The 49,888-nt window shown below is 40.5% G+C and carries 48 protein-coding genes; 21 read left to right on the top strand and 27 right to left on the bottom strand.

Features of this window, described 5'->3' with window-relative positions:
- Positions 1 to 201 precede the first annotated feature (201 nt).
- From RMX89_RS13200 to ppsA, 9 genes are all read right to left on the bottom strand, one after another.
- Positions 202 to 747, bottom strand: coding sequence for a thermonuclease family protein (locus RMX89_RS13200; RefSeq protein WP_322689242.1), 546 nt, complete (start codon positions 745 to 747; stop codon positions 202 to 204).
- Positions 748 to 808: 61 nt separating this feature from the next.
- The gene (locus tag RMX89_RS13195) at positions 809 to 1,972 is read right to left on the bottom strand and encodes a hybrid sensor histidine kinase/response regulator (RefSeq protein WP_322689241.1); all 1,164 of its coding nucleotides are present in this window, start codon (positions 1,970 to 1,972) and stop codon (positions 809 to 811) included.
- Positions 1,973 to 2,137: 165 nt separating this feature from the next.
- Entirely contained in the window at positions 2,138 to 2,584 is a 447-nt protein-coding gene (locus tag RMX89_RS13190) for a response regulator (protein WP_100900409.1), read from the bottom strand.
- Positions 2,529 to 4,835: an ATP-binding protein gene (locus RMX89_RS13185; protein WP_322685361.1), complete on the bottom strand. Its 2,307-nt coding sequence runs from the start codon at positions 4,833 to 4,835 to the stop codon at positions 2,529 to 2,531. The genes RMX89_RS13190 and RMX89_RS13185 overlap by 56 nt, the downstream gene beginning before the upstream one ends.
- 322 nt (positions 4,836 to 5,157) lie before the next feature.
- Entirely contained in the window at positions 5,158 to 6,750 is a 1,593-nt protein-coding gene (locus RMX89_RS13180; RefSeq protein WP_322685362.1) for a dolichyl-phosphate-mannose--protein mannosyltransferase, read from the bottom strand.
- Between the two features lie 258 nt (positions 6,751 to 7,008).
- Positions 7,009 to 7,632, bottom strand: coding sequence for a GNAT family N-acetyltransferase (locus tag RMX89_RS13175; RefSeq protein WP_322685363.1), 624 nt, complete (start codon positions 7,630 to 7,632; stop codon positions 7,009 to 7,011).
- 146 nt (positions 7,633 to 7,778) lie between these two features.
- Complete coding sequence (locus RMX89_RS13170; RefSeq protein ID WP_322685364.1) at positions 7,779 to 8,138, bottom strand: XisI protein; 360 nt, start codon at positions 8,136 to 8,138, stop codon at positions 7,779 to 7,781.
- Positions 8,108 to 8,542, bottom strand: coding sequence for an element excision factor XisH family protein (locus tag RMX89_RS13165; RefSeq protein ID WP_322685365.1), 435 nt, complete (start codon positions 8,540 to 8,542; stop codon positions 8,108 to 8,110). Before RMX89_RS13165 ends, RMX89_RS13170 begins: the two co-directional genes overlap by 31 nt.
- A 3-nt stretch (positions 8,543 to 8,545) precedes the next feature.
- Complete coding sequence (ppsA, locus tag RMX89_RS13160) at positions 8,546 to 11,059, bottom strand: phosphoenolpyruvate synthase (RefSeq protein WP_322689240.1); 2,514 nt, start codon at positions 11,057 to 11,059, stop codon at positions 8,546 to 8,548.
- Positions 11,060 to 11,255: 196 nt separating this feature from the next.
- Here ppsA and RMX89_RS13155 point away from each other — a divergent pair, with 196 nt between their 5' ends.
- On the top strand, positions 11,256 to 11,660 hold the full coding sequence (locus RMX89_RS13155; RefSeq protein WP_322689239.1) for a hypothetical protein: 405 nt from the start codon (positions 11,256 to 11,258) through the stop codon (positions 11,658 to 11,660).
- A 529-nt stretch (positions 11,661 to 12,189) separates the two neighbouring features.
- Here RMX89_RS13155 and RMX89_RS13150 read toward each other — a convergent pair.
- The 4 genes from RMX89_RS13150 to RMX89_RS13135 all read right to left on the bottom strand — a co-directional run bounded on the left by RMX89_RS13150 (position 12,190) and on the right by RMX89_RS13135 (position 15,864).
- Positions 12,190 to 13,422 (bottom strand): aspartate aminotransferase, encoded by a 1,233-nt coding sequence (locus RMX89_RS13150; protein WP_322689238.1) that lies wholly within the window; start codon positions 13,420 to 13,422, stop codon positions 12,190 to 12,192.
- Complete coding sequence (locus tag RMX89_RS13145; RefSeq protein WP_322689237.1) at positions 13,419 to 14,609, bottom strand: iron-containing alcohol dehydrogenase family protein; 1,191 nt, start codon at positions 14,607 to 14,609, stop codon at positions 13,419 to 13,421. Before RMX89_RS13145 ends, RMX89_RS13150 begins: the two co-directional genes overlap by 4 nt.
- A 45-nt stretch (positions 14,610 to 14,654) precedes the next feature.
- Complete coding sequence (locus tag RMX89_RS13140; protein WP_322689236.1) at positions 14,655 to 14,810, bottom strand: hypothetical protein; 156 nt, start codon at positions 14,808 to 14,810, stop codon at positions 14,655 to 14,657.
- Between the two features lie 532 nt (positions 14,811 to 15,342).
- Entirely contained in the window at positions 15,343 to 15,864 is a 522-nt protein-coding gene (locus tag RMX89_RS13135) for a Ycf51 family protein (RefSeq protein ID WP_322685371.1), read from the bottom strand.
- Positions 15,865 to 15,874: 10 nt separating this feature from the next.
- Here RMX89_RS13135 and RMX89_RS13130 point away from each other — a divergent pair, with 10 nt between their 5' ends.
- Entirely contained in the window at positions 15,875 to 16,231 is a 357-nt protein-coding gene (locus RMX89_RS13130; protein WP_322689235.1) for a hypothetical protein, read from the top strand.
- Between the two features lie 62 nt (positions 16,232 to 16,293).
- Here the strand turns inward: RMX89_RS13130 and RMX89_RS13125 are convergent, their stop codons facing one another.
- The 3 genes from RMX89_RS13125 to RMX89_RS13115 form a co-directional block, all read right to left on the bottom strand.
- Positions 16,294 to 16,806, bottom strand: coding sequence for a hypothetical protein (locus RMX89_RS13125; RefSeq protein ID WP_322689234.1), 513 nt, complete (start codon positions 16,804 to 16,806; stop codon positions 16,294 to 16,296).
- Positions 16,807 to 17,093: 287 nt separating this feature from the next.
- A complete protein-coding gene (locus tag RMX89_RS13120) occupies positions 17,094 to 18,476 on the bottom strand; it encodes an O-antigen ligase family protein (RefSeq protein WP_322689233.1) in 1,383 nt (460 codons plus the stop codon).
- Positions 18,458 to 19,300: a YaaW family protein gene (locus RMX89_RS13115; RefSeq protein ID WP_322673284.1), complete on the bottom strand. Its 843-nt coding sequence runs from the start codon at positions 19,298 to 19,300 to the stop codon at positions 18,458 to 18,460. Before RMX89_RS13115 ends, RMX89_RS13120 begins: the two co-directional genes overlap by 19 nt.
- Positions 19,301 to 19,428: 128 nt before the next feature.
- On the opposite strand from RMX89_RS13115, the gene RMX89_RS13110 reads away from it, so the two are divergent.
- The 6 genes from RMX89_RS13110 (at position 19,429) to RMX89_RS13085 (ending at position 26,850) form a co-directional block, all read left to right on the top strand.
- Positions 19,429 to 20,517, top strand: a complete 1,089-nt coding sequence (locus RMX89_RS13110; protein ID WP_322673285.1) for an NAD(P)/FAD-dependent oxidoreductase — start codon at positions 19,429 to 19,431, stop codon at positions 20,515 to 20,517.
- Between the two features lie 508 nt (positions 20,518 to 21,025).
- Positions 21,026 to 21,400: a hypothetical protein gene (locus RMX89_RS13105; protein WP_322673286.1), complete on the top strand. Its 375-nt coding sequence runs from the start codon at positions 21,026 to 21,028 to the stop codon at positions 21,398 to 21,400.
- Positions 21,401 to 21,578: 178 nt separating this feature from the next.
- Positions 21,579 to 22,400, top strand: coding sequence for an SIMPL domain-containing protein (locus tag RMX89_RS13100; RefSeq protein ID WP_322689232.1), 822 nt, complete (start codon positions 21,579 to 21,581; stop codon positions 22,398 to 22,400).
- Between the two features lie 174 nt (positions 22,401 to 22,574).
- The gene (locus RMX89_RS13095) at positions 22,575 to 24,293 is read left to right on the top strand and encodes a hypothetical protein (protein WP_322689231.1); all 1,719 of its coding nucleotides are present in this window, start codon (positions 22,575 to 22,577) and stop codon (positions 24,291 to 24,293) included.
- Between the two features lie 786 nt (positions 24,294 to 25,079).
- The gene (locus tag RMX89_RS13090; RefSeq protein WP_322685380.1) at positions 25,080 to 25,487 is read left to right on the top strand and encodes a VOC family protein; all 408 of its coding nucleotides are present in this window, start codon (positions 25,080 to 25,082) and stop codon (positions 25,485 to 25,487) included.
- A gap of 448 nt (positions 25,488 to 25,935) precedes the next feature.
- The gene (locus RMX89_RS13085) at positions 25,936 to 26,850 is read left to right on the top strand and encodes a bestrophin family protein (RefSeq protein ID WP_322673290.1); all 915 of its coding nucleotides are present in this window, start codon (positions 25,936 to 25,938) and stop codon (positions 26,848 to 26,850) included.
- Between the two features lie 86 nt (positions 26,851 to 26,936).
- Here RMX89_RS13085 and RMX89_RS13080 read toward each other — a convergent pair whose 3' ends face one another.
- Positions 26,937 to 27,785, bottom strand: a complete 849-nt coding sequence (locus RMX89_RS13080) for a M28 family peptidase (RefSeq protein WP_322689230.1) — start codon at positions 27,783 to 27,785, stop codon at positions 26,937 to 26,939.
- Positions 27,786 to 28,103: 318 nt separating this feature from the next.
- On the opposite strand from RMX89_RS13080, the gene dnaK reads away from it, so the two are divergent.
- Both dnaK and RMX89_RS13070 read left to right on the top strand, forming a co-directional pair.
- A complete protein-coding gene (gene dnaK / locus RMX89_RS13075) occupies positions 28,104 to 30,173 on the top strand; it encodes a molecular chaperone DnaK (protein WP_322689229.1) in 2,070 nt (689 codons plus the stop codon).
- Between the two features lie 147 nt (positions 30,174 to 30,320).
- Positions 30,321 to 31,316: a J domain-containing protein gene (locus tag RMX89_RS13070; protein WP_322673293.1), complete on the top strand. Its 996-nt coding sequence runs from the start codon at positions 30,321 to 30,323 to the stop codon at positions 31,314 to 31,316.
- Positions 31,317 to 31,357: 41 nt separating this feature from the next.
- Here the strand turns inward: RMX89_RS13070 and RMX89_RS13065 are convergent, their stop codons facing one another.
- Positions 31,358 to 31,645 (bottom strand): type II toxin-antitoxin system Phd/YefM family antitoxin, encoded by a 288-nt coding sequence (locus tag RMX89_RS13065; protein ID WP_322673294.1) that lies wholly within the window; start codon positions 31,643 to 31,645, stop codon positions 31,358 to 31,360.
- A gap of 139 nt (positions 31,646 to 31,784) precedes the next feature.
- Between RMX89_RS13065 and RMX89_RS13060 the strand changes: the two genes are divergently transcribed.
- Both RMX89_RS13060 and RMX89_RS13055 read left to right on the top strand, forming a co-directional pair.
- On the top strand, positions 31,785 to 32,309 hold the full coding sequence (locus RMX89_RS13060; RefSeq protein ID WP_322673320.1) for a J domain-containing protein: 525 nt from the start codon (positions 31,785 to 31,787) through the stop codon (positions 32,307 to 32,309).
- Between the two features lie 31 nt (positions 32,310 to 32,340).
- Positions 32,341 to 32,613 carry a DUF3143 domain-containing protein gene (locus tag RMX89_RS13055; RefSeq protein ID WP_322668492.1) on the top strand — a complete coding sequence of 91 codons (273 nt, stop codon included), beginning with the start codon at positions 32,341 to 32,343 and terminating at the stop codon, positions 32,611 to 32,613.
- 70 nt (positions 32,614 to 32,683) lie between these two features.
- Here the strand turns inward: RMX89_RS13055 and RMX89_RS13050 are convergent, their stop codons facing one another.
- The 6 genes from RMX89_RS13050 to RMX89_RS13025 form a co-directional block, all read right to left on the bottom strand.
- Positions 32,684 to 33,802 carry a glycosyltransferase gene (locus RMX89_RS13050; protein ID WP_322689228.1) on the bottom strand — a complete coding sequence of 373 codons (1,119 nt, stop codon included), beginning with the start codon at positions 33,800 to 33,802 and terminating at the stop codon, positions 32,684 to 32,686.
- 590 nt (positions 33,803 to 34,392) lie between these two features.
- Positions 34,393 to 34,950: a methylmalonic aciduria and homocystinuria type D protein gene (locus RMX89_RS13045; protein ID WP_322673297.1), complete on the bottom strand. Its 558-nt coding sequence runs from the start codon at positions 34,948 to 34,950 to the stop codon at positions 34,393 to 34,395.
- 405 nt (positions 34,951 to 35,355) lie between these two features.
- Entirely contained in the window at positions 35,356 to 35,562 is a 207-nt protein-coding gene (locus RMX89_RS13040; RefSeq protein ID WP_322689227.1) for a glycogen debranching protein, read from the bottom strand.
- A 147-nt stretch (positions 35,563 to 35,709) separates the two neighbouring features.
- A complete protein-coding gene (locus RMX89_RS13035) occupies positions 35,710 to 36,363 on the bottom strand; it encodes a MotA/TolQ/ExbB proton channel family protein (RefSeq protein ID WP_322685386.1) in 654 nt (217 codons plus the stop codon).
- Positions 36,364 to 36,438: 75 nt separating this feature from the next.
- A complete protein-coding gene (gene rsmH, locus RMX89_RS13030) occupies positions 36,439 to 37,323 on the bottom strand; it encodes a 16S rRNA (cytosine(1402)-N(4))-methyltransferase RsmH (RefSeq protein ID WP_322689226.1) in 885 nt (294 codons plus the stop codon).
- 172 nt (positions 37,324 to 37,495) lie between these two features.
- A complete protein-coding gene (locus tag RMX89_RS13025; RefSeq protein ID WP_322689225.1) occupies positions 37,496 to 38,953 on the bottom strand; it encodes a M48 family metallopeptidase in 1,458 nt (485 codons plus the stop codon).
- Positions 38,954 to 39,095: 142 nt separating this feature from the next.
- On the opposite strand from RMX89_RS13025, the gene RMX89_RS13020 reads away from it, so the two are divergent.
- The 3 genes from RMX89_RS13020 (at position 39,096) to mtnA (ending at position 42,369) form a co-directional block, all read left to right on the top strand.
- Complete coding sequence (locus RMX89_RS13020) at positions 39,096 to 39,227, top strand: hypothetical protein (protein ID WP_322689224.1); 132 nt, start codon at positions 39,096 to 39,098, stop codon at positions 39,225 to 39,227.
- 491 nt (positions 39,228 to 39,718) lie between these two features.
- Positions 39,719 to 40,903, top strand: a complete 1,185-nt coding sequence (locus tag RMX89_RS13015) for an NAD(P)H-quinone oxidoreductase subunit H (RefSeq protein ID WP_194041009.1) — start codon at positions 39,719 to 39,721, stop codon at positions 40,901 to 40,903.
- Between the two features lie 386 nt (positions 40,904 to 41,289).
- A complete protein-coding gene (gene mtnA / locus RMX89_RS13010) occupies positions 41,290 to 42,369 on the top strand; it encodes an S-methyl-5-thioribose-1-phosphate isomerase (protein WP_322689223.1) in 1,080 nt (359 codons plus the stop codon).
- Between the two features lie 775 nt (positions 42,370 to 43,144).
- Here the strand turns inward: mtnA and RMX89_RS13005 are convergent.
- Entirely contained in the window at positions 43,145 to 44,566 is a 1,422-nt protein-coding gene (locus RMX89_RS13005; protein ID WP_322689222.1) for an NADP-dependent isocitrate dehydrogenase, read from the bottom strand.
- A gap of 274 nt (positions 44,567 to 44,840) precedes the next feature.
- On the opposite strand from RMX89_RS13005, the gene RMX89_RS13000 reads away from it, so the two are divergent.
- Positions 44,841 to 45,560, top strand: a complete 720-nt coding sequence (locus RMX89_RS13000) for a GUN4 domain-containing protein (protein ID WP_322673306.1) — start codon at positions 44,841 to 44,843, stop codon at positions 45,558 to 45,560.
- A gap of 121 nt (positions 45,561 to 45,681) precedes the next feature.
- Positions 45,682 to 46,785, top strand: a complete 1,104-nt coding sequence (locus RMX89_RS12995; RefSeq protein ID WP_322689221.1) for an ABC transporter ATP-binding protein — start codon at positions 45,682 to 45,684, stop codon at positions 46,783 to 46,785.
- On the opposite strand, the gene RMX89_RS12990 is transcribed toward RMX89_RS12995, so the two are convergent.
- Together RMX89_RS12990 and RMX89_RS12985 are read right to left on the bottom strand one after the other, a co-directional pair.
- The gene (locus RMX89_RS12990; RefSeq protein WP_322689220.1) at positions 46,740 to 46,931 is read right to left on the bottom strand and encodes a hypothetical protein; all 192 of its coding nucleotides are present in this window, start codon (positions 46,929 to 46,931) and stop codon (positions 46,740 to 46,742) included. The two genes, RMX89_RS12995 and RMX89_RS12990, sit on opposite strands and share 46 nt — an antisense overlap.
- Positions 46,912 to 47,049, bottom strand: coding sequence for a hypothetical protein (locus RMX89_RS12985; protein ID WP_322689219.1), 138 nt, complete (start codon positions 47,047 to 47,049; stop codon positions 46,912 to 46,914). Before RMX89_RS12985 ends, RMX89_RS12990 begins: the two co-directional genes overlap by 20 nt.
- An 82-nt stretch (positions 47,050 to 47,131) precedes the next feature.
- Here RMX89_RS12985 and RMX89_RS12980 point away from each other — a divergent pair, with 82 nt between their 5' ends.
- The 4 genes from RMX89_RS12980 to RMX89_RS12965 all read left to right on the top strand — a co-directional run.
- Entirely contained in the window at positions 47,132 to 47,755 is a 624-nt protein-coding gene (locus RMX89_RS12980; RefSeq protein ID WP_322689218.1) for a Uma2 family endonuclease, read from the top strand.
- 64 nt (positions 47,756 to 47,819) lie between these two features.
- Complete coding sequence (locus tag RMX89_RS12975; RefSeq protein WP_322689217.1) at positions 47,820 to 48,161, top strand: hypothetical protein; 342 nt, start codon at positions 47,820 to 47,822, stop codon at positions 48,159 to 48,161.
- 320 nt (positions 48,162 to 48,481) lie between these two features.
- Complete coding sequence (locus tag RMX89_RS12970) at positions 48,482 to 49,261, top strand: superoxide dismutase (RefSeq protein WP_322689216.1); 780 nt, start codon at positions 48,482 to 48,484, stop codon at positions 49,259 to 49,261.
- A gap of 371 nt (positions 49,262 to 49,632) precedes the next feature.
- The coding region (locus tag RMX89_RS12965; protein ID WP_322689215.1) for a hypothetical protein at positions 49,633 to 49,888 on the top strand (256 nt) is incomplete at its 3' end.

The raw sequence follows: 49,888 nt of genomic DNA, 5'->3' as shown, positions 1-49,888 counted from the left end.
ATAATTTCAGTTATTTACTACTTGCTTATGTCGGAAAGTGACAGAAGAGGGATACTAGCCCTTTCAAGGTGAGCATATGTACTCGCGGGAATATCTCTTCCCCTATTTGGTTAAAACAGAGAAGTAAAAAGTTTAAATCTATATAGGATAAGCTTTTTGAGCTTATATTTCCGTTTTTGCAGGGATCTCGCTCAATGCCTATTAACTGCGATTACGTCCTGATCTTTGTTCTTTGCGGTAGTCCCAAGGTCGTTGGTAATTGCCACTCCATACACCTTTGCGCCCGGATTTGGCGATCGCCTCTGCTTTCTCTAAAGCACTGTGATTAGGGCATTTACTAGCATACTGAGCATAGTAGTAACCCATGCCAGATGTTAGCTGCTCCTCATTGAGAAACTTCTCGCGCCCCTGGACTGCAGTAAAAACTTCGCCTACAGTCCTACCATATGTGTCTGTTTCAATAGATGTTATCATCACCTGCTTTTTGGCTTCATCTACCAACGCTTGCAGGTTACGGCGAGAATCTTGACCTAACGGCTGTGACTTTTCTGGGGCATCGATGCCACAGAACCTAATCTTTTTTTCGACTCCACTAGAATTTTTCACAGCAATTGTGTCACCATCGCTCACTCGGACGACTTGCCACGGCTCCGAGATTGGCGGCGGTGCTTCTTGTGTAGTTGGAGAACGGACAGCGCTGGAACCAAGAACTGGGTTAGTTACATTGTTTTTAAGTAATGGGCACAATATATTTATTGTGCCTCAATAATGAACTGTATTCCCTATATATGAAAATTGCTGTAACCGCTTAAACTTCTAGTAAAGGAAGGGTGACGGTAAAGGTTGTACCTACTCCAACTTGGCTATTAACTACAATTTCGCCCCCATGTGCATCGACACATTTTTTGGCGATCGCTAGCCCCAAGCCAGTACCAGGTATGTTTCCCACATTGTCCGCACGTCGGAAAGGCTGAAACAATCGTTTTTGGTTTTCTTGAGGAATGCCAATTCCCCAATCTTGAACTCGGAAAATTACCGCTTTTTCCTGACCAATTAGTTCAAAGCGCACCATACCGCCCGGTAGTGAATACTTAATAGCATTGCTAAGTAAATTACCCAAAATGTGCCGTAGTAAGCTTTCATCCCATAAAGCTTCATCTAATTGCCCAAAACTGGCGAACACTAAAGTCAGATGCTTATCATTTGCAATCAATCGCACTTCATCGACCATTTGGCGACAAAAGGCTTCTAAATCTAAGCAGATAACTTCAAAACCAAGCCTGCCAGAATCAGCTTTGCCGATGAATGTAACTTCATCCAATAGCTTTGCCATGTTTTTAATTGCCGACCGAATCATTTTCAAATGATTCTGTTTTTTCTCTTTGGTTAATCTTTCATCCTGATTTTGTAGCAATCCAGCAGCCAAGAGAATAGTATTTAGCGGATTGCGGATGTCATGGGAGAGCATTGAGACAAATTCAGATTTGAACTGGTTGAGTTCATTGGCTTTTACGAGTTCCGCAGTTCGTTCTTCAACCCTAGTTTGTAATGTTTCATTAACAGTGCGTAATGATTCTAAAACCTGCTTGCGCTCGATCGCATAACGCAAAGAGCGAACCAACACATCTACATTTACCTGGCGCTTGACTAGATAATCTTGCGCGCCCTGTCGTACTGCTTCAATTGCCAGTTCTTCATCATTTGTATTTGTTAGAACAACAATTGGTATGCTTGGCGCTTGACCAATCAGAGGAGGTAGAGATGACAATCCTTGGCTGTCAGGTAGAGTTAAATCTAATAAAATAACATCATAATTACATTTACTTAGTTCCTGAAGTGCTTCCCCCAATCGCGTTACATGAACCAGAGTAAACTCTTGGGACTGGGCTTGTGTCAGAAACTCTTGTAACAACCTAGCAGAAGCTAGGTTATCCTCAATTAACAAGATTTTTACTGAGTAGCTCACAACCATAATCTTCAGGTTTCACCCCCTATTGCTGCTCTATCTTGTCATTTGTCATTTGTCATTTGTCATTAGTTATTAGTTATTCTCCCCCTGCTCCCCTGCTTTCTGGTCACTGAGCGTAGCCGTTCGCGCAGCGTCTCGTAGAGAAGTGCTGCTCCCCTGCTCCCCGCCTCACTCCGATGGTAGCGTCACAGTAGAGAGCCAAAAATCTTCAATACTCTTGACGATTTGAAATAATTGGTTGAGGTTGCGAGATTTAGTGATATAGCAATTCACATGTAAATCGTAGCTGTGAAAAATATCATCCTCATTTTTTGAGGTTGTTAGCACAACAACTGGAATGCGTTTTAGCACTGGGTCAGCTTTAATTTCCGCCAGCACTTCTCGACCATCTTTTTTAGGCAAATTCAAATCTAATAGAATGAGGTCAGGGCGTGATGCATCAGCATATTCACCTTCTTGGCGTAAATAAGCCATAGCATCTATGCCATCCCTGACCGTTACCACTTGGTAAGGCACTGAACTATTTTTCAACGCTTCTTGGATTAAGCGAATGTCAGCTTTATTGTCCTCGACCAAAAAGATGGTTTTGTGTCTTTCTCCCGTTTCTACGCTCAAGTTCGCGTCCTCCAACTGGAATCGTAAAGTAGAAGGTTGCGCCTTCACCTAGTTCTGACTCTACCCAGATCCGCCCCCGGTGACATTCGACAATCTTCTTACAGATGGCTAAACCCATACCTGTACCAGTATATTCATCCCGCGTGTGTAAGCGCTGAAAAATTACGAAAATGCGATCGCTAAATTTCGGATCAATGCCAATACCATTATCCCGAACTGAGAAGAGCCATGCATCTTCTATCCTTTCTGCTCCCAGATGAATTTGTGGGGGCTGGTCACTGTGGAATTTAATCGCGTTACCGATGAGGTTTTGGAATAGCTGCATCAGTTGGGTGCTGTCAGCCATAACTACGGGTAAGGGATCGTGGGTGATAATAGCGCCAGTTTCATTAATGCGTTGACGCAAATTGCCCAACGCCCGACTTAAGGCTTTCTCTACCTCGGTCATTTGAAATGCGATCGCTTGCATATCGACTTTCGAGTATGCCAGCACGTCATCAATTAACGTCTGCATCAGGCTAACTCCCTGCACAGCGTAACTAATAAACTCCTGAGCATCTTCGTCAAGTTCTTCGCTATAGCGCATCTCCAACAGTTGCACGTAATTCACAACTTGATTGAGTGGTTCTTGCAAGTCATGAGAGGCGACGTAAGCAAACTTTTTCAGTTCGGCGTTAGAACGTTCTAAATCCTGGGCTAACTGGGCTAGTTCATCGGCTTGACGCAGCACAATATTAACAATTGCTTTCCGCAATTCTAATGCTGCTTTTACTTCTACATCTTTCCAAGGTAAAGATGTTAAGCGAACCGTCTCTTTCCACAGTTCAAATGATTTGCGCGGGCACAGACGGACATTTCCTTCTGACTGGTTAACTTCAAACGCCTTATTAGGATCGCCACCCCAATTTACAGTTTGAATTACTTCTGGTCGGAACCACAAAACATAATTTCGCTTGGCGATGGGAATAGCTAATAAACCACTGGCGACATTTTTAAAACTTTCGGCATCTGGATAAATCTGTGGCAAAGAATCTGTATAGAAAACTTCTTCTTCAACATTATTTTTCAGCCATTGGACTAAAAAATTCAGGTCTTCTTCTCTAGGGGTTTCACCAACTACCGTACAATTTCCCCCAAAACAAACGGCTGCACCTTGAGCGCTGGCCAAATCTAAAAGATGTTGAGGGTTTTTAACTAAACCATCAATGAAGTTTTCTTCTTGAGACATGTATTCAATCAAGATTGATTGAAGGTGTGTCAGATTTATCCGGTGATAGTAGTCTTCTGTCTCTTCTCTAGCTGAGATTTCTGCAAATATGACTCGTCCCAAAAATTCACAAGCTTTACGCAATTCGTAGGAAACATGTTTAGGAGATTGATGATGACAAGCAATCAGTCCCCAGAGTTTTTGGTCTTTAATTAAAGAGATCGTCAGCGAAGCACCAACACCCATATTATGCAAGTACTCTGTATGGCAGGAAGCAGCACTTCTGAGAATGGAGTTGGTTAAATTAATGGGGCGATCGCTAATTGGATTATTCACAGGAAACAGCTTGACTGGCTGGGAATAAGCATCCGGGATAATTCTGATCGAATTAGCAGCAAATAACTTTCTCGCTGGTTTGGGAATATCTGACTCTGGATAATGCAGCCCTAAATATGGTTCTAAGCTTTCTAGTTTTTCTTCAGCGACAACGGAACCATGCCCATCATCATCGAATTTATATAACATTACCCTGTCAAATTCCGTTATTTTCCGAACTTCTTGAACGATAACTTGACAAAAGTCCCGGAGATTTGCTGTTTTTTCTAGTTGGTTGATAGATGCTCTAGCTAGATGATAAAAGCTTAAAAATGGGATATTTTCTTGAGTAAGAGCAGGTTCTAACTCCAAGATTAAAAATCCTTCTGTATTGCGATGAAATACTGCATCAAATACTACGTATTCATCACCTTTTTTTCGCACCCAAACTTTGGTGGGATTAATAAAATCAAGATTTTCCCCGGATAGCCCTGTTTTAATTCTCTCTATTTGAAAGGGATCTAGTAAATCTTCTAGTTGTTTATGTAACATATTTTCGGGAGCAATTCCGAAAATCTTTAGCGTATTAGTGCTAACTTGTAATATTTTTAGCTCAGGCTCCTCCAAGACTAACAGGACACCATGAGGCTGAATTTGGCTAGAAATATGAATCGGAGCCTCTTTCAAGCTAATTAAATTAATACCTGGCAATTGTAAGTTCATTTCCATGACGATCCTCCTGTGTTGTCCGGGAGCATCAAAACTAGAGTATCTATAATAATGCAGAATGATGAATGTAAAAATTTTATAATTTTCCATTCACCATTTTTACTTAGTATCTAATTTCCCATGCCCTAGTGTTGCGTTTTGCAGCCTTAGTTTTATCTGCTTGTGCTTTGAAAAGTCTAACAGTGACTAAAGTTACATAGCGATAAGAAATATGAAAACCATGTGATTAAACAATTCTGTATATGTATAGCTATGTTAAGTTGAGAAATAAGTTAGGAGTTATTATTTCAATACCCCATGCCTCATGCCCCATGCTCTTCAATCAAATCCAAGAGTTGAACCACATTCGCAGCTTGTAACCGTTAGGAGAAAGGGGTAAACCCAAATAAATGGGCATCCAGAAAATAAAAGCAGCCAGAATGATAAAAGTAATGGTGACACCTAGCGCCCGGAGTTGTTGATAATAACTCCAAAGACACCGATCGACAAACCAGGCGATCGCTAAAAATACAAACACCACTGCACACATATAGTGGTAAATAAAAACACATCTTGTCACTTTTACCCAAGGTAATAAGTTCGCAGCATAATTTATAACTAAATACAAAGCAATCCAAGTATCAACACTCAGAGTTGCAGGCATAGAAAAACGCTTTTCTTTCACCCAAGGAATTACCGCTTGTGACACCAGCATCCCTACTAAAAACAACATAGCAGCAACACCAAACCACCACAAAAATGGATTGCCCATTGCATGGACATCATAAATAACTTGTCCAGCACCAGCAGGTAAAGGCGGCCCCATCACAGGTAAGGGTTCGCTAATACTTTCAGCCGTTTGATAATAATATGCCATTGGTCGAGTCATCAAAGGCCATTTATACCAAGCAGCACAGTAAGGATGTACGTTAGGGCTATTACCACCTAGATGTAAATGAAACTTCAAAATTTGCTGATGTACTGCAATAAATCCATAAGTTTTATCTAGTTGAAGGTGAGGAATCCAGATGATGCTGTAGATAAAAGCTGGGATAATTCCTAGATAAAACAGCATTTGAAAAATATTTAGCTGAGTTAAATTTTGTAGTGGTGTCTGAGATGATATAGATAAGGGGGATGAGGGAGAATAAGTAGAAACTCCTGCCTCTTGACTCCTGCCTTCTACCTGCTGACTCCTAACTCCTAACTCCTGCCTCCTACCTTCTGCCTCCTGCCTCCTGCCTCCTGCCTCCTGCTCTAATGAGGGGGATTTAAAAAAGAATTTAGAGTTAGAGAAAGAATGTATCAAATAAATTATCCAAGCTACTATCCAAATGAGATAAGCACCTGATAAAAACCATAAACCATTCCACTTAGTACCAACTGAGGCACCAAAACCAATGCCAGCTAAAACTAACCAAAAAGAACGTCGCCGATTTTGGTTATCTAATGCCAATAATAAAAACCAGTGCCCTAACAAACCAAAAATGACGATATAAATATTACTTAGAGCATACCGAGACTCAACTAAAAAAATACCATCACAAGCTGTGAATAATCCTGCAAGTATTGCAAAGGTACGACGATAACTTAACTGATAGGCGATCGCAGCCACAACTACAGGAATAAATGAGCCTGTAAGGGCATTGAACCAACGATAAGTCCAAGGCGATCGCAATGATCCTGTTAATCCATTAACCGTATCGTGCCAAAAAGGAATGTGACTGCCAATCCAAATGCCGATGCCGATCATATATTGACTTAGCGGCGGATGAGCATTAAAAAATGGCGTATGCGTAAGATAATTATTACCAAATTTGGCAAAGTAAACTTCATCAAATACCAGAGTGTTGAATCGCTCCAGTCCCCAAAACCTTAAGGCGAGTGAGAAAAGAAATACACTCACCATCCCAATTCGGAACCACTTTTTAGTCATTTGTCATTTGTCATTTGTCATTGGGCATGGGGAATAGGGAATGAGTCTTTGATACTCGCCGACGAGTCTTTAATACTCGTGAATGAGTCTTTGATACTCGCCGACGAGTCTTTGATACTCGTGAATGAGTCTTTGATACTCGCCGACGAGTCTTTGATACTCGTGAATGAGTCTTTGATACTCGCCGACGAGTCTTTGATACTCGCCGATGAGTCTTTGATACTCGTGAATGAGTCTTTAATACTCGCCGACGAGTCTTTAATACTCGTGAATGAGTCTTTCAACTCCACTCCTTTGCCCCCCTGCCCTCTGCTCAAGAACTGCTCCTCTATTCCCCTTCCACTCTTCAGGTGCATCTAGTTGAAACAGGAGTAGTTCAATACCGTAATACTTGTTTGTCTGCCCTATTGGTTTCATACCCAATCGTTTTGTTACACGGATTGAACCATGATTTTCTGGCTTCACTACGGCATAAATCACTGGCAAGTTCAAAACACTAAATCCGTAATTGAGCATAACTCGTCCGGCTTCTGTTGCATACCCTTTACCCCAAGAAGCTCGCCGCAATTCCCAGCCTACTTCATAATCTTGAGTGGGTAAACCATCTTTGTCGGGCAATTGTTTAAGAAGGATAGTTCCCACAATTGTTGTACTTTCCTTTTCAACAATTGCCCAGGCTCCAGTACCATTGTTGCGTTGGTGCATTCGCTCGATACCTTCAATCAAGCGCTGACGCTGTGACTCAATGCTTGTGACGCGAGAAGATTTACCAAGAAAGTGCGTAACTTCAGGATCGCTGTAAATTGCAAACGCTTGTTCGGCATCGCTTTCGGGTATCCAACTGCGAAAGATCAAGCGTTCGGTTTCCAAAAGATTTGTCATCTTGCTTTTGGCTAAAATAAATTGCCATTCTGCAAAATACTAAGATACTTATGGTTGAGCAGTCAAAAGTTTTGTAGACAATTAACAAACAAAATATAGCGATCGCTATACTATGGGCAATTATCCAGAAGTTTAACTACCGTTGGCTATGCAATGGCAAATTCTGAATCTTTCCGCAGTTCTTCAGACCGAAATCCCAATACAATCCGATCTTTTGGTATACCTGCTTTCACCAATTCCGTTGCTACCCCCTCTTCAGTGCCATCACGTTGAATCCAAATTTTGCCATCAATAATATCAATGTGAATCAGACAGCCATGAACGCGACGAGTCACAGTAGGCGATAAATCATAGGCTGGTTCTCTTCCCAAAATCATCAACAAGTAACGGTCTTGTTCGCTGTCGAAAACTGTCTCAAATTGGATATTGCCAATGCTGAAGGGGATCGTTGTACGATCGATCAGAATATTCCTAATTAATTGCCTGTACTGCTCCAAGGTATCCATCTGAAAATAACCTCTTGCTCTAGCTGAAATACAACGATATGGACTTTGTAATCTTCTATCAAAAGTTTAGCAATTGGCTCATCAAAGATATCGGCGTATACTTCGTCACGAACGGCGAGATAGAGGACGCGATCGGGATTGGTTCTACTCATCACAGAGCGGTATGCAAGATACTGCCCTAGCGCGTGTTCGAGATCGGTCATGTCCGATACACTGCGAAAAGTTTTAATCTCAACGGCTATGCACTGTCCTTCCTTTTCAGCAGCAATTAATTTCTCTGCACCCAGGTCAACATACATATCCCTTTTTCCCCACTTCAGATGAAATGGATCGTCGGTAATCGTCCAGCCATCTTTGATTAGGGCATTTTTGACGTTCTGGTGGTAGCGGTCTTTAGCTGGCATAAATTACTCGAATGACGAACTTGTACTGAGCGTAGCCGAAGTATTACTACCCTCGACTTTTGCCACTTCCAGCATTGTCTTTAAAACCGAATCTGGATTTAGACTAATCGAGTCAATTCCCTGTTCCACCAAAAACTGGGCAAATTCTGGATAGTCGCTGGGTGCTTGCCCACAAATGCCGATTTTGCGATCGCATTTTTTCGCTGTTTCTATGACCATTTTTACCATTCGCTTAACAGCTGGACTGCGTTCATCAAACAATCGCGCTACTAACGCCGAATCCCTATCTATCCCTAATGTCAATTGAGTTAGATCGTTAGAACCAATCGAGAAGCCATCAAATACCTCAGCAAATTCCTCAGCCAGAATCACATTACTGGGCAACTCACACATCACATAAACCTGTAAGTCGTTAACACCTTGCTTTAAACCATTTTTTGCCATCTCTGCTAAAACCAAACGCCCCTCGTCAGGAGTGCGACAAAAGGGAATCATTGGGATGACATTTGTCAAACCCATTTCTTCCCGTACCCGTTTGAGGGCATGACATTCTAAGGCAAAAGCTTCTCTGTAGCCTTCATCGTAGTAACGCGCCGCCCCTCGCCAACCTAACATTGGGTTTTCTTCATGGGGTTCAAACTGTCGTCCACCTAATAAATTGGCATATTCATTACTTTTGAAATCTGAGGTTCGGACTATCACTGATTTGGGATAAAATGCTGCGGCAATTCTACCAATGCCTTGAGCTAATTTATCTACAAAATATTGGGGTTTATCGCCGTAAAGTGACGTAATATCAGCAATTTTAGCTTTGGCAAATTCATCTTTTAACGAATCATAGTGAATCAAGGCCATTGGATGAATTTGAATTTGGTTAGCAATGATAAATTCTGTCCGCGCTAAACCTACGCCATCGTTGGGAATTGCCGATAAACTCAATGCTTCTTGGGGATTACCCACATTCATTAAAATTTTAGTGCGGGTGCGGGGTAAGTTTTCTAAAGGAACTTCTTTAACTTCAAAAGGTAATAAGCCTGGATAAACTTTTCCTTCTTCCCCTTCAGCGCAAGAAATTGTTACCTCTTGACCAGGTTTCAAGATGTCTGTAGCATTGCCGCATCCCACGATCGCAGGTACACCCAATTCTCGCGCAATTATTGCTGCATGACACGTGCGACCTCCAGAATTGGTGACAATTGCACTAGCGCGTTTCATAATTGGTTCCCAATCGGGATCGGTTCTCTCTGTCACCAAAACTTCCCCGACTTGGAACTGTTCTAGTTTCTGAACATCCAAAATTAGGCGTGCTTTTCCCTGACTAATTGCTTCCCCAATTGCACTTCCCGTAACCAGGGGAATTAAGGATTGGAAAGATTTTTCCCCATTCCCGATTCCTGATTCCTTATTCCCCAATACCAACCGATAACTCCGCAACACATTTCCCGTCTTCTGTGACTGGACGGTTTCGGGGCGCGCTTGCACAATAAAAAGTTGGTTCGTAATCCCATCTTTTGCCCACTCGATATCCATTGGAGTAAAAATGCCGTGGACTTGGGAATAATGGTCTTCAATTAAACATGCCCAACTTGCTAGTTGTAAAATCTCTTCATCACTCAGAGCGAATTTACCTCTTTCGCTGGGTGAAACCGAAACATTTTTCGTAAATTTGGAGCCGTCATCATAAATCATTTTCAGTTCTTTGCTGCCCAATTTTTTGTCGATAATTGGGCGGAAACCAGCTTTTAAAGTTGGTTTAAAAACATAATATTCATCGGGATTGACAGACCCCTGGACAACATTTTCACCTAAACCGTAGGCGGCTGTAATTAGTGCCGCATCCTTAAAACCTGTTTCTGTATCAATAGAGAACATTACCCCAGAGGTTGCTAAGTCAGAGCGCACCATTTTTTGCACGCCCACAGCCAGAGCAATGCTAAAGTGGTCAAATCCCTTGGTGTGGCGATAAGAAATAGCGCGATCGGTAAATAGAGAAGCAAAGCATTTATGACAAGCTGCTAAAACTCCTTCGACACCGACAACGTTAAGGTAAGTTTCCTGCTGTCCAGCAAAACTAGCATCGGGAAGGTCTTCAGCAGTGGCGCTGGAACGGACTGCCACATCTGTATCTGCATGGTATCGTTCGCAGAGACTATGGTATGCTGTGGCGATCGCCGAGCGCAATTCTACAGGAAATGGTGTGTGGATTAAGAGCGATCGCGCTTTTTTGCCGCGTTCTCGTAAATTTTTGACATCTTCAACATTCAAGTCAGCAAAAAGTTTGTGTAGCTTTGCTTCTAACCCCGCTGATTGAATGAAATGACGATAAGCGTAAGCAGTAGTGGCGAATCCTGTGGGAACGTTAATGCCTTTGGGTGTTAGCTGTTGAATCATTTCCCCTAATGAAGCATTTTTACCACCAACTACTGGGATATCAGCAATCCCAATTTCATCAAACCAGAGAATGAGCGATCGCTCTTGGGCAGATAGAGACAAAGTGCTTTTAGATACTGTAGTCATAAATATTACCTTTTCAGTTTATACTCAATTTGTAAGTGCATAACTGCTACTATATTTATTTTTCCCATATTCAACTTGAGATTTTTGGTTCTGTCGCGGAGTTTGATATTTGGCGATAAAATACCAAATTATAAGCAATAAAAATTAACAATTATTCAGTTTAATAACTCGATCGAAATACCGGATGTAATAAATTATGGCGCAGCTAGAACGACTCCTGAAAATGGCAGAAGATGAACTAACTGAATACAGTACTGATGCCCGTAAAATAGAAAAACTACGCCGTAAAATAGGTTTAACAGTATCCGTAACAGAACAGCAGCAAGTGAAAGAGGCATTACTTGCTACGATGAAATCTAATCTAATTACCCAAGTTGTAGAAGAACAAAGACAAGCAGTAGCCTTACCATTTTGGGGAATTGCTGGATTGGGTTTGTTACTAGGAATTTCTTTAAATCAACCCATAGGCTTGTTAGCGTGTGTAGTTGGAACTGTATTAGCTTATAGAGTTCAGAAATGGGGTTGGAAATTGCAGGCAAATCGTTTATTGTTACAAACATTAGAAGATATTGAAACACATATTGTCCAACCCAATAAGTAATAAGAAAGATGTATTTTATAGGTAAATTACTTATTTTTTTGTATCAAGTAATACTTAATTATTGATTAGTCATTTAATTTACATCTCGTAAGCACTTAACAATTCCTTTGGGATCACCATAGCAAAAAAATTAGATATTGGATTTAAGATTAGGTATTTATTAAGAAAGACAGCAAGCAGAAGGCAGTCTTCCGTAAACTCGAACTGCCCTCCGTCTTCATTCAATATCCTAGTTTGCGGGTAATAAATGCTACATTAACTTTTGGCAGCAGATATTACACATCTTGCAAAGTTATTTTTGCAAGATGTTGGGAAAGGTTAAAGGGGAAGGGAAAGTTCCATACCTTTGCCCCTTCCCCCACTACTGCAAGAAGTCTATTGAATATAGCTACGGGTTGTCTCAACCTGAAAGTCTAGGTTAGAGAGTTCACTTGCAATAGCTGTCGCTTCGTATAATCGTATTTGTTACACGATCTCAAAGATCGTCAGCAAAAATTTTAGTCATGTAATATTGGTTTTTTTTCTCTAATCAACTAACCAGATCGGCGATCGCTTCTGAAGCAGGGACTACAGCTTCAGGCTGATAGCGGATGCCAGCTTGCTTGAAGCGGTTTAAAGCTTCACCCAAGCGATCGCAGTCTGCAATCAAACTGATCCTGACATAACCCTCACCTGCAACTCCAAAGGCATTACCGGGAGTAACCACAACGCCTGTTTGTTGCAACACGTTCAGGGCAAAATCTGTGGAACCAACGCCAACGGGACACTTCACCCAAAGATACATCGTCGCCTTGGTTTTGGGGATATCCCAACCTAACTCTCCTAACCCGTGAATCAGGAAATCGCGGCGGGTACGGTAGCGTTGTTGTACCTCGTGCAAATACACATCTGGCAGTTGCAAAGCTGTTTCGGCTGCTGTTTGTAATGCGGCAAAAATGCCGTAATCCAAGTTAGTTTTCAGCGTCCGCAAACCTTGAATTACATGGCGGTTCCCCACGACAAACCCGACGCGCCAACCAGCCATATTGTAGGTTTTAGATAAGGTGTGAAATTCCACACCAATATCTTTCGCACCAGGAATTTCTAACAAGCTAGTGGGTTGATAACCATCAAAAGCTAACTCGGCGTAACACAAATCATGCACCAGCAAAATTTCATATTTGCGGGCGAAAGCGACGATTTCTTCAAAAAATTCGCGGGGGGCGGTGGCGGCGGTGGGATTGCTGGGATAGTTGAAATAGAGTATCTTGGCTTGTCTTGCAACTTCGTCAGGAATGGCAGCTAAATCAATTAACCAGTCATTTTCAGGTTTAAGAATCAAACTATGGATTTTCCCACCAGCGATCGCCGGGCCGCGAAAATGTGCCGGATAAGCTGGGGAAGGAACCAGAACTAAATCACCAGGGTTAATGTAGGCGATCGCTAAATGGGTTAATCCTTCTTTAGAACCCAGCAATGGCAAGGCTTCGCTATCAGGATCGAGAACCACATCATAACGGCGACGATACCAGTTAGTAATGGCACGGCGGAAACTAGCTGTGCCCTCAAAAGGTGGATAACCGTGATTGCTAGAATCTTTTAAAGCTGCGATCGCCGCTTCAACAACTGGTGCTGGCGTTGCACCATCGGGGTTTCCCATACCCAAATCAATTAAATCTAACCCTTGTTCCCGTGCTTTAGCTTTCAGTTCATCTAAACGGGCAAATACATAAGGTGGTAGTTTTTGTATGCGTTCTGCTGGGACAATCCAATTTAAACTCATAAAACCTCGTCACTCATTCCCTTGGGCGAAACTCGATTTGTAGTATCTCTACTATCTATAGGTGCAGTGGTAGAAACCATTGCCGCCATCAACTGTTCTGGCGCGACTTTAAACGGTAGTCGATGGATGTCAGAATTAGGAACTAGAGCCATTTCGGCGGCTGTTTGCAATTCACCTAATGTAATATTGCCCAATCCCAAATCACTTAATTTCTGGGGTAGTCCAATTTCTGTGTAGAACTTTAACAACTGTTGTCGTGCTGATGCTGCTAGTTGATTGCCTTGTAGCATCTCTTCTAAACGCAGTTGCACCAAAATCCCAAAAGCAACTTTTTCGCCATGAATACTGCCATGTCCTGAAATATGAGTTAAACCGTTATGCACGGCATGGGCGGCAACTGTGCGACACTGCGCTCCTCCAAGTCCCCCAACTACTCCAGCTAGTAACACAGTAGCATCTACCACTTCTCGCCAAACCTCACTACCTGGTTCTTCCAGGGCGGCGACTGACTTTTGTAACAAGATATCTCGCAAAACTCGTGCTTGTTGCACCGCAGCAATAATTAAAGTGTCTTGCAGGTGTCCACTGCTAACCGAGGCTTCATACCATTTAGCGATCGCATCACCAATTCCAGCTACTAAGGTACGTTGTGGCGCAGTTTTAATCAAGTCATAATCGAGTATCAATAAATCGGGACAACGAGATAGCCCCACATCGTAGAGAAAAGCCCCATCTTCCGAATAAACATTCGATAAGGCACTCCAAGCTGCACAAGTAGCCCCAGAAGTCGGAATTGTCACCACTGGTAGATGTAACTGTTGTGCGACTAATTTCGCTGTATCTAAGGCTTTGCCGCCACCAACACCGATAATTACATCAGCTTTATGTTCTTTTGCCTTCTTCTGTAAAGATTTTAGGCTAGCTTCGCAGCAATCTGCACCATAAGAAGCTTGGACAGTATGTAACTGCTGCGCTTCTAAAACTGGTAGTAAATTTTGTTGGCTGATAGCGAGAGTAGACTTACCTGCCACAATTAAGGGACGACTTCCCAAACAGGCAATTTCTGCTGCGGCTGTTTGCAACACCCCAGAACCACGGATTACTTTTGCGGGGGAAACTGTGAGCGTAAATAATGAACTAGAGGTTTGAGTAGACAAAGAAGGTTGAGTAGAAAAATTATTGGGCATATAATCTCGTTTACCAAAACCTTGATACTTCTTAATATAAATAGACTAGCGATCGAGGATACTTGTTGCCAAACTGGTTTTTGGCTGGCTCCAACCTGACACCCAGCCGATCTGGATTTGAACCAAGCAATTAAATAGATAAGTCCTGTTGCCGACTGATTGAGTAGTTTGACGACATTGCTTGAATCTATAAATGCCCATTGGTCTGAAATTCCGAACTATCAAAGTTTTGAATAACCGTATAATTAATTAACATTAACATTGTCAGATTCTCAAGAAAAGCAATCGAGAATTGATAATGTGTAGGCGGTTGTATTATTTGATGCAATTTTTAGCTACAGATATATATGTAAAGGTATGCAAATATATTTCCCTACAATCCCTTGATTTGCTGCAAAGAATTTTGAAAATGGCAACAGGGGCAATTAGGACAACAACTGACAAATTACAACTGTCAGTACCCATTACCCCACGCTGATTAACTTTTTCCCACAGTATAACCACTAAAGTGTGAATATCTTAATCTAAAAATAACCATTAATGTATCAGTAAATACAAAATAATTTTTGTCATCCTGATAACAGGTAAATTACTTTTGTTCTCTGGGCATGGGGCATTGGGCATTGGGCATTGGGCATGGGGCACTGGGCACTGATTATTAATTCTTCTCCCCCTGTTTCTGCCCCTCTGCTCCCCTGCTCCCCTGCTCCCCTGCTCCCTTGCTCTCTGCCTCTTAAGCAGTAGGTTTTGGCAATTTGGCGAAATTGTCTGTGTAAATTTTGACTGTTACCGGAGAATTTTGATGAGAAATGAGCGATCGCTTGACCTCACCCAAATAAACTGGGACAGAAATCCCTGTTTCCGGGTGGATAATGGTACGGGCGCGAACTGTCAAGTTTCCGTCTTCCTGTGTACCTGAACGGCCATAAGAAAAAAGATTGCTAGCTGCTTGACGTAAAGTTGCTTCTAATTGTGTGGGTGTAATTTGGGGTGATGTGGCAATCACCGCTTGTGTTGAACCATTGTCATAAACTAGAGTGTACCGGGCTGCTCCAGGAATCACAGTCCGACTCAAGGGGACTATTGAGAGTCCAAATAAACCAGCAGTCACCACCAGCATAAAGCCAGTCGTACCCACCAACCGAAAGCGGATGCCCCATTTGAGAATAAAAGCCAAAAATGTCAAGGCAGCAAATACCAATGTAGCTATACCTGACCATTGGGTGTACTGAAAAAAGTTAGCTGTTGTGAGCATAAGGTTGGTTATGGAGGCGTCTTTTTTTCGTTACCGACACACCCATTTTACCGAGAGCTTACACCGATTACCTGTGAGGTTGCATAGATACAACAACTTGCTCAAGCCGCTTATAGCAATTTCTAGTTACGTGAGATACAGAAATAATGTTTTTAAACGCAGAGGAGCGCAGAGTCAAACGCAAAGGTACGCAGAGGCTTACCTAATTTTATTAGTGATTTACTCAGTACTCTCAGCAGGTCGGGAAACACTATATATCACCAAGCCTAATTTTGTGCAGTTTCACAAAGAATTGCTACCAGATCATAAAGGTTATCGAGTTTCGCTTAAGTTTAGCGGTGAATGGAGGCAACGTCAGAATAATTGAAACAGTTATACAGAGTCTTGACTTGGTTAACGCGAATGTATCTCTCGGTTTACCTAGTTTTCCTAAAACAGTATTGGTTCACTAGAGACGATATGGGAATTTTTAGATGTCTGCAACCTAGTTTGAATACTATCAATTATTGCTAGCCAATCAGCATCTCTGTTCCATTCAGAGTGAATTCTAGTTTTGGTTGCTGCGTCGTAGAGGTTACAAAAAACCACATTCTCTTCTCCAGCAGTTGCAGCGATAATCAGAGGCTTGGAAAAGTCCTGTATTAGCGATGCAGCTAAAAGAAAACTTTTAGCAAAGTTTGTTTCTCTCCCAGTCCTAATAATATAAACTTCATCCGCTCTAACAACGATGTCTAACTTATTGTTGTCTTTTTCTTTAAATTCTTTGGTCGTTAATTTAAGTTCGGATATATACCCAGTCAACCCTGTTTGTTGTACAGGAATAGTTTTATCATTATAGTAATTATACCACAAGTATGACTCCCCGCTTAATTCTCCTTTTTTTACATATAAATAAATAGGTTCTGGAGGGTTACAAAGACCTAGTTTAATTTCAGCAATCATATTTTATGTTCCTTTATCAAAGATAAAAATTTTCAGATATTGCGTTAGATTCAATCTTTTTAAAATAGTGTTTAACTGAATAAAAATAATAAATATACAAAAGGGCATCTACAAGAGATGCCCGTCATGCAGGAAAACCCCAAAGGGATGTCCCTACACCTTCCCAACAATCAGCAACAGTGACTAATTAGGTATTAGTCACACTCACAGACGTGAATATAACAATCTTATTAACTTAAAACTCTCAATGTCCCCAGTGCATACACTGAAAAAACTAATAGCTAATTTTAACGAGATGCAAGCTTGTCTTTATCGCGATCGCGATGTACCACTCCAACAATAGCAGCCAAAATTAGCCATGAAAGCGCATTCAAACGAAAATCAAAGAGAGTTACATCTACTGTATTCAATAAAATCCACCCAACAAAGGACAGAAGATAACTGAAAAATATCAATTTGTCTCCTGCATCTATATATTTTGAATTTTGCAGTAATTGGACACTTGTAATCACAATCCAAGCTAGTAAGCCACAAAATAAACAAGCACTGGGAAAACCAGTTTCAGCAGATAACATCAAAAACAAGTTATGGGGATGACCCAAGGGAATCTGCATCTTTGCTTTGTAAAGTGTACTAAAACTGCGTAACCCCCAGCCAGTCCAAGGATGTTGTTGAGCTAAAGACCAGGCAAACTCCCACTGAGTTTTTCGCATCAAAGCGACTGGTCTATCTGGATACATATCGTCATTTAACCTTGCCCAAAAGAAGGCAGGAACTACGAAGCGAAAAATGTGAGCGACTGATGAGGGAGCAAAAGCTGCCAAAAGAATACTAGAGACGATCGCAGCAACGCTACCTACAAGAATGCGCCAACCTTGGTAGAGTGCATAAGCTAAACAGGCAAAAATAGCGATCGCCCACCCATTACGCGAGTTGGTAAAAATCAAGGCAATGAAATTTGTAATTCCCGCCAACGTTAGGAAGAGAAAGGGAACTGGAGAGTGGGGCGCAGTAAGTCTTTCCCCTCTGCCCCTCTGCCCCTCTGCCCCTCTGCCTCTTATGCTTAATCCCCAATACCTCATCCCTAATCGCCATTGCTCGATCCACAACCCTAGACTAAGGATGAAAACTATTACTAGATAAGCTGCGAAGGTATTAGCGTGCAAGAAAAGTGAAGCGATACGACCTGGTGGGTTTCCGCCTGGTGTGATTGTCCAACTAAACACAACCCACACAAACTGAAACTTGAAACTCCAGCCGAAAAATAATTGTCCCAAGCCCATAATTGCTACAGGCATAGAACCGATCGCTAAAGCCCAAGCCATTTGCCGCAATTGGGCAAATGTTTGAATCAGAGCGCTATGGGCAGCGAAAAGTAAAAAGAATGGTAATAAATTAAATAAGCCGAGGAAAGCTGCTGTTTTGTCTTGGGCAAACCCAGCACTCACGATCAGTAATACACTCAACAGGGCAAATCCCCAGTTGAGGGGGCGGCGATTAATTTTGCGGGATTGTTTCAGCCAAGTTATTAATGAGACAAAACCTACAGTTACAGCCCCCACAAAAGGACTCAATGGGAAGATTAACAGTGCCCATAGAGAGTAGTTCCAAGAAGATTGCCAACGAGACTTGAAATATTCAAAAACCTTGTTCAAGCTGGCTCCCAACATTCCTCACGAGTGAGGCGAATTTGAGCTAAGGCGAAGATAGTGGGGATGATTCGACCATAGTTAGTAGCGATCGCTCTCCAGCCCAAATCTGCAATAAACCAAGTCCACATCATTGGCCCAATCACGGCAAACATCGTGCGGGCTGCCCCATAACGAGCTGCACTCACTGTCATACCCCGTTGCGCCATTTGCATTGCTACATAGCTTTGAAATTGCGTTGCAGCTGCTTCTGAGCCTGTAATTGCCGCTTGTTTGGCTACTTCATAAGTAGCAAAGTGGATGGCAAATTGACGGGCAATTTGCTTAAGTACAAGCGGCTGGAGAAGAGAAGTAATCGCGATCGCACTACCGCCTTTGAAAAGTAACCCCAAGGGGTCGCGTTGTAATAAAAGTGGTAAAGGTTGTTTTAATTCTGATTTGAGCAGCTGGCGCTGCACTTGTACAGTCAATTTTTGTTTTTCTTGTTCCGGCAATTTTTTCCACACCTGTCCTAGTAGATGCAAAAAGACTTCTGCTTCTAAATCAATAGTTGCCAGCTGATGAGAATAGGGAATTTTTAGATACTTACATACTTGAACTAACGCTTGTCGGTAAGTTACCTGTCCTGTGCGTCCTCGTAATACTGTCATCCCATCTGCCGCCAAAAAACGAAAGCGGCCCTCTAGTGCATCTAACCAAGCTTTGCGGTCTTGGCTTTGCACTTCGATGGGTTCGGGTGTGTGTACATAGTCTAAGGGATTGAACTTACGACTAAATAGAATTGCCGTTAAGTCTTGCAATTCTTCTTCGGTCGCTAACTCTAGCGCCGCCCTCATTTCATCCAATTTCCCTTCCTCCCTTCCGTGCAGCTTTCTGTACCTTATTCTACTATTAGCTATTTTGTCCTTTGTTATTCGTCCTTGGTCATTTGATAAATAATGACTAAGGACGAATAACAAAGGACTATTGACTCATGACTGATATTGCAGTGATTGGTGCCGGAATTGCCGGTTTAGTCTGTGCCCAGCAGTTAAGTCAAGCTGGATATTCGGTGGTAGTGGTGGAAAAGTCGCGTGGTTTGGGAGGAAGACTGGCTACACGCCGCTTGCATGGAACTTTGGCGGATCATGGGGCTTGTTACCTGAAGCCAAAGGGTGAATTGTTGAAACGTTTTGTGGAGATATTGCAATCCCACCATATCCTAGAAGTTTGGACAGATGAGGTTTACGAACTTACAACAGGCGCTCCTTTATCTGAACCGAAAAACCGCAGTCCGCGTTATGTTGCGCCTGCGGGAATGAGTGCGATCGCTAAATCCCTCGCTCCAGGTTTAGAAATATTACTGAATCAGCGTGTCATCGCTATTACTCCAACTTCCGAAGATAGCTGGCGTCTGACTCTGGAATCTAGTAATGAAGAATTAACTGCAAAAGCTATAGTTGTCGCTATTCCTGCACCCCAAGCAGTGATGTTATTGGAATCTTTGGGTGAGAGTGTATTGGATGCAGCCTTTCTTAATAACTTGCGTTCTGTAGAATTTTATCCTTCGATTAGTGCGATCGCTGGATATCCTTCTACATCTCAACCTCTCCCTCAGTGGAAAGCTTTAACTTTTGTAGATGATGCTGATTTAGCATGGATTGGTTTGGACAGTAGCAAGCGTCCTAACCCTCAACAACCACATTTTGTGGTGCAAAGTAGCGCTGATTTTGCCAAAAGTCATCTAGAATCACAGGATTTACAACCTGCCGGACAATATATGTTGCAACGAGCAGCTGAATCTCTGTCCCTTCCTTGGCTAAATACTCCCGAATGGATGCAAGTACATCGTTGGCGTTATGCCTTTCCTAGCCGTCCTTGGCACGAAGCTTTTTTGTCTGCCAAAACTCCCTTACCTTTAGTTTGCTGTGGTGATTGGTGTGGCGGCAATCTTGTCGAAGGTGCGATGCTTTCTGGATTAGCTGCGGCTGATGAAATTAACAATCAGTTGCATCATCTATCTTTTGATAATGTGAACTTTTTAAACGTTTTTGCCCAATCATTTCATCTGTCGCTAGACTGATCCTGCACTATCGTGAGTCGCTATTTTTATGACTGACTAAATCAAAGTGCAAAAAATAAGTTTTTTAGATGAAATAGCAAATTTTGCTGCGAACCTAAAAAGTGATGCCAATTAGCCAAAAAGCTTAACTTAATGAAAAACTTGTTCCTAATTCAGGTTATTTTACTGCTGTTAACCTTGATCCCCTAGTCTTTGTACTGCGTTTTATGTAGATTTCTGTCAAAAAGGCACAAATTTGAAATAATTAGGATTATAAATATAAAATGTCGGTGACTTACCAGCTTATGGGACGCTGTTTTAATAAGTAATGCTGTAAAACAGTATAAACTTTAACTAAAATAAGCAAAGCCAAATGTCTGAGATTGTACCAACATAAGAGGCTAGTTTTGGGATTGATTGCATCTGTAAGTTTAATTAATTTTAACTGATTGTCATCACGACTTTGCCATCTAAAAAAGTTATTCTCTCCACCAAGCATTGACTTGATTAAAAAAGGAGTTTAAAAACCATGAAAACGGTAGTCAATTTAACACAACAATCAATAGTGGGAGAAATTGAAAGTATTTTGAATACATATCCATCCCATCCATATCAACAAGCCTTTGCGATTCCTGATTTACGCCAAGAGCTAATTACTTTCGTCCTCAACCGCATTCCCTCCTTTTACAGCGTCATGTCTAATGAACAGATTCCAGCGGAGGCTGAACAAGGAAGCTTGGCTTATTACAAATTGCCTCGTAAACCTTTAGAGCAGCAACTACATTTACAGAATTTGATTCACCAAGGCATTTGTCTAATCGTTCAAGAAAAGTCAGATTGGATTAGCCATCGTGTTTGTGAAACAGTTCAACCAGCTTGTGAACCCTCTCATTGGTTTGGTTAATAGTTCTAACCAGATTTGGCTCTTTGCTGAGATATCAATAACGTCCGCAGTGAATTTTGAATATTTGAGTTAATCCCACGACTAAAGGTTGTGAGATTAGCTCAATATTTTTTTAAGTATATTCCTATTGAGGTGTAAACTTTGACAATCACATAAGTTCAAAGGATATTCCCAGGATATGAGAAAAATAACTGCTCTAATGCTAAGTATTTCCGTGACTGTTGGGGTAGGGGCATTAACACCTAAAGTCACTAATGCCCAATTGTTTTACCCACCAGCAAGCGATCGCCATTCATTAATGGTAATCGGTCAAGGGGTAGTGAGAGTGCCAGCAGATACAGCGGATATTAAGTTGGTATTCAGTAGTGGAGGTAGCAATGATGAGTTACAAACGCAACCATCATCCTTCCCAGAAACCCGCCGCATATCCTCACCAACTCTACTTTTTAATTACAAAACAGCAGCAGAACCTTTACCAAACAAAAAATCCCTAACTAAAGCAACTCTTCAGCCTGTAGTGGATAGCTTAGTTGCTAAAGGCATTAAGGCTGATAAAATTCAAGTGCAAATTAATCCTAATTCCAGTGAAAATAACGCCAAGATATTGGTGAGACTAGAAAAACCAACGCGCGATCGCGTCCAGGAAATTGTTGCTACAGCGAACAAGTCCACGAGCCAAATTGAAAACCTTTCTGTCAAGAGTGTGGGTGTTGACTATGCTGTAAATGACTGTCAAGCTTTGCAGAGTTCAGTTTATCAATCAGCGATGAAAGATGCTCAAAGCCGCGCCCAGGCTTTAGCAACTGCAATGGAAGTTAAACTTAGTACTCCTTCTGTCGCCGAGCCATTTTACACATTATTTTATCCCTCATGTAGTTCTAAAACTGGAGTTCCTTTGCCATCATTTGCTAGTTTTTTATTATCACCAGCTTACGATCCAGAAGCACCGGCAGAAGTTGAAATGAAAAAGGATATTTTTGTAACATATACAACGAAATAAACATTTATATTTACTGCGATCGCACTTTGATATAGTCCAAATCAAAAGTGCGATTGCTTAACTATTTTCTTCTGAGTCAAATCAATAAGGGTAGATGCAGACTCACTTCTAATTTACTTCATATTGCTATTACTCATTTTTTCACGTAATCAAATAAAAATCCATATAATAAAAATGGTAATAGTAAAACTTTGTTATAAATGTATCAGTAAACATTGCATACACTTGGAATCTGTAGCTAATGCAAAAAAAAATTATTTAGTATTGTGGTTTATTAAGCAGTTGCTTAGTGTTTTATTAATAATTATTTTTACAGTATTTCCACTTAATCAGCTAATTGCCCAATCTCATAATGCTAATTCTAAAAATATGGTGTCTATATCAGACATAGCACGTAACCTTCGTAACTTAAACTTAATGTCGGAAGAAACGTACCAGCAGATACAGTTTTCAATGACAGAAGGTGAAATACCTAGCCGTTCGATGTTGCTCGATGAACTTGCACAGGAGGCAAGAAAGCGCCGACTTAGCCCTGATTTTCCTAAGTTATTTAGAGTTGCTATTGTATTTGAACCCCTCACTGAGTTGACTGAGGAAATGCGCTTAGAACTACTCCAACTGTTGCATGATCTCAAACAGTCGGGAGTTATTACCGAACGTGTTTATCAACGACTAGAAACAGAGGTTAAAGCTAGTTATATCAAAATGGATATCGATTTATTTCAGCAAGCTGAAAATCAAATGAGGGTTTATGAGAATTTACAACGGAAGGATTTAGAACCTCACCTTAAAACCTTGCGTTCTAATAGTATATTGTCTGCTGATGGTTATACCAAACTAATACAAAATATCCAAGCAGAAAATATTACTAGTAATATTCAGTTATTTAAGTACTTTAATAATGCAGTAATTTTTGACCTCAAAGATTACTCTAAAAAATTATATGAGTACTTACCAACAATTTATCAATGCATTGTTAGTATGCTGCATCAATCAGGCATAGCAAACATTAAAATTGATAGTTTTTCGATTGATGCTCCAATGATATTTTCAATATATACCAATGGGAGAAAATATCAATATAATTTATATCCAGTTATCAAAAACGAATTTTCTATACCTATCGCTGATAGAAGAGAATTTTTTTTCTTATTTAATAAAATACTGCGGGATATGGGTTCGTCGTATCGACTTTATGATATAGGAGTTGTTAGTGACGAACTAATAGGTTTATCAGCGCTAGAAAATAGTAACACTTTTGGATTTATCGCACTTACAAACAAGCAATTTAAATTATTTTTAGAGAAATCATATATTTTTAATCTAAATAGTCTTAACGAACAAGAGAAAGAATTAACAACAGACCGGATAGAAGAAGTTATTGTAATTTTAGGTAAAATTGGATTATTAAATCACTTAACACCTCAACAAATAAATGTAAGTAAAGATAATATTAGACAAAGTTATATTACTAACTACTATCAATTATTGCAAGTCTTTGATACTTTTGTTCCTAGTATTGATTTGGAAGCCACTTCTAGAGAAGATAGTTATAAGCGGCTTATCCATAAATTTGCAAAATTTTCACGAGGGAATTTTGCTCCAACTGATATTTTATTTGAATGGCAAAATAACCAAGCTGCTGAAGTTTCTTTTAAAGTTAATGGCAAAATATATAGTACAAAGCTTGAGTTTAAAGATGATTTTGTCGATGATCGCAGGCTATTTAGTTTAATTCTACAAATAGTTGATAAAACTGTGCCTAATGGCAGCAGATTTTACCCACTTTATAATGGACAGAATTATATCACTGGGTACATTTTTCTAACCAACGAACAGCGACAATTGCTCGAATTTGAAAGATTGGTTGTACTTTCTCCACCAACTAACTGAAAAAATAGAAATTGAGGTTACTCATTTGAAGTTATGGTATATGTAAACTAAGGGTGATTGCGCTGACTTCGACCACGCAATCACCTTTCACGGTCGTACCTACTTTAAACCTTTACTGGTAAAGCTTTTGAGTGATTAGATAAATTTGATTTCTTAATTTTTTTCTTAATTACATCCAACTTCATACATATATAATTAATACCTAAATAGTATTAATTCCACAAGACTTACGCAACTGGCACAGTTTAATCGTTAATTAGTAGTACATACGTGTTCATAATCAAAATAAAATATTCATTAGAGTTTAGATTAGATTGCTAATTTCAAACTTCAGTAATGGAAAAACTCCAGAAATGTTTGTGACAAATCTGGAGCCAGGAAAGATACGCATTTACCTATACCAAATTTTCACCTTGAGATAAACCTACGTCATCAGGGTATACACTCAAATACAGATAAAAGTGTTTGAGGATTCTCATTACACCCTTCTCTATTGGAAGTAACGCAAAACAGCCCCAGATAAGCTGAGGCTGTTTTGCGAGAGTTGTTTGATAGAAGGGGTACATCAATAAGTGATGCCCATGTTAAATATAGATAATTCAGTATGCATCCTTATTCAGCTATGTTTTGCCATATCAGGATGATTGGGAAAATTTTTATGGCTTTTTTCAAAAAAAACTCCAGATGCACTTAAGCATTCTGGAGCAGTAACAGGTTTCTAACATCAATCAATTTTTACATCTGCGATCGCCCGATGTCGTTAGGGTATATACTCAAATGTGTTTTATGTCTACTCATCCGCAAATCGACCAACAAGTTACCTTCTTTTCTACCCATAACCTCAATGTATCTACAGAATTCTACGAACAAAAGCTAGGTTTGGAGTTATGGCTTGACCAAGGAACCTGCCGAATTTATACTGTTATTGGTTCTGGATACTTAGGATTATGTCAAGCAAGTGAAAAATTAAGTCCTCCAACCGAAAAGCAATCAAGTGTTATTTTTACCCTAGTAACACAGCAGGTGGATGAATGGTTTGAATATCTCAAAAAACGTGGCGTTGAATTTGAAAAGCCACCGACACTAAATAAAAAGTACAAGATTTACCATTGCTTTTTCCGCGATCCTGATGGTTATTTGATTGAAATTCAACGTTTTGAGACTAACGACAACAAAAAAGACATAACCCAATAAGTTATGTCTAGATGTTTAATCTACAGGGCAGGATTTTTACAGGCTAGAACTTTTTGATTTACTAAGGTACATAATACCGACTAATGTTGTATGAACATTAACGATAGGAGTATACCTTTTCTTCCATAGATTTATCGGGATAAAATGTGGAGTTTATGCAGCCACAGAAAAATATTTACATTTATTTACAATTACTGCTTATGTATCGCTTTTGACTTTTATATAATGTCTATCTAATTGACGATCAAAAAACTCTCTGTGTAAATCCTGATTTTAACCAGAGTTAATATTGGATCGCAAAAGCTAGAATACATTGTCGCCAGTATATTTTCTTAGCAAAAATATTTTTGGAAGTATTTCTTTATTAAATATGCTACTTTTATAATTATTTTTAAGCTAATAAATATTGAGTGTATCGGTTCAATAAATATTTTATTAGGGTGACTACATGATAGCCGAAAAAATCAAATTGTTACGCACAGCACTACAACCTAAAGGTTCAGTCACGAAAGCAATTTTCAAACATATTTTATGGTGTGGAGCTTTCGGATTTTTAATTTCTCTGCTTCACCATTTTGAAAAACCTGTATCCCAGCCAATCTTAGCAAATGTGATTCCTAGTATTGTTTTAGGTTTGTTACTTGTCTTTCGGACAAATACTGCTTATGAGCGATTTTGGGAAGGAAGAAAATGCTGGGGATCTATAGTAAATAACACCCGAAATTTAGCAAGGCAAATTTGGGTATCAGTTGATGAAATTTTACCAGAAGATAAAGACAAGAAAATTACGGCATTAAACTTATTGGCGGCTTTTGCAGTAACAACTAAATTACATTTGCGAGGAGAAACTGTCAATAGCGAGTTAGAAGATTTAATGCCATCTACTAAGTATATAAAACTGAAGATTATGAATAATCCCCCTATAGAGGTTGCCTTTTGGATAGGAGATTATTTACAGGAACAGTATAATCGTAATTGCCTTAATAGCTACCAGCTAACATCAATGCAAGAATTATTGAATAATCTTGTGGATAATTTAGGTGCTTGCGAACGTATTTTGAAAACGCCTATGCCGCTTGCTTATGCCCTTCATTTGAAGCAATTGCTAATATTATATTGTTTTCTGCTACCATTTCAAATAGTTGAGAAGCTCGGTTGGTGGACAGGTTTAATTTCTGCTTTGGTTGGGTTCACTGTGTTTGGCATCGAAGCCATTGGCTTAGAGATAGAAAATCCCTTTGGTTATGACGCTAATGATTTACCATTAGATGCAATTTGCGAGACAATGAAGCGTAATATTGACGATTTAATTACTTTGACTCCTAATGCCCGATCGCATCAACAAGATAGTATAACTAATTGAAAAAAGTTGAAGATATTGATTAATAAAAAAGAATATATAGCAGTTTGTAACAAGTAAGTGAGGTGAAAAATGCAAGACTCACGCTTTCACAACCGCCGAATCGAAATTTCTAAACCTTCACATACACGAGTCAGAAAATCTAAATCCAAAGTAGCGATCGCATCACTAGCTTTGTGATAATGTGGATTTCGCAAGAATGCCGTATCTGTCACCATCATTGCCGGATAACCCAAATCCCAAAAAGGTGCATGATCGCTAAGTCTGGTTTGGGGAACTATTAAACCTCGATTCGGCACGGGTAGCCATTGACTAGATACGCCAGCTTTGCGAATATTACGGCTCATCCCAATTAAGTCAGGCAATGTCCGCAAGTTGCCAATTAAAGCAATAAAATCACCTGTATCTGGGTAGAAGCGTTCCAGAGGAGGGGGGTAACTTTGGGAACCAGGTGTAGAATCTTTATAGCCCAGCATTTCTAGGGAGATCATTAAGCGTAGCTGTTGCTTTTCTTGATGCAACAGGGCTGCATAGTCAGCACTACCCAGTAAGCCGTATTCTTCCATATCGAAAGCAACCAGTCTTAAGGGATATTTCACAGGTTCGGCAGCAAATTTTCTCGCTAATTCCAGCAACACCGCGACACCTGTAGCATTATCATCAGCCGCAACTGTTCCCGGAACGCCATCATAATGAGCGCCAATTAAAATTGGTAGTAAATCCTTTTTTTGCCCTTTAGCTTGGGATGGTAAATTTAATATCAAGTTATTACAAGTTTTACCTCTGACTTCAAAGGTGTGGATTTCCACACTCCCCCATTGAGAAAATTGCTGGCGGATATATTCTTGGACAAAAAAATGCCCAGCCGTTGCCATGTAAGGATCGCGTTCTCGCGCTATCTCACTCAGGGAAGTCTGTAATCGCTGTGTTAAATTCAAATCTTTTAAGTAGTAGCAATAATATGAGAATTTTTAGGCACTCAAAAAAGCAGAGCAAGCGTTGTTAAGTTTAACTTACCAATTTGCAGAGAACTTAAACAGAAGTAGGGGGATATCAAGAATTGAGGCTGCTTGGGCACACCAACCATCTCAATGCTATCCTAGTCTTGCAACTATCTCCTCTAGCTGCACTTCTTAGCTTACTGCCTTAATGATCGGTATTATACATTGAGGTGTTTTTATCTTGTAGCACAAAGCTAGAGGTAGTTCCGCCCAATCATAATAAATATATAAGACACTTTAGGAGAAGAGTAACGCATGGGCAAGGTAGTCGGCATCGACTTGGGTACAACCAACTCAGTAGTCGCCGTTATGGAGGGTGGCAAGCCGGTGGTGATTGCCAATGCAGAAGGAATGCGAACAACCCCCTCCGTAGTTGGCTTCAGCAAAGAAGGTGAAAGGGTGGTTGGGCAAATGGCACGGCGACAAACCGTCCTCAATCCTCAAAATACCTTTTTTGCAGTTAAACGTTTCATTGGGCGGAAGTATGGCGAACTTAATGCAGATTCCAAGCGTGTACCCTACACCATCCGCAAAGACGAAGTAGGTAATATTAAAATTGCCTGTCCTCGTCTGAATAAAGATTTTGCCCCAGAAGAAATTTCGGCAATGGTGCTGAAGAAATTGGCAGACGATGCTAGTCGCTATTTGGGTGAACCAGTCACAGGGGCAGTGATTACAGTACCCGCCTATTTTAATGATTCTCAACGGCAGGCAACCCGCGATGCTGGCAGAATTGCTGGTTTAGAAGTGTTGCGGATTCTCAATGAACCGACTGCGGCATCTTTAGCTTATGGATTAGATCGGGGTGACACGGAAACTATTTTAGTCTTTGACTTGGGTGGTGGCACTTTTGATGTGTCGATTTTAGAAGTAGGCGATGGGATATTTGAAGTCAAAGCTACCAGTGGCGATACGCAACTTGGTGGTAACGACTTTGACAAAATAATCGTAGATTGGTTAGCAGAGCAATTTCTGGAAACAGAAGAGGTAGACTTAAGACGCGATCGCCAAGCTTTACAACGTCTGATGGAAGCGGCGGAAAAAGCCAAAATTGAGCTTTCTGCTGTTAGCGTCACCGAGATTAATTTACCCTTCATCACTGCCACGGCAGATGGCCCTAAACATCTCGAAACTCGTTTAACTCGTTCCCAGTTTGAAGGTTTGTGTGGTGATTTGGTGGGAAGATTGCGAACACCAGTGAAACGCGCTCTCAAAGATGCCGGACTTTCACCTAGAGACATTGAAGAAGTTGTGTTAGTTGGCGGTTCTACACGAATGCCAATGGTAAAGCAGCTTGTACGGGACTTGATTGGTACAGAACCGAACGAAAACGTTAACCCTGATGAAGTCGTGGGAGTGGGTGCAGCAATTCAAGCAGGTATTCTTGCAGGCGAACTCAAAGATGTGCTGCTTTTGGATGTCACACCCCTCTCTTTGGGATTGGAAACCATCGGCGGCGTGATGAAAAAACTTATCCCCCGCAACACCACTATCCCAGTACGTCGTTCTGATATTTTTTCCACGTCTGAAAATAACCAAAATACTGTGGAAATTCACGTAGTCCAGGGCGAACGGGAAATGGCAGCAACCAACAAGTCTTTAGGACGGTTCAAGCTCTACGGCATCCCACCCGCACCACGAGGAATTCCCCAAGTTCAGGTGTCATTTGATATTGATGCTAATGGTATTTTACAGGTAACAGCCTTAGATAGAACCACAGGGCGAGAGCAGAGTATCACCATTCAAGGCGCTTCCACCTTGAACGAGTCAGAAGTGAATCGGATGATTCAAGACGCTCAAAAATACGCCGATGTCGATCGCGAACGTAAAGAAAGAATAGAAAAGCGGACTCGTTCTGAGGCATTGATTTTCCAAGCAGAACGACAACTGAGAGAAGTAGCGCTGGAATTTGGTATGCAGTTTGCCCGCAACCGCCGCCAAAGAATTGATAATATTTGCCGACAACTGAAAGAGAGTCTTCAGGAAAATAGCGATCGCGGTATCGATCAAGCCTACGCCGACTTACAAGATGCTCTCTACGAGCTAAATCGGGAAGTCCGCCAGACTTATGCTGAAGATGAAGACGATGACTTGTTTGGGACTATCCGTGACATCTTTATCGGCGGTGATAAAGAACGAGAACGCGAATTTCCCAGAGATACATATCGAGAACGCGACTCATACAGTAAAGATTATGGCAGAGACTATGACAGAGATTATAGCCGCGATAATCGTTCTTCCGCTTATGAAAGCCGTCCTCCACGCAAATCCCGCCCCAGCTACCAAGATAACTGGGATGATGAAGAAGACAATGATTGGTTATAAGAAAAGTTAGGAGTAGAGACGCGATTAATCGCGTCTGTACAGGAGTTAAAAATAAATATTTCAACTCATAACTCCTAACTCCTAACTCCTAACTCCTAACTCCTCACTTTTAATTCATCTAAAATCTAAAATTTAAATAACTGAACTATGCAAAATTTGCCGAACTTTCGCGATTACTATGAAATTTTAGGAGTATCTAAAGATGCCTCCGGTGAGGAAATTAAAAAGGTTTATCGGCGGTTAGCAAGGCAATATCACCCCGATCTTAATCCGGGTAACAAAGAATCTGAGGAAAAATTTAAGGATATTGGCGAGGCTTATGAAGTTCTTTCCGATCCAGCCAAGCGATCGCAGTACGACCAGTTTAGCCGCTACTGGAAGCAAAAAGGCTTTGCAGGTAATAAACAAACGCCAAAGGCTAAAACTTGGCAGAGTGGCGCTAGCGATCGCAACGGCAATCAAGACGTAGATCCCAGCCAATTCTCCGACTTTGAAAGCTTTATTAATCAAGTTATTGGTGTCAAAAATAAGAGTGCGGCAAATAACTCCAGTAATGGCAATAATAGCGATCCATTCCGTTCCCCCAGAACAAAAGTTGCCTACACAGTTAATCCCCCACCTCGCACCACCCGCCGAGATATAGAAGCCAGATTAACGCTTCCACTAGAAAAAGCTTATCAAGGTGGTAATGAACGCATTCGTTTGGAAGATGGGCGATCGCTAGAAGTTAATATGCCTCCAGGTATGGTAACAGGTCAAACCATCCGTTTGCGGAACCAAGGCGTTGGTGGTGGCGATCTATACTTAAAAATTACCGTTGAACCTCATCCATTATTTAAGCTAGAAGGTTTAAATATTGTCTGCCAAGTACCCGTTACTCCCAGCGAGGCAGTTTTAGGAGGACAGGTAGAAGCACCTACTCTTGATGGCCCTGTGAAAATGACCACCCCTCCTGGAGTTAGGTCTGGTCAAAAATTTCGACTAGGTAATAAAGGTTATCCTAATGATGACGGAAAACGTGGCGATCAATTAGTAGAAATTCAAATAGTTACACCGAAAAATATTAGTCAAGAAGAACGGGAACTTTACGAAAAGTTACGGCAAATTGAAACCTTTAAACCCCGTGCTGATTTAATCCGTTAGCTCAATATCTTGCACTTATTGAGTATAAATACGAAATCGACTCACACAGAATCGCTGTTAGCCAAATTTTGCTGTCCTCGTGCTTTAATATTCGCAAATTGGCTGCGTAATGCTTCTAACTTGAGTTTTTGCAGTTCTTCTTCAAGGCGTTGAAGTTCATCTATCATCTGTTGAAATGCTTGCGCTTCATGCACCACAACCTCAGCTTTCCCATTCACCGTTAGTACAAGTGGGGACTTTGTGGCCTTGATTCTATCTACGTAATCTTTGGCATTGCGCTTAAAGTCGGTAAGAGTTTGAATATTTTCGAGATTAATTTTGATTTGCATCGCATCTAATTAAATGCTTTATTAAGCAATCTTATCAAATGCTAGACCTGCTGTGTCTTCTGAAATTCACAAAGGATTTAAAATATAAAAAATATCTTTGAGCAAAGTGACTCAAACAGATGTGAATCAAAACGGGGCAATGCCACAAAGCAGCGAACCAACTTATTACTCTCTGCTAGGACTGCATCCCTGGGCATCGGTAATTGACATTCGTCGTGCTTATCGGCAACTGAGCAAACGCTATCATCCTGATACTACAGACTTGCCGACTGCGATCGCCACTCCCAAATTTCAGCAAATCAACGAAGCTTACGCGACCCTGAGCCATCCAGAACGCCGATTAAGCTACGATTTGAAAATTGGCTATTCCCGCTTTGGAGTGATTCAACCACCCCCTGATTTGAATCATCCCGTCTCGCATTCTCATGACTGGTCAAAATCAGCTTACCTCGATGCGAGCGATCGCCCCTTATCATCTGGCGAAATATTTGCTTTATTTATGCTGGTGTTAACATTTGTAGGTTGTCTGTTATTAGCAGTTGCCATTGGCTTAACTCGTGGCGAGGCTGCGATCCATTCCCATTTGCTGCAACCAAATACATCTGTACAACAGCAAATTAGCTATATATCGCAACTAATTGCCCATCCGATAATTAAAAATTAAACAATTCCCTAATCCAAAATCAAAAATTCCTATGGCTCTTCTTCCCTCTGATACTCCTTTATATAATCATCCTCTACCACAAATTGAGCAGTGGCTAAAAGACCAAGGCTGTCAACAAGATGAAACACAAAGGCATTGCTGGCGTGTACAGCGACCTAATTGGCAAGCTGAATTATGGCTCGATGTTGAGCAGATTGTAGTGCGATATCTTCAATCTGGGGAAAATGGACAAGATATCCAACGCTCATTCAAGTATTCTCTTAGTCGGGATGATGTAGAACAAGCTGTCTTTTCTGGGCCATAAGGAAGGGCTTATGTACTATTGGTAGAGCTTCCAATCAGCCTGTTGCAGGACAGCAAACCTGTAATGGCAATTATGCATCAGATTTTGTTACCAATGCTTTAGGAGTAAGTTGGCTACAAATTTCCAGTAGTCTATTAACAGCACGCGCTGCTGAAAACTTTTGTGCAACGTATTGGCTGGACTGAAAACCCCGATTAATTGCTTCATCTGGATTATCTAGGCAATATCGCATACATTTGGCTAATTCTTCTGCATCTTCATTTTCAAAAAATAGGCTGTGCGGCCCTCCTACTTCTGACAATCCTCCCATTTTTGAGACAATCGAGCAGGTTTGAACGCTAGAGGCTTCTTGCACTACGTAAGGTGCCGGATCTTGCCAACGAGATGGAGCAATTAAAGCCAAAGCATCTTGAACTTTTAGAAGCACTTCTTTTTGAGGAACTTTACCTAAAAAATTAACTTTGTTGGCAATCCCTAAATCAGACGTTAGCTGTTTTAATTGCTGAGATTGTTCGCCATCGCCAATAATAGTAATTTTAAATTCTTTATTTTCATCTTGTAAAATCCGCACTGCTTTTAATAAAATATCTACACCTTTGTCTGTAGCTAATCTACCGACAAAAATAAAATTATATGGTTGAGATAAATTTTCTAAAGTTTTAAGCTGGGTTTCCGACTTGATTTCGATCGGATTATATAAAGTATCAACTGACCAAGGAAAAGCAGAAGATTCTCCTAAAAAGTTACTACAAGCTGTATGATAATCGGCTAAGAAAGCAGTATAAAGTCGGGTGCTTAGGCGTGCCCATTTGATAAAAGTGTGTAATTTCCACTTTAATGGATAATTAGCTTTTGGCAATGTGTGTTTAAATTCAGCTTTTAAACGTTGTGTCAAGTTCATCTGCTCATAACTAGTATGAGTAGATTGATAAAGAGAATAATGGTATTTAATAATTATCTTTTTTTGCAAAGTTTTACATAACAAAGTAAACAATAAATCGTTAGAATTCATGTGTACTATATCTGCCCAAGCAATATAACTAAACCATTTAGTGATATTATCTTGTCTAGTAGAAATAGTTTTAACCTCAATTAATCTAGCTTCCAACTCAGGAATAATAGAATAAATATAAGTTAAAACTCCACTAATTTCATTGTCGTAATGACGGTGTTGAATTAATATTTTCATATATTAGCTATGGGAAATTTTGTATTTATAGGAATTGTGGTTGAGCATAACTAGAAAACAAGTATTTCAGTTTGCTCAAAATCAACTTGGTTTCTAAGGTAGGTAAGCACAAATAAATCTAACTATCTAACGAGATATAAAAAGGTTGAAACCCCTGCGATTGCATCTCTACGAGACACTACGCAAACATTTCGCGCAGTCCTAACGAGAGACGCTTTGCGATCGCAACAGCCATACTTATAAATTTCCTCACCCATCTACTTATATACAGAAAGTTGGGAACAGGATTTTTCCCGATAGTTATAGTTATATAATTCCCGCAGATGCTGCTAAAGTACCTACCATTCTCTTCGCTACAGGCTAAAAATGTAGTCTGACAGTAGTGGGTAAAATTATCATCAATTTGAAATACCTGCCGATCAACCTGAGATGTTACCCAAACAGGAACCAAAAACCATTCTTCCCGATTTGACTTCGTAGCATCTACTTATGAGAGAGAAGTAAAAAGCCGCACTATCGCTTTGACTATCCTAGCTTCTTAGAAAAACATGACCAATACTTCGACTACGCTCAGTACAAGTGACTAATGACTAATAATTAATTTCTTTCCACCCATGCATGGATGCTACGCCTTTTGTAACCCATTCGATCAAAATTGGGGGAGCTTCTGATATCAAAATGCTAGGATAAACTGCTGCACCCCAATCGGGATGAACTAACACACGGCATTGATTTTTAATCACTGGATAGTTGAGCAAAGCTTTGACAACTGCTGTGTCATCGTGAGGAATCGCTCCGGGATGGGAAAGTAAAGGATAGCCTGTACGAGGGTCAATCAGGTCAGTTAAATAGCCGCGATCGCGCAGATTAAATGCTAAATCACAGCCAAATCTCATAAACTTTTCTCGTAAGCGTTCTTTCTCTGACTCTACTTCTAGTGTCTTTTCGACTAATTGATAACGCGATTGTTGTAATACAATCACTACTCGTAAAAATGGCTGCCGTTTCCAATCTGGTAATATCCGTTCGCAGTTGGCACAGATATATTGGCTGGGAGCATGAATTGAAATTTGAACCGCTTGTCCTGTTTCGCCAACTAAATTAATGGGACAGACTTGCTCCGGAGTGTAAACTTTGGGATAGTTCACTAAATTGATTGGGCTTATACAAATTTTTTAATTTAATCTACGGTATAGATGATACCTCTTAAAAGTTAAGAAATATCATTATTTTTCCATAATATGTTACTTTTTTTGGAAGCAGTTAATAATAATGTGAGAAATTTAATCCGAACTTTATCCTTTATTAACCTGTTTTCATAGAAGTTGCTGCGATCGCTGTAGGTATTAGCAGAAATGCAGCGTGTGTTAGACAAGCGATGCCTATGGTGGTCACTGAGCTTGCCGAAGTGCGGGCTACGCCTACGTAGATGAAATATGTTCGCTCGAAATCCCAAAAAAGCAAAGCAGGTTGAAGTAAGCAGAAAATAACAAAAGTAATTATGTCTGCCAGAAAATACTTCAGCTATGCAGCCTAATTTCTTTAAAACTCAATTAATTGAGTTTTAAAGAATTCACCGGCACTTCATCCCAAGAATCGACTGTCCGCAATCGTGCCACCCAACCTGCTGCCTTTTGCCTCTCAGTCAAATTATTCTGAAATGAATCATGGCAATCGTTGGCTTGAGATTCATTACGAGTGGCAATACAGGCATGAATCATCCCAGACGGATCGATTTGCTCATTTACCCAAATAGTCATGGAATATTTCCTCAATAACTGTAGCGAACAAAGCTATTCGTCATTTTAGAATACTATTAGAGTCAAAACTTTTAGAGCAAAATTCAGTAACAAATAGTGAATTAATCCCAATTACTGATTGCTAATTTACAATTACCCAGTTTTGCTTCATTTATTTGGCGGATATGATTTATCTCCTCTTTCGTAGCGACGACGGTAGAGTAATTCTAACTGTCCGCCATATTCTTGAATCCAAGCAATCTGGCGCTGGTAGAGTCCTCGGAAGGTATTGGCAAATAATAGTGTAAAGATTGCCACTACCAACCCTGATGCTGTAGATACTAAAGCTTCACTAATTCCAGCTGTCACACCTGTTGTTTTACTACCTCCCACATCTCCGATATTCAGAGAAGCAAAAGAGTTAATTAATCCCAATACAGTGCCGAGAAGTCCTAACAAAGGCGCAAGACCAATAATTGTCTCAAAAATATTTTGGGAGCGCTTGAGCAACGGGATTTCGGCTTGTGCTTCACTTTCTAATGCCAAACGAAATTCGTCTGGTGTCGGCTCTTCTAATTCTAAAGCTGCTAAAAAAATTCGAGCCAGGGGTAAATCAGTATTTTTGTGCAATTTATCTAAAGCACTAACGACATTATCAAGGCGATAAAGGTGTAGCACCTCTCGCACCACCTTGTTTTGCCGATTATTTATCTTTACCCAAAAGATGATACGTTCGATAATCAGCGCCACCCCTAACAAAGAGAACGCCAGCAGAGGCCACATGACTACGCCACCTGCTGTAAACAGATTACTAATTTCCATTTATTATTTTTTAACTCTTCAACAACGCTACATTAGCAGATCGTTGAGATGGAGTATTTTAACGCTGCGTTGTAGTCACAGCAGCTTTTGGGCTATCCTCAGTTTGGCCGATCGCGATCGCGGATTCTGACTAATTTCCTCTTCTTGCGCAATAATTGGCTTTTTTGTCAAGACTTTTAACAAAGGTGAATTTCTCAAACCATGCTTTACCGGACGGTCTTCTAAACTGTGGAAACTGATAATCGCAATTCTACCGCCAGGGACAAGGGCATTTGGGGCTTTATCTAAAAAGGTTTCTAGGGATTTTAACTCATCGTTGACGACAATTCGCAAAGCTTGAAAAACACGGGTAGCCGGATGAATTCTCCCATAACGGTATTTGGGAGGAACTGAAGAAGCGATCGCATCAGCTAATTCTGTAGTCGTGTGCAACGGTCGGCGTTCTACAATGCGTCTCGCAATGCGCCGCGATAATCTCTCCTCACCGTACTTAAAGAAAATATCAGCTAATTCTGCTTCATCCCAATTATTAATTACATCAGCAGCAGTTAGCGATCGCCCTCGATCCATTCGCATATCCAAATTCGCAGCTTGGCGAAAGCTGAAACCCCTTTCTGCTTGGTCTAAATGGTAAGAACTTACCCCCAAATCGGCGAGAATACCATTGAAAGTATTAGGGGGAAATTCGTAGTCGGCAAAATTGCGATGAATAAATTGTATGCGATCGCCAAACTCTGATAATTCTTTCCTTGCTGCTGCTAAAGCATCCTCATCTTGGTCAATTGCCGTTACCCGCACATCCGCCGCAGCTTCTAAGATTAGGCGACTATGACCACCACCGCCTACCGTCGTATCAAGATAATGACCTCCTGGAGATACCGCTAGACCTGCGATCGTTTCCTGCGGTAAAACTGGTAGATGGGAAAATATCGGTTCTTCAATAGCTAGCTGACGATTCATGAGACTTAGGCAAAAAACCACAGATGAACTTTAATTATGTATTCTTTTCTTTGTGTCTTTGTGGGTTTATAGCTGAAAAATAGTTTTTAAACCACAAATACACAAAAGGAAAATATCATAAATTCCACACCTTCCGTCAGCCTTGGATGTTGAGCCTCAAAAATCTGTGGTGCTATTTTTTACCTTTTTTCTGGTAAATCATCGAATTTGATATGCGTTTTAATTTTTTCTCCATACTTAAATTGCTATTTAAAATAAAAATGAATACATTATCGGGCAATTCATTTTCCTTTAATAAGCCCTGAACAATTTTAGAGTTATCGGTTTCATAAATACGACTACCTTCCCAAAAACTAAATCCACGCTTCACAGCTAGAACATAAAGTGGTTTTTCAGGAAAATATTGCAGATTCTTTTGAACTAAATAAGCAGTTATTATCTGCGGGTAATGAGATAACTGCTGACGAAGCTTATTTACCTCTATATCTGAAATATTATGAGAGTAAAATTTATCATCTCTTTTCAATTTAGAGCGCTCTTGCTGTGCTTGTAAAATTAATTGGTGATAATTTTCTGCACGTTCTTGATAAGACTTCGCCTCCTTGTTTTTACCTTGGTTTTTCAGAAAATCGCAAATTATCTGACAACCTACTATAACTATATTTGAGTCTTGCTCTATTGCCTTCTCAATGCATTCTATTCCAGTTGCATCTTGTTTTTTTAATAATATTTCACCTAGTAAATAATTAGCTGATGCATGGTAAGCATCACGATGAAGAATTTCTTGTAATAGAGGTATAACAGCTTCTTCGCCCTCAATTTTCAATGTCAAAAATGCTCGCTGAATAGCTTCTTTTAAAGTTAGCTGTTGTTTTTGCGATTTGTAATTTAAATCTTTTAATGTAGCTATCAATTCTTGAAACTCAGCATGTTTTTGTCGCCAAGGTGTTGCTATATTTACTCGCCAATTTAGACTAAAATAATCAATAAAAATTTCTAATGTATCGCCTAAAAATTTTTGGGCAGCACTAATTTCAATTGGTGCAAATATAGCTAATTCCTGCTGAGTATCGGCGATATATCCCAAGGCTTTTAATCTATCTGTCAGACAAGGGTGAGTATCAGCATTGTTGGTTTTTTCCGTTAAAGCTTCACTTAAATAAGCACTTGTAATTTCCTGATTAAGTCTCTGGCTTAAAGCCTGCCTCATATCCATATAAGTCATTATTGGTGGTTCAATCTCTGTTTGTGATTGTTTATAAATACTAGACCAAAAATATCTTTCTAAAAATCTAGATTTGACATGAAAATTTATCAAAGCTTTAGCAATATTTTGTTCTCCTGTTAAATCAACAGCACATCTATCTGCTTCATATTCATCCATTCGTGCTAACACAAAAGAATAGGCATTAAAAAATGGAATGTACCATATCAAAAACAGTTGAAAAATTAACAATGATAGATCGTGTCCACTTTGTTGGAGTCCCTTAAGAATGCGATACCAAGTTTCGCGTTGGCGATAAATCCAACCACTAAAGTGGCTGTGATTTCCTGATAAATGTCCCAGTTCATGGGCTAAGATAGCACGAAATTGTTCGGGCGGTAGTGCTAGCATCAATGGTAGACCCACAATTAAGTAATTTTGCTGCCATCCCAGCAAACCTAAGCGTGGTATTTGGACAACCCCTGCATTAAAATCGTTGGTCAGCAGGATGTGGTGAAACCGTGGAGCTTTTAGCTTCGATGAGATTTCGTTAATTAAAGAATAGAGATTGGGTACATCTTTGGATTGTAGTGGTAAACCTGTTGGTGGGGGAAAAGAAATCCAAAGCGATCGCACTAATACGAATGCTAACGTCAGCAAAAACAGAAGACCTGTCAAAGATAATTTAGAAATTGAATGAGCATTAAGTATCCCAAAGATAATACTTACTAACAAAGTCAACGTTACACCTAAAACCAAAAATATATATGCGTAGCCCAAAGTAGCCAAAAAAGCAACGTGCAATTTATAAAGACGCGGTTGTTTATTAGCAAAAACTTCTAACTTCTGAATTAGCTTATCAAAACGCTCTTGATTGAAAGTCATAAATATGTATCAGCGCTATAAAACTGTAATATAGCTGACACAATATCTCTATGACTTACGTAAAAACTCAGAAGTCGTGGGGCATCCTTTCGGCTTTGCTCAGGGCAAGTGGGTTTGGGCATTGTCCCCTTGTCCCAGCACGATGAGGTGAAAAAAATCCGATGCCTCAATTAAGTGGATATCGAGCTTCCATATAATAGTTGAAGAAGTGCAACAAACTAAAACATTCTGGTTGGCATCTTAGCGGTTCAATTTAAAATTTGCCTTCAGCACGCTACACGAACACAACGGGAGAACACAAAATCTATGACCAGACTAGAAACCCGCACTGAACCAATGGTGCTAAACATGGGGCCACACCACCCCTCAATGCACGGGGTTCTGCGGCTAATCATGACTCTGGATGGCGAGGATGTTGTTGACTGTGAACCAGTCATCGGCTATTTGCACCGAGGAATGGAAAAAATTGCCGAGAACCGCACTAATGTAATGTACGTCCCCTACGTTAGTCGCTGGGACTACGCGGCGGGAATGTTCAACGAAGCTGTCACTGTTAACGCCCCAGAAAAACTTGCAGGTGTCGCTGTTCCCAAACGCGCTAGCTACATCCGCGTCATTATGCTGGAGTTGAACCGTATCGCTAACCACTTGCTATGGTTTGGCCCCTTCCTCGCTGACGTAGGCGCTCAAACTCCCTTCTTTTACCAGTTCCGCGAACGGGAGATGATTTATGATTTGTGGGAAGCAGCCACAGGTTATCGGATGGTAAATAACAACTACTTCCGCGTTGGTGGAGTAGCGGCTGATTTACCTTACGGTTGGGTAGATAAATGTCTGGAATTCTGCGACTACTTATTACCCAAAGTTGATGAGTACGAACGTTTAGTAACCGATAACCCCATCTTCCGGCGACGTGTTGAGGGTATTGGTACTATAACGCGAGAAGAAGCAATTAACTGGGGACTTTCTGGCCCAATGTTACGCGCTTCTGGCGTGCAATGGGATTTGCGGAAAGTTGACCATTACGAATGTTACGACGATTTCGACTGGGATGTGCAGTGGGAAACTGCCGGTGATTGCTTTGCCCGTTATGTAGTGCGGATGCGGGAAATGCGCGAATCTGTGAAGATTATTCGCCAAGCAATTAAAGGACTTCCTGGCGGCCCTTACGAAAATCTGGAAGCCAAGCGTTTAGCCGCAGGGAAAAAATCTGAGTGGGACGCTTTTGATTACCAATTCATCGGTAAAAAAGTTTCCCCCACTTTCAAGATGCCCAAGGGTGAAATCTACGCCCGTGTAGAAAGTGGTAAAGGTGAATTGGGAATTTATTTGGTTGGCGATGATAATGTCTTCCCTGCACGATGGAAGATTCGCGCCGCAGATTTCAACAATCTCCAGATTGTGCCACATTTACTACGCGGGATGAAGGTTGCAGATATTGTGGTGATTCTCGGTAGTGTTGACGTAATTATGGGGTCTGTGGATAGGTAGAGTAAATATCTATCTCAGTAATTTTTAGAGCAGTTGTATTACAGTGCAACTGCTCTATTTTTTTGATTATTTAGGATTTGACTATCGCAATTCCTAGTTACGTGAGGTACAGAAATAATGTTTTTAAACGCAGAGGAGCGCAGAGTCAAACGCAAAGGTACGCAGAGACTTACCTAATTTTATTAGTGATTTACTCAGTACCTCAGCAGGTCGGGAAACGCTATATACCAAACTAATAAATAAAATACCAATTTCATCAGAGCATCTGACTCTAAAATTTTCAAAGCTTTTAAATGCATACTCAGAACGTTTAATCAGTTTAAGAATGAAATCATCAGGGTGCATTAAAGTAAAAAATATTGACCCTTTACTAACGACCTTTTTCTATGACACCTTCCACAAACCAGGTTTATCCCGTTATTTGGCACAACGACTCAGTGTCACTAATTGACCAAACTCGCTTACCCAATGAATATACATTTGTGGAAATTCACCGCAGTGAAGATATGGCGCGGGCGATTAAAACTATGATTGTGCGAGGTGCGCCTGCAATTGGTGTAGCTGCGGCTTATGGAATGTATCTTGGTGCAAGGGAAATTAAAACAAGCGATCGCACCGAATTTTTGCAACACTTAGATAAAGTAGCCCAGTTGTTGCGTTCTACTCGTCCAACGGCGGTAAATTTATTTTGGGCAATCAGTCGGATGCTAAAAGCCGCCTACGAAACGCTGGGAACAGTAGAAGAGATTAAGCAAACCCTTTTCCAAACAGCCCAAGCAATCAACGCTGAAGATTTACAAACCTGTCAGGCGATCGGCGACAATGGTTTAGCAGTCTTGCCCAATACTCCAGGAAAGCTAAGGTTGCTTACCCACTGCAACGCTGGGGCATTAGCTACAGCTGGTTATGGCACTGCTTTAGGTGTTGTGCGTTCCGCTTGGAGGGAAGGACGTTTAGAACGTTTATTTGCCGATGAAACTCGTCCTCGCTTGCAAGGGGCAAAACTCACCACTTGGGAATGCGTGCAAGAAGGTATTCCAGTTACATTAATTACTGATAATATGGCAGCCCATTGCATGAAACAGGGTTTGATTCATGCTGTAGTTGTGGGTGCCGATCGCATTGCTGCTAATGGTGACACTGCTAATAAAATTGGTACATATAGTGTGGCGATCGCAGCTAAAGCACATAATATCCCCTTCTTTGTCGCTGCACCCCTTTCCACCGTTGATTTTGAATTAGCTGATGGCAGCCAAATTCCCATTGAAGAACGCGAACCAACAGAAATCTATCAAGTTGGCGATACCATTCTCACACCTGCGGGTGTAGATTTTTACAACCCAGCTTTTGATGTCACCCCGGCTGAGTTGATTACAGCCATCATTACAGAGAATGGAGCGATCGCACCTGATAAATTAGCAAAATCACAGGTAAAGCAAGTACCGATTGGGTTAAATCCGAATTAATGGAGAACTTACGCCGAGTTCTCGATAACTCTAAATCCGAATAAGGAAAACTTTATAAGGGATTGCCCCAAAAAAATCTCCGACTTTTTAGAAAAGCCGGGGACTTTGTTTTTGCCTACTTTAAAATCTGACGAATCAAAATTTATCAGCAATTTTTTCAATAATTTTATCTAAACTTCATATTTGGACTAAATTCAATAAGTAAAATCCGCAATTACTTTCTCAAAATAAGCTTTGACTTACTCAAACCCCAGTTTGCTTACTCATTTTGGTGTTTTCCGCAAGTAAAAGAAGCTTTTACTTTCTCAAAAGAAGCTTTTGCTTAGTCATTTTGGTGTTTTCCGCAAGCAAACGAAGCTTTGACTTTCTCAAAATGCCATTTGACTTACTCAAACCCCAGTTTGCTTTTTGATTTTGGTGTTTTTTGCAAATAAAATGCCATTTCGCTTTTTTAAAATGGTTGATTTATTAGAGGATGTCTGAGGAGTATTAAATATTTGTCGATCTCCCCTAACCACTCTTAAAAAAGCTAGGGTTGTATGCACAAGTTAAATTACCCCCCTTAATCCCCCCTTGCAAAGGGGGGAAACAAGAGATCCAGTTCTCTCCGTTTTAGAAGGCGGGAAACAAGAGATCCAGTTCTCTCCGCTTTAGAAGGCGGGAAACAAGAAATCCAGTTCTCTCCGTTTTAGAAGGCGGGAAACAAGAGATCCAGTTCCCTCCCCTTTACAAGGGGAGGGTTAGGGTGGGGTAATTCGACTTAGCCCTAATAGAATTAACCAAAATGTTGAATAATTGCCTCGGCAAATTCAGAACATTTTAAGGGTTCAACAGGTGGTTCTAGCAACCGGGCTAAATCGTAGGTTACTTGACTACTGGCGATCGCATCGCTTAAACCTTTCTTAATTAGGTCTGCGGCTTCTTGCCAACCCAAAAATTCCAGCATCATCACACCAGACAAAATCACTGAACCAGGATTAATCCGATCTAAGCCGGCGTGTTTGGGTGCAGTGCCGTGGGTAGCTTCAAATATGGCACTAGAATCACCAATATTTGCCCCTGGCCCCATTCCCAATCCCCCAACAATGGCGGCGGCGGCATCAGACAAGTAATCGCCGTTTAAGTTCATCGTCGCCAAAATCGAATACTCATCTGGTCTGGTTTGGATTTGTTGGAAAATACTGTCAGCAATCCGGTCATTCACCAAAACTTTCTCTTTCCATTTGCCATCGCCGTGAGTTGCCCAAATTGAGTTAAGAACAGTTTCAACTTCCTTGACAATTTGCGCTTTCTTCTCTTCAGTGAGACTATCAAACCCAGGATCGATCTCGCGGGCGTTTTCTTCCAAGGAAATATTCGGATTTTTCTCCTTGTTACTCAAAATCCAAGATTCTCGTTCGGTAACAGTTTCTTGGCGAAATTCGCTGGTTGCTAGTTCATAACCCCAATCGCGGAAAGCGCCTTCGGTGTACTTCATAATGTTGCCCTTATGCACCAAAGTCACTTGTTGCTTGTGTTTGGGCAATAGCAAAGCGTGTTTGATGGCACGTCTGACTAGACGCTGAGAACCAGTTTTGCTGATGGGTTTGATGCCAATACCAGAATCCAGAGGAATACGTTTTTTCCCGTGTTCTGGGGTGGCGGGGATCAGTTCTTCATTGAGAATTTTAATTAAGCGATCGCCGATTTCGCTACCTTGTCGCCACTCAATGCCTAAATAAATATCTTCCGTATTCTCCCGATAAACAATTACATCCAGCTTTTCGGGATTTTTATGGGGTGAGGGCGTACCTGCATAATAACGGCAAGGACGCACGCAGGCATACAAGTCAAAAATTTGCCGCAACGCTACATTTAAAGAACGAATTCCTCCCCCAACAGGAGTAGTCAAAGGCCCTTTAATAGCTACACCATATTCTTCAATTGCCGTCAAAGTGTCTTGAGGTAAATACTGATAAGTTCCGTATAAATCGCAAGCTTCATCTCCAGCGTAAACCTTGAACCAGCTAATTTGACGCTGACCCTTATATGCTTTGGCTACCGCCGCATCTAACACTTTTTGGGTAGCAGGCCAGATGTCTATACCTGTACCATCGCCACGAATAAAGGGGATAATTGGATTGTCCGGTACGATTGGTTCACCATTTTTGAAGGTGATTTTTGCTCCGGCTGCGGGGGGGGTAATCTTTTCGTACATCGTTCACACACTCCTAATCGATACGCTGCTATTCAAAAAAACCTTATGTGGCAGGCTTGTATATTTTGCTATGTCTTTTGTTACCAAGCCATAAGGCAAAGATTTTCCCCCTATTCCCCTTGTACATTATTTGGGGATTAAGTGTGGGATTCAGTGAAGCGATCGCAATTTTGTACGATCAAAAATAGTAAACTACTTTTCGCTATCAGTACTTCACTTTAAAGAATACCCGATAGCTTACCGCTCTTTCACTGACCGTTAACACAAGAATGGCATGACAGACCCAATGATTTTATCAGGCCCTGCAAATGACATCGACTCCCTCCGACAACCGTTAATCGCTGGGTCTGAAAAAGTCCAACAGCAGATAATCCCACAATTAGCTGAGTTGGGTAATGAGGGATTAGACGTGTTGATGGAATTTTTACTGAAACGACGTGAGAACCCAGCGACTTGGATTGATGGCAAAGCTTACCAAGTCCTTTACAGTTCTGATGCACCTCAAGCCAAAGAATTTTTGCGCTCCTGTTTTCCTGAAGGAATTGTACCTCTAAAATCAGAGTGCGGGATTAACTACAATTCTTTGCAACAGCTACTAGCTGCTCAAGATTTCCAAGCAGCCGATCGCGTCACCATCGAAAAAATGTGCGAACTATCAGGGCCAACGGCTGTACAACGAAAATGGTTGTACTTTACTGAGGTAGAAAATATCTCGGCTGTTGACTTGCAAACCATTAACAACCTCTGGTTAGTCCACTCGGAAGGTAAATTTGGTTTTTCAGTGCAGCGAGAAATTTGGTTAAGTTTGGGTAAAAATTGGGAGAATTTCTGGCCAAAAATTGGCTGGAAAGCAGGTAATAACTGGACGCGATACCCTAACGAGTTTACCTGGGATTTGAGTGCGCCTAAAGGTCACTTACCCCTCTCTAATCAACTCCGGGGAGTACGAGTATTTGCTTCTTTACTCTCTCACCCAGCTTGGATGCAGTTATGAGTTAAAAATTATTAGTTATGAGTTAAAGAGGTTTTTAATTTAAAACTCAAAACTCTAAACTCAAAACTTAAAATTCCTAACTCCTAACTCCTAACTCCTAACTATTAACTTTCATCAGATAATGGCAAACGTTCGTCTAGAAGATATTAAACGTAGATTCAATAATGTCACTGCTATTGAGGACATTACCTTTGAAATTCCTGATGGCGAGTTTTGGGTTTTAGTTGGGCCATCGGGTTGTGGTAAGTCTACAATTTTACGAACGATCGCCGGTTTAGAAACCGCTACATCTGGCAAACTTTATATTGGCGATCGCTTGGTAAATAATATTCCAGCCAGACAACGGGATGTGGCGATGGTGTTCCAAAACTACGCTCTCTATCCTCACATGAGTGTGGCCCAAAACATCGCCTTTGGCTTGCAAATGCGGAAAGTTGACCGAAAAATCATTCAAGAACGAGTGATGAATGTAGCGCGATCGCTTTCTCTGGATCACTTGCTAGATCGTAAACCCAAACAACTTTCAGGCGGACAGCAACAAAGGGTAGCATTAGGGAGAGCGATCGCTCGCGAACCCCAAGTGTTTTTACTTGATGAACCTTTATCTAATTTAGATGCCCAATTGCGCGATGATACCAGGGCAGAATTGAAACAACTACATCAAGAATTAGGGATTACAACTATTTATGTCACTCACGATCAAGTTGAAGCGATGACTTTGGCCGATAAAATTGTCGTGCTAAATCGCGGACGAATTCAACAAATTGGCGATCCCCAAACGATTTATGCAAATCCTGCTAATCAGATGGTGGCAAATTTTTTAGGCAGTCCGCCAATGAATATTTTGCCTGCAATCTATCAAAATAATGGTTTCGATGTGAGCGGACAGTTATTAGCAATCCCAGCAGTTGTGAAAGGAAAATTACAGTCGCGTCAAGGACACAGTTTTGATTTGGGAATTCGTCCAGAGCATATAAAAATAAACACTGATACTGACTCAGAACACAGTACTCAAAACTCAGGATTATTATCGGTTGAAGTTAAAGTTGTGGAACCTTTGGGAAGAGAAACTTTGATTCGTGCTGGTTTACCCGGTTCGGCGGTGATGCTGAATATTCAGGTAGGCTCTGATGTGCGTCTTCGTCCAGGCGATCGCCTTTCTCTACAACTTGATTTAAATCACTTGTTTGTATTTGATCCCAAAACTGGGGACAGAATACTATAAGCGCTTCGGAGTGTAAAATATAATTGTTTTGTGCGCGATCGCTGTGACGAAGTGTAGGGGCAATCGTTGTAATTCGTGGCGAGGGATAGGTTAGCGATCGCATCCAGAATCATCATCACACCGCCGTTAATCCAATTTTTGACCATAACTCTGACTTTGCCCCTGCGTCGTGCGATCGCGGTCATTTGTTAACCCAATAGCGAAAATTTGCTGTATCTCTTGCTGAGTAAGAACCTTGGCTGGCCCATGTCGATTTACTTTCACCTTTGGCCGCTACACCCCGTTAACTGTTAATTTTCAGGTTACAGCAGTGTGAAGTGTTTATATCCATAATCAGGATGAAATAATGATTCAATCACTACAAAAACTATTTACATTTGATGAATATTTAGAGTTTTTAGAAACACAACCGGAAAACATTCGTTATGAATTACACGATGGAGATATTATTCAAATGCCGCCACCATCAGGCAAACACGAGCAAATAGTAGCATTGTTAACAATGATGTTAGGGTATGAGTGTCTTCGTCTTAAACTTAATTACGGTATACCTAAAACCGCAACAGTGAAGCCAGATAATAAAATGTCAGGGTACTATCCTGATGTTTTATTAATGAATTTTTCTAACTTGGGTAATGAACCATTATGGGAGAAACAATCTATCCTTAGTAAACCAGCTTCAATTCCATTAGTGATTGAAGTGGTCAGTACTAACTGGAGAGATGATTATCATAAAAAGTTTGCTGACTATGAAGAAATGGGTATTCAAGAATATTGGATTGTGGATTATGCTGCTTTGGGTAGCAAGGAATTGATAGGCGACCCCAAACAACCAACAATCACAATTTACTCTTTAAGTGATGAGGGTGAATATCGTGGTAAACAGTTTAGAGGAGACGACCGTATAAAGTCTCCAACATTTCCAGATTTAAATCTAACTGTTGAACAAATTTTTTCAGTACGTTATTGATAAACAGGTATTTCCCGACATTTCACCAAAAATACAAAACACCAAACAACTAAGAATTAATAAAATGACAACTAAAAATGTTGATAAATACGCCGATGTTGCTCCTAAATATAAGGAGGAACTTAAACCTATTACTAAAGAAAATAGTCAAATACATATAATTGTCACCCTGCTCACGAAAGGAGCAACGCTCGATGAATTTGATAATGAGAAAAGGAATATCGGAACCGGATGGGAAGGATCGCGAGCATTCTTCGGTAAATACATAAAACGTGTATGGGGATACGGGACTAAGCGTACTGTTGACCCGTCCGATCCTACTAACATAGATAAGTATATGTTTCATTTACACTTACCCCCAGGACTTGATCAGCCTATATTTGATTTTAAGCGAGGAAAAAAATAAGAAGAAAGTATAATGTGGGTGAAATGCCTGACGACCTCGATTAACTACCCAATACCCCACAATTCCCTTAACACCCCGTAGCGTCTCTTGTGACGATAGAGTTTGTTTTTTGGTGGTTGGGTGCGAACCTATGATTAGTTGCAAAAAGATAGTTTAAGTAAAAATACATAACGTTTTGAATGTTAGTACTTAATATTACAAGTCTTGTAAATAGTTTCTTAAACTGCCATAAATAATCACAATTAACAATTTTTTGTAGCCAGAATCTAAGAAAATAAAAACTGCAATAGAGACTTCATGGACTAGCTGCAAAAACTTATATGACTATTAATCGACGCCATTTCTTGTTTTTACTAACATCAGGTGCCGGTGCTTTTGCATTAGATGCTTGTGCATTGGCAGAGAAATCTCCTGAGAGAAACACTGCAATTCCTGAAACAACACCAAACACAATAGCAAATACAACACCAAATAAACCAGGTACTATCCAACTACCACCTTTACCTTACGCCTACGAAGCACTGGAACCGCACATCGATGCCAAAACGATGCAATTTCACCACGATAAACATCACGCAACTTATGTGAAAAACCTGAATGCAGCTTTAGAAAAACATCCAGAACTCAAAGGTAAAACTGTTGAAGAACTGTTGCAAAAACTTGACAGTGTACCACAAGATATTCGCAAAACAGTACGTAATAATGGCGGCGGTCATGTGAACCACTCAATGTTCTGGCAAATTATGAAGCCAAAAGGTGGGGGAGAACCAACAGGAAATATCGCCTCCGCAATTAATCAAAATTTTGGTTCTTTTGCAGCTTTCAAAAAACAGTTTAATGAAGCTGGTGCTGGCCGTTTTGGTAGTGGTTGGGTTTGGCTAGTGCGTAACAAAGGTGGCAAGTTGGAAGTAACAACTACAGCTAACCAAGATACTCCCTTAAGTGCAGGTAAATATCCCATCCTGGGTAACGATGTATGGGAACATGCATATTATCTCAATTACCAGAATCGCCGCGCTGATTATTTAGATGCTTGGTGGAACGTGGTTAATTGGGATGAGATTAACAAGCGGTTTGCAGCAGCAAGTAAATTTGCCTGAAACCAGACAACAATTTAGAGTCACAGGCGCTTAAAAATTGGCGACAGAATGTTCTTTCTGTTGCCAGTTTTTTGATGCGATCATCTAATCATTATTCATCTTTTGAAAATGATTTTCTTTAATAATTAGTTTTCTTCAATTATTGCAGGGATTTTTTTTATTTTTTGAGATTTAATATAGCTTGATTTTACGTTAAAAATAAGAATATATCTCAACAAATCTTGTAATGAATCTTACCTGTATAGTGCTATATTTATGTTGAAAAAAATTATATAAGAATTGCAATTTCGGGTTTAATCATCACAATACATGAAATTTAGAACCTTTCTTTAAATGTCGAATTTAAATTTGATTATAAGGAGGATGTTCTCATGAAGATTGGTTGCAAATTATTAACGGTTGCTTTAACTGTTCCATTGCTTCTTGGAATTGTAAATTTTAAAGCACAAGCTGAAGTTACTAGACAATGGGGTGTAGGTGGCGATATTCCCGTTCCTGGCGATTATGATAATGATGGTAGAACTGATTATGCAGTCTGGCGACCGAGTAATGGCACTTGGTATGTGATTAATAGTTCTACAGGTGTAGCAGTTACTAGACAATGGGGCGTTGGTGGCGATATTCCTG

Source organism: Nostoc sp. DedSLP04 (assembly GCF_034530775.1).
Taxonomy (GTDB): Bacteria; Cyanobacteriota; Cyanobacteriia; order Cyanobacteriales; family Nostocaceae; genus Nostoc.
This window is presented reverse-complemented; position numbering and strand designations above follow the sequence as displayed.

Bases quoted from the DNA above. Each gene is read 5' to 3' on its own strand.
- RMX89_RS13180 (WP_322685362.1), bottom strand. From the start codon at position 6,750: ATGACTAAAAAGTGGTTCCGAATTGGGATGGTGAGTGTATTTCTTTTC.
- RMX89_RS13195 (WP_322689241.1), bottom strand. From the start codon at position 1,972: ATGGTTGTGAGCTACTCAGTAAAAATCTTGTTAATTGAGGATAACCTA.
- RMX89_RS12980 (WP_322689218.1), top strand. From the start codon at position 47,132: ATGATTCAATCACTACAAAAACTATTTACATTTGATGAATATTTAGAG.
- RMX89_RS13050 (WP_322689228.1), bottom strand. From the start codon at position 33,802: ATGAAAATATTAATTCAACACCGTCATTACGACAATGAAATTAGTGGA.
- rsmH (WP_322689226.1), bottom strand. From the start codon at position 37,323: ATGAATCGTCAGCTAGCTATTGAAGAACCGATATTTTCCCATCTACCA.
- RMX89_RS13005 (WP_322689222.1), bottom strand. From the start codon at position 44,566: ATGTACGAAAAGATTACCCCCCCCGCAGCCGGAGCAAAAATCACCTTC.
- RMX89_RS12970 (WP_322689216.1), top strand. From the start codon at position 48,482: ATGACTATTAATCGACGCCATTTCTTGTTTTTACTAACATCAGGTGCC.
- RMX89_RS13040 (WP_322689227.1), bottom strand. From the start codon at position 35,562: ATGACTATTTGGGTAAATGAGCAAATCGATCCGTCTGGGATGATTCAT.
- RMX89_RS13125 (WP_322689234.1), bottom strand. From the start codon at position 16,806: ATGATTGCTGAAATTAAACTAGGTCTTTGTAACCCTCCAGAACCTATT.
- RMX89_RS13085 (WP_322673290.1), top strand. From the start codon at position 25,936: ATGATAGCCGAAAAAATCAAATTGTTACGCACAGCACTACAACCTAAA.
- RMX89_RS13035 (WP_322685386.1), bottom strand. From the start codon at position 36,363: ATGGAAATTAGTAATCTGTTTACAGCAGGTGGCGTAGTCATGTGGCCT.
- RMX89_RS13090 (WP_322685380.1), top strand. From the start codon at position 25,080: ATGTCTACTCATCCGCAAATCGACCAACAAGTTACCTTCTTTTCTACC.
- RMX89_RS13185 (WP_322685361.1), bottom strand. From the start codon at position 4,835: ATGGAAATGAACTTACAATTGCCAGGTATTAATTTAATTAGCTTGAAA.
- RMX89_RS12995 (WP_322689221.1), top strand. From the start codon at position 45,682: ATGGCAAACGTTCGTCTAGAAGATATTAAACGTAGATTCAATAATGTC.
- RMX89_RS12990 (WP_322689220.1), bottom strand. From the start codon at position 46,931: ATGGTCAAAAATTGGATTAACGGCGGTGTGATGATGATTCTGGATGCG.
- mtnA (WP_322689223.1), top strand. From the start codon at position 41,290: ATGACACCTTCCACAAACCAGGTTTATCCCGTTATTTGGCACAACGAC.
- RMX89_RS13170 (WP_322685364.1), bottom strand. From the start codon at position 8,138: ATGGATACCTTGGAGCAGTACAGGCAATTAATTAGGAATATTCTGATC.
- RMX89_RS12975 (WP_322689217.1), top strand. From the start codon at position 47,820: ATGACAACTAAAAATGTTGATAAATACGCCGATGTTGCTCCTAAATAT.
- RMX89_RS13135 (WP_322685371.1), bottom strand. From the start codon at position 15,864: ATGCTCACAACAGCTAACTTTTTTCAGTACACCCAATGGTCAGGTATA.
- RMX89_RS13095 (WP_322689231.1), top strand. From the start codon at position 22,575: ATGGTAATAGTAAAACTTTGTTATAAATGTATCAGTAAACATTGCATA.
- RMX89_RS13120 (WP_322689233.1), bottom strand. From the start codon at position 18,476: ATGTTGGGAGCCAGCTTGAACAAGGTTTTTGAATATTTCAAGTCTCGT.
- RMX89_RS13140 (WP_322689236.1), bottom strand. From the start codon at position 14,810: ATGGGCATTTATAGATTCAAGCAATGTCGTCAAACTACTCAATCAGTC.
- RMX89_RS13145 (WP_322689237.1), bottom strand. From the start codon at position 14,609: ATGCCCAATAATTTTTCTACTCAACCTTCTTTGTCTACTCAAACCTCT.
- dnaK (WP_322689229.1), top strand. From the start codon at position 28,104: ATGGGCAAGGTAGTCGGCATCGACTTGGGTACAACCAACTCAGTAGTC.
- ppsA (WP_322689240.1), bottom strand. From the start codon at position 11,059: ATGACTACAGTATCTAAAAGCACTTTGTCTCTATCTGCCCAAGAGCGA.
- RMX89_RS13015 (WP_194041009.1), top strand. From the start codon at position 39,719: ATGACCAGACTAGAAACCCGCACTGAACCAATGGTGCTAAACATGGGG.
- RMX89_RS13165 (WP_322685365.1), bottom strand. From the start codon at position 8,542: ATGCCAGCTAAAGACCGCTACCACCAGAACGTCAAAAATGCCCTAATC.
- RMX89_RS13065 (WP_322673294.1), bottom strand. From the start codon at position 31,645: ATGCAAATCAAAATTAATCTCGAAAATATTCAAACTCTTACCGACTTT.
- RMX89_RS13000 (WP_322673306.1), top strand. From the start codon at position 44,841: ATGACAGACCCAATGATTTTATCAGGCCCTGCAAATGACATCGACTCC.
- RMX89_RS13105 (WP_322673286.1), top strand. From the start codon at position 21,026: ATGAAAACGGTAGTCAATTTAACACAACAATCAATAGTGGGAGAAATT.
- RMX89_RS13175 (WP_322685363.1), bottom strand. From the start codon at position 7,632: ATGACAAATCTTTTGGAAACCGAACGCTTGATCTTTCGCAGTTGGATA.
- RMX89_RS13100 (WP_322689232.1), top strand. From the start codon at position 21,579: ATGAGAAAAATAACTGCTCTAATGCTAAGTATTTCCGTGACTGTTGGG.
- RMX89_RS13110 (WP_322673285.1), top strand. From the start codon at position 19,429: ATGACTGATATTGCAGTGATTGGTGCCGGAATTGCCGGTTTAGTCTGT.
- RMX89_RS13130 (WP_322689235.1), top strand. From the start codon at position 15,875: ATGGAGGCGTCTTTTTTTCGTTACCGACACACCCATTTTACCGAGAGC.
- RMX89_RS13155 (WP_322689239.1), top strand. From the start codon at position 11,256: ATGGCGCAGCTAGAACGACTCCTGAAAATGGCAGAAGATGAACTAACT.
- RMX89_RS13150 (WP_322689238.1), bottom strand. From the start codon at position 13,422: ATGAGTTTAAATTGGATTGTCCCAGCAGAACGCATACAAAAACTACCA.
- RMX89_RS13060 (WP_322673320.1), top strand. From the start codon at position 31,785: ATGCCACAAAGCAGCGAACCAACTTATTACTCTCTGCTAGGACTGCAT.
- RMX89_RS13055 (WP_322668492.1), top strand. From the start codon at position 32,341: ATGGCTCTTCTTCCCTCTGATACTCCTTTATATAATCATCCTCTACCA.
- RMX89_RS13070 (WP_322673293.1), top strand. From the start codon at position 30,321: ATGCAAAATTTGCCGAACTTTCGCGATTACTATGAAATTTTAGGAGTA.